This is a genomic window from Streptomyces cinnamoneus (assembly GCF_014650495.1).
GTDB classification, from domain to species: Bacteria; Actinomycetota; Actinomycetes; order Streptomycetales; family Streptomycetaceae; genus Streptomyces; species Streptomyces cinnamoneus.
In genome coordinates, this window is sequence record NZ_BMVB01000011.1 from 52,420 (window position 1) to 110,090 (window position 57,671).

At 71.2% G+C, this 57,671-nt stretch carries 47 protein-coding genes and 1 tRNA gene (1 of these 48 running past the window's edge); 26 read left to right on the top strand and 22 right to left on the bottom strand.

The window, feature by feature from the left end; genetic code table 11:
• Positions 1-401: 401 nt before the first annotated feature.
• Positions 402-2,918: an aminopeptidase N gene (gene pepN, locus IE182_RS17645; protein ID WP_190110808.1), complete on the top strand. Its 2,517-nt coding sequence runs from the start codon at positions 402-404 to the stop codon at positions 2,916-2,918.
• A 138-nt stretch (positions 2,919-3,056) separates the two neighbouring features.
• Here the strand turns inward: pepN and IE182_RS17650 are convergent, their stop codons facing one another.
• A complete protein-coding gene (locus IE182_RS17650; protein WP_190110809.1) occupies positions 3,057-3,611 on the bottom strand; it encodes a F0F1 ATP synthase subunit B in 555 nt (184 codons plus the stop codon).
• Between the two features lie 320 nt (positions 3,612-3,931).
• Between IE182_RS17650 and IE182_RS17655 the strand changes: the two genes are divergently transcribed.
• Complete coding sequence (locus IE182_RS17655; protein ID WP_190110810.1) at positions 3,932-5,350, top strand: pyridoxal phosphate-dependent decarboxylase family protein; 1,419 nt, start codon at positions 3,932-3,934, stop codon at positions 5,348-5,350.
• Complete coding sequence (locus IE182_RS17660) at positions 5,347-6,777, top strand: lysine N(6)-hydroxylase/L-ornithine N(5)-oxygenase family protein (protein ID WP_190110811.1); 1,431 nt, start codon at positions 5,347-5,349, stop codon at positions 6,775-6,777. Before IE182_RS17655 ends, IE182_RS17660 begins: the two co-directional genes overlap by 4 nt.
• Here the strand turns inward: IE182_RS17660 and IE182_RS17665 are convergent.
• Positions 6,733-8,529 carry a bifunctional metallophosphatase/5'-nucleotidase gene (locus tag IE182_RS17665; RefSeq protein WP_190110812.1) on the bottom strand — a complete coding sequence of 599 codons (1,797 nt, stop codon included), beginning with the start codon at positions 8,527-8,529 and terminating at the stop codon, positions 6,733-6,735. The genes IE182_RS17660 and IE182_RS17665 overlap by 45 nt on opposite strands.
• A 118-nt stretch (positions 8,530-8,647) precedes the next feature.
• Between IE182_RS17665 and IE182_RS17670 the strand changes: the two genes are divergently transcribed.
• Both IE182_RS17670 and pyk read left to right on the top strand, forming a co-directional pair.
• Positions 8,648-9,355, top strand: a complete 708-nt coding sequence (locus IE182_RS17670) for an SIMPL domain-containing protein (RefSeq protein ID WP_190110813.1) — start codon at positions 8,648-8,650, stop codon at positions 9,353-9,355.
• A gap of 144 nt (positions 9,356-9,499) precedes the next feature.
• Positions 9,500-10,933: a pyruvate kinase gene (gene pyk, locus IE182_RS17675; protein ID WP_190110814.1), complete on the top strand. Its 1,434-nt coding sequence runs from the start codon at positions 9,500-9,502 to the stop codon at positions 10,931-10,933.
• A gap of 6 nt (positions 10,934-10,939) precedes the next feature.
• Here the strand turns inward: pyk and IE182_RS17680 are convergent, their stop codons facing one another.
• Together IE182_RS17680 and IE182_RS17685 are read right to left on the bottom strand one after the other, a co-directional pair.
• A complete protein-coding gene (locus IE182_RS17680) occupies positions 10,940-11,713 on the bottom strand; it encodes a helix-turn-helix domain-containing protein (RefSeq protein ID WP_190110815.1) in 774 nt (257 codons plus the stop codon).
• A gap of 119 nt (positions 11,714-11,832) precedes the next feature.
• Positions 11,833-11,907 (bottom strand) — tRNA-Leu (locus tag IE182_RS17685).
• A gap of 95 nt (positions 11,908-12,002) precedes the next feature.
• Here IE182_RS17685 and IE182_RS17690 point away from each other — a divergent pair.
• Positions 12,003-12,653 carry an ANTAR domain-containing response regulator gene (locus IE182_RS17690; protein ID WP_190110816.1) on the top strand — a complete coding sequence of 217 codons (651 nt, stop codon included), beginning with the start codon at positions 12,003-12,005 and terminating at the stop codon, positions 12,651-12,653.
• A 76-nt stretch (positions 12,654-12,729) separates the two neighbouring features.
• Here the strand turns inward: IE182_RS17690 and IE182_RS17695 are convergent, their stop codons facing one another.
• From IE182_RS17695 to IE182_RS17725, 7 genes are all read right to left on the bottom strand, one after another.
• Positions 12,730-13,449 (bottom strand): ABC transporter ATP-binding protein, encoded by a 720-nt coding sequence (locus tag IE182_RS17695; RefSeq protein WP_190110817.1) that lies wholly within the window; start codon positions 13,447-13,449, stop codon positions 12,730-12,732.
• Positions 13,446-14,324: an ABC transporter ATP-binding protein gene (locus IE182_RS17700; protein WP_190110818.1), complete on the bottom strand. Its 879-nt coding sequence runs from the start codon at positions 14,322-14,324 to the stop codon at positions 13,446-13,448. The genes IE182_RS17695 and IE182_RS17700 overlap by 4 nt, the downstream gene beginning before the upstream one ends.
• Positions 14,321-16,096, bottom strand: coding sequence for a branched-chain amino acid ABC transporter permease (locus IE182_RS17705; RefSeq protein ID WP_190110948.1), 1,776 nt, complete (start codon positions 16,094-16,096; stop codon positions 14,321-14,323). Before IE182_RS17705 ends, IE182_RS17700 begins: the two co-directional genes overlap by 4 nt.
• Before the next feature lie 5 nt (positions 16,097-16,101).
• Complete coding sequence (locus IE182_RS17710) at positions 16,102-17,031, bottom strand: branched-chain amino acid ABC transporter permease (RefSeq protein ID WP_190110819.1); 930 nt, start codon at positions 17,029-17,031, stop codon at positions 16,102-16,104.
• A gap of 119 nt (positions 17,032-17,150) precedes the next feature.
• Positions 17,151-18,368: a branched-chain amino acid ABC transporter substrate-binding protein gene (locus IE182_RS17715; protein ID WP_190110949.1), complete on the bottom strand. Its 1,218-nt coding sequence runs from the start codon at positions 18,366-18,368 to the stop codon at positions 17,151-17,153.
• Between the two features lie 343 nt (positions 18,369-18,711).
• Positions 18,712-19,176 carry a PaaI family thioesterase gene (locus IE182_RS17720; RefSeq protein ID WP_190110820.1) on the bottom strand — a complete coding sequence of 155 codons (465 nt, stop codon included), beginning with the start codon at positions 19,174-19,176 and terminating at the stop codon, positions 18,712-18,714.
• 67 nt (positions 19,177-19,243) lie between these two features.
• The gene (locus IE182_RS17725) at positions 19,244-21,529 is read right to left on the bottom strand and encodes an FdhF/YdeP family oxidoreductase (RefSeq protein WP_190110821.1); all 2,286 of its coding nucleotides are present in this window, start codon (positions 21,527-21,529) and stop codon (positions 19,244-19,246) included.
• 223 nt (positions 21,530-21,752) lie between these two features.
• Here IE182_RS17725 and polA point away from each other — a divergent pair, with 223 nt between their 5' ends.
• From polA to IE182_RS17745, 4 genes are all read left to right on the top strand, one after another.
• Positions 21,753-24,410: a DNA polymerase I gene (polA, locus tag IE182_RS17730; protein WP_229844913.1), complete on the top strand. Its 2,658-nt coding sequence runs from the start codon at positions 21,753-21,755 to the stop codon at positions 24,408-24,410.
• Between the two features lie 155 nt (positions 24,411-24,565).
• Positions 24,566-24,700 (top strand): SPW_0924 family protein, encoded by a 135-nt coding sequence (locus tag IE182_RS17735; protein ID WP_190110823.1) that lies wholly within the window; start codon positions 24,566-24,568, stop codon positions 24,698-24,700.
• Positions 24,701-24,711: 11 nt separating this feature from the next.
• Entirely contained in the window at positions 24,712-25,734 is a 1,023-nt protein-coding gene (pgfA, locus tag IE182_RS17740) for a cell envelope lipid trafficking protein PgfA (protein WP_190110824.1), read from the top strand.
• Positions 25,731-25,922, top strand: coding sequence for a hypothetical protein (locus IE182_RS17745; RefSeq protein WP_190110825.1), 192 nt, complete (start codon positions 25,731-25,733; stop codon positions 25,920-25,922). Before pgfA ends, IE182_RS17745 begins: the two co-directional genes overlap by 4 nt.
• 66 nt (positions 25,923-25,988) lie before the next feature.
• On the opposite strand, the gene hrpB is transcribed toward IE182_RS17745, so the two are convergent.
• Both hrpB and IE182_RS17755 read right to left on the bottom strand, forming a co-directional pair.
• Complete coding sequence (hrpB, locus tag IE182_RS17750; protein ID WP_190110826.1) at positions 25,989-28,562, bottom strand: ATP-dependent helicase HrpB; 2,574 nt, start codon at positions 28,560-28,562, stop codon at positions 25,989-25,991.
• A 94-nt stretch (positions 28,563-28,656) separates the two neighbouring features.
• Positions 28,657-29,460, bottom strand: coding sequence for a class I SAM-dependent methyltransferase (locus tag IE182_RS17755; protein ID WP_190110827.1), 804 nt, complete (start codon positions 29,458-29,460; stop codon positions 28,657-28,659).
• 508 nt (positions 29,461-29,968) lie between these two features.
• Here IE182_RS17755 and rpsA point away from each other — a divergent pair.
• The 7 genes from rpsA (at position 29,969) to IE182_RS17790 (ending at position 35,653) form a co-directional block, all read left to right on the top strand.
• Positions 29,969-31,474, top strand: coding sequence for a 30S ribosomal protein S1 (gene rpsA / locus IE182_RS17760; RefSeq protein ID WP_190110828.1), 1,506 nt, complete (start codon positions 29,969-29,971; stop codon positions 31,472-31,474).
• 255 nt (positions 31,475-31,729) lie between these two features.
• Entirely contained in the window at positions 31,730-32,683 is a 954-nt protein-coding gene (locus IE182_RS17765) for a PAC2 family protein (protein ID WP_190110829.1), read from the top strand.
• A 25-nt stretch (positions 32,684-32,708) separates the two neighbouring features.
• Complete coding sequence (gene coaE / locus IE182_RS17770; protein ID WP_190110830.1) at positions 32,709-33,311, top strand: dephospho-CoA kinase; 603 nt, start codon at positions 32,709-32,711, stop codon at positions 33,309-33,311.
• A gap of 303 nt (positions 33,312-33,614) precedes the next feature.
• Entirely contained in the window at positions 33,615-34,208 is a 594-nt protein-coding gene (locus tag IE182_RS17775) for a hypothetical protein (RefSeq protein ID WP_190110831.1), read from the top strand.
• Between the two features lie 33 nt (positions 34,209-34,241).
• Positions 34,242-34,556, top strand: coding sequence for a WXG100 family type VII secretion target (locus tag IE182_RS17780; RefSeq protein WP_190110832.1), 315 nt, complete (start codon positions 34,242-34,244; stop codon positions 34,554-34,556).
• 8 nt (positions 34,557-34,564) lie between these two features.
• Positions 34,565-35,299, top strand: coding sequence for a hypothetical protein (locus tag IE182_RS17785; RefSeq protein WP_190110833.1), 735 nt, complete (start codon positions 34,565-34,567; stop codon positions 35,297-35,299).
• A 21-nt stretch (positions 35,300-35,320) separates the two neighbouring features.
• Complete coding sequence (locus tag IE182_RS17790; RefSeq protein ID WP_190110834.1) at positions 35,321-35,653, top strand: hypothetical protein; 333 nt, start codon at positions 35,321-35,323, stop codon at positions 35,651-35,653.
• Between the two features lie 10 nt (positions 35,654-35,663).
• On the opposite strand, the gene IE182_RS17795 is transcribed toward IE182_RS17790, so the two are convergent.
• The 4 genes from IE182_RS17795 to IE182_RS17810 all read right to left on the bottom strand — a co-directional run bounded on the left by IE182_RS17795 (position 35,664) and on the right by IE182_RS17810 (position 39,201).
• A complete protein-coding gene (locus IE182_RS17795; RefSeq protein WP_190110835.1) occupies positions 35,664-35,936 on the bottom strand; it encodes a DUF6343 family protein in 273 nt (90 codons plus the stop codon).
• 46 nt (positions 35,937-35,982) lie between these two features.
• A complete protein-coding gene (locus IE182_RS17800; protein WP_190110836.1) occupies positions 35,983-37,413 on the bottom strand; it encodes a WGR domain-containing protein in 1,431 nt (476 codons plus the stop codon).
• A gap of 156 nt (positions 37,414-37,569) precedes the next feature.
• Positions 37,570-38,142, bottom strand: coding sequence for a methylated-DNA--[protein]-cysteine S-methyltransferase (locus tag IE182_RS17805; RefSeq protein ID WP_190110837.1), 573 nt, complete (start codon positions 38,140-38,142; stop codon positions 37,570-37,572).
• Positions 38,143-38,211: 69 nt separating this feature from the next.
• Positions 38,212-39,201 (bottom strand): glycerophosphodiester phosphodiesterase, encoded by a 990-nt coding sequence (locus IE182_RS17810; protein WP_190110838.1) that lies wholly within the window; start codon positions 39,199-39,201, stop codon positions 38,212-38,214.
• 231 nt (positions 39,202-39,432) lie between these two features.
• On the opposite strand from IE182_RS17810, the gene uvrB reads away from it, so the two are divergent.
• From uvrB to IE182_RS17830, 4 genes are all read left to right on the top strand, one after another.
• The gene (gene uvrB, locus IE182_RS17815) at positions 39,433-41,565 is read left to right on the top strand and encodes an excinuclease ABC subunit UvrB (protein ID WP_190110839.1); all 2,133 of its coding nucleotides are present in this window, start codon (positions 39,433-39,435) and stop codon (positions 41,563-41,565) included.
• Positions 41,566-41,757: 192 nt separating this feature from the next.
• Positions 41,758-42,336 carry a TerD family protein gene (locus IE182_RS17820; protein ID WP_190110840.1) on the top strand — a complete coding sequence of 193 codons (579 nt, stop codon included), beginning with the start codon at positions 41,758-41,760 and terminating at the stop codon, positions 42,334-42,336.
• A 178-nt stretch (positions 42,337-42,514) separates the two neighbouring features.
• Positions 42,515-44,491 carry a TerD family protein gene (locus IE182_RS17825; RefSeq protein ID WP_190110841.1) on the top strand — a complete coding sequence of 659 codons (1,977 nt, stop codon included), beginning with the start codon at positions 42,515-42,517 and terminating at the stop codon, positions 44,489-44,491.
• Between the two features lie 112 nt (positions 44,492-44,603).
• Positions 44,604-45,629: a TerC family protein gene (locus tag IE182_RS17830; protein ID WP_190110842.1), complete on the top strand. Its 1,026-nt coding sequence runs from the start codon at positions 44,604-44,606 to the stop codon at positions 45,627-45,629.
• A gap of 25 nt (positions 45,630-45,654) precedes the next feature.
• On the opposite strand, the gene IE182_RS17835 is transcribed toward IE182_RS17830, so the two are convergent.
• The 3 genes from IE182_RS17835 to IE182_RS17845 all read right to left on the bottom strand — a co-directional run bounded on the left by IE182_RS17835 (position 45,655) and on the right by IE182_RS17845 (position 48,455).
• Positions 45,655-46,938, bottom strand: a complete 1,284-nt coding sequence (locus tag IE182_RS17835; RefSeq protein WP_190110950.1) for an MFS transporter — start codon at positions 46,936-46,938, stop codon at positions 45,655-45,657.
• A gap of 157 nt (positions 46,939-47,095) precedes the next feature.
• Entirely contained in the window at positions 47,096-47,752 is a 657-nt protein-coding gene (locus tag IE182_RS17840) for an MBL fold metallo-hydrolase (protein WP_190110843.1), read from the bottom strand.
• A 10-nt stretch (positions 47,753-47,762) separates the two neighbouring features.
• Complete coding sequence (locus IE182_RS17845; protein ID WP_190110844.1) at positions 47,763-48,455, bottom strand: maleylpyruvate isomerase family mycothiol-dependent enzyme; 693 nt, start codon at positions 48,453-48,455, stop codon at positions 47,763-47,765.
• A gap of 212 nt (positions 48,456-48,667) precedes the next feature.
• Here IE182_RS17845 and uvrA point away from each other — a divergent pair, with 212 nt between their 5' ends.
• Positions 48,668-51,724, top strand: coding sequence for an excinuclease ABC subunit UvrA (gene uvrA, locus IE182_RS17850; RefSeq protein WP_190110845.1), 3,057 nt, complete (start codon positions 48,668-48,670; stop codon positions 51,722-51,724).
• Positions 51,725-51,790: 66 nt separating this feature from the next.
• Here uvrA and IE182_RS17855 read toward each other — a convergent pair whose 3' ends face one another.
• Complete coding sequence (locus IE182_RS17855) at positions 51,791-52,717, bottom strand: carbohydrate kinase family protein (RefSeq protein WP_190110846.1); 927 nt, start codon at positions 52,715-52,717, stop codon at positions 51,791-51,793.
• Between the two features lie 90 nt (positions 52,718-52,807).
• Here IE182_RS17855 and IE182_RS17860 point away from each other — a divergent pair, with 90 nt between their 5' ends.
• A complete protein-coding gene (locus IE182_RS17860; RefSeq protein WP_190110847.1) occupies positions 52,808-53,242 on the top strand; it encodes a Rieske (2Fe-2S) protein in 435 nt (144 codons plus the stop codon).
• 18 nt (positions 53,243-53,260) lie between these two features.
• Here IE182_RS17860 and IE182_RS17865 read toward each other — a convergent pair whose 3' ends face one another.
• A complete protein-coding gene (locus IE182_RS17865) occupies positions 53,261-54,202 on the bottom strand; it encodes a hypothetical protein (protein WP_190110848.1) in 942 nt (313 codons plus the stop codon).
• A gap of 340 nt (positions 54,203-54,542) precedes the next feature.
• Here IE182_RS17865 and IE182_RS17870 point away from each other — a divergent pair, with 340 nt between their 5' ends.
• From IE182_RS17870 to uvrC, 3 genes are all read left to right on the top strand, one after another.
• Positions 54,543-55,166, top strand: coding sequence for a papain-like cysteine protease family protein (locus IE182_RS17870; protein WP_190110849.1), 624 nt, complete (start codon positions 54,543-54,545; stop codon positions 55,164-55,166).
• A 5-nt stretch (positions 55,167-55,171) separates the two neighbouring features.
• Positions 55,172-56,032, top strand: a complete 861-nt coding sequence (locus tag IE182_RS17875; RefSeq protein WP_190110951.1) for a hypothetical protein — start codon at positions 55,172-55,174, stop codon at positions 56,030-56,032.
• A 174-nt stretch (positions 56,033-56,206) separates the two neighbouring features.
• Positions 56,207-57,671 carry the 5' portion of an excinuclease ABC subunit UvrC gene (gene uvrC / locus IE182_RS17880; RefSeq protein WP_190110850.1) on the top strand. Its footprint extends 506 nt past the window's final position, so only the first 1,465 of its 1,971 coding nucleotides appear in the window; it begins with the start codon at positions 56,207-56,209; the stop codon falls past the right edge of the window.

The window sequence follows — 57,671 nt, forward strand, 5'->3', positions numbered from 1 at the left end:
CCACCCGGGTCGCGCCCGCCCACCCGGGTCGCGCCCGCCCACCCGGGTCGCGCCCGCCCACCCGGGTCGCGCCCGCCTACCCGGGCCGCGCCCGCCTACCCGGGCCGAAGCCCGCCCCACCCGGGCCGAAGCCCGTCCCCGGGCTGAAACGCTCGCAGACCAAGCCCCGCAGGCCGGCCGGCCCGTGACCCGCGCCCGTGGGCGGGACCCGTGGACCCGGGCCGGAGCCGGCCCCCGGCCTCCGCCCCCGGTCCGGAGGACGTCCCCCACACCGAGCCCGGGAGGGGCGCCCCGCACCGAGCCCCGATCGGCCCCGGGCCGGCCGGTGACGGGCCCCGGGGCGGGCCGGGGGCCCGGAATATCCCTCGGCCCGGGGGCCGGCCGTGCGGCAGCATGAGCCCATGCCCGTACTGACGCGCGACGAAGCGCAGACCCGAGCCCGCCTCCTCGACGTCCACCGCTACGCGATCGACCTCGACCTCACCCGCGGCGACGAGCACTTCGGCTCCACCACCACCATCCGCTTCACCGCCCGCGAAGCCGGAACCACATTCGTCGAACTGAAGCCCGCCGCCCTCCACCGCGCCACCCTCGACGGCCACCCCCTCGACCCGGCCGCCCTCCAGGACAACCGGCTCCCCCTGACCCTCACCGCAGGCGAGCACGAGCTGCACATCGAAGCCGACATGCGCTACTCCCGCACCGGCGAGGGCATGCACCGCTTCACCGACCCCGCCGACGGGCACACCTACCTCTACACCCAGACCTTCCTCGACGACGTCCAGCGCGTCTTCGCCGCCTTCGACCAGCCCGACCTCAAGGCCCTCTTCGACGCCACCGTCACCGCACCCCCCGAGTGGACCGTCCTCGGCAACGCCGTCGCCCACCGCACCGGAGAGCCCGCCGAAGGCCGCTGGCAGCTGGCCACCACCAAGCCGCTGAGCACCTACTTCGTCGCCTTCGCCGCCGGCCCCTGGCACAGCGTCCGCACCGAACACGCAGGACTGCCCTTCGCCCTGCACTGCCGCCGGTCCCTCGCCCCCCACCTCGACGCCGACGCCGAGGAAATCCTCGACATCACCCGCCGCTGCTACGACCGCTACCACGAGATCTTCGACGAGCCCTACCCCTTCGACTCCTACGACCAGGCATTCGTCCCCGAATTCAACGCCGGCGCCATGGAGAACCCGGGCCTGGTCACCTTCCGCGACGAATTCGTCTACCGCTCCGCCGTCACCGACACCGAACGCCAGACCCGCGGCATGGTCATCGCCCACGAAATGGCCCACATGTGGTTCGGCGACCTCGTCACCCTCCAGTGGTGGGACGACATCTGGCTCAACGAGTCCTTCGCCGAATACATGGGCTTCCAGGTCCTCGCCGAAGCCACCCGCTACACCGGCACCTGGACCGACTTCGCCATCGCCCGCAAGAGCTGGGGCTACGACGCCGACCAGCGCCCCTCCACCCACCCCGTCGCCCCCGCCCCCCAGGACGTGCGCGACACCGCCTCCGCCCTCCTGAACTTCGACGGCATCTCCTACGCCAAGGGCGCCTCCGCCCTCCGCCAACTCGTCGCCTGGCTCGGCGAGAAGGACTTCCTCGCCGGCATCAACGACCACTTCGCCCGCCACCGCTTCGGCAACGCCACCCTCGCCGACTTCATCGACTCCCTCGCCCGCCACACCGACCGCGACGTCCACGCCTGGGCCGAGAGCTGGCTGCGCACCAGCGGCGTCGACACCCTGACCCCCCACCTCACGGACGAGCCGGCACACGGCTGGCGGCTCGACCTCCACCACGACGGCACCCGCCCCCACCACCTCGCCATCGGCCTCTACGACCACGCCCCCGGCGACCCCCGCACCCTCGTCCCCCGCACCCCCCTCATCGCCGACCTCCCCGCCGGCGGCGGCACCCGCACCCTCACCCCCGGCGGCCCCCGCCCCGCCCTCGTCCTCGCCAACGACGGCGACCTCACCTACACCAAGGTCCGCCTCGACCCCACCTCCTGGAACACCGCCCTCACCACCCTGTCCGCACTACCCGACCCCATCAGCCGGGCCGTCCTGTGGAACGCCGCCCGCGACATGGTCCGCGACGGCGAGCTCGCACCCCGCGCCTACCTCGACGCCGCCCGCACCCACCTGCCCCACGAAGACGACATCGCCATCACCCAGGGCGTCCTCGCCTTCGCCCGCACCCAGATCGCCGACCGCTACACCACCCCCACCGACCGCCCCGCCGCCCTCGCCACCCTCACCGACCTCTGCCACGACCTGCTCGACCGCACCCACGGCACCCCCGGCACCGAAGGGCTGCGCCTGACCGCCGCCCGCACGCTCATCGCCGGCGCCACCACACCCTCCACCCTCCAGGACTGGCTCCGGGCCGGCACCGCCCCCGGCGGCCCCGCCCTCGACCCCGAACTGCGCTGGCGCACCCTCGCCCGCCTCGCCGTCCTCGGCGCCGTCACCCCCCACGACATCGACACCGAACTCGCCCGCGACCCCAGCGCCACCGGCCAGGAAGGCGCCGCCCGCTGCCGCGCCGCCCTCCCCGACCCCGCCGCCAAGGAAGCCGCCTGGCACGCCCTCTACACCGGCGACCAGCTCAGCAATTACCTCTTCACCGCCACCGCCCAGGGCTTCTGGCAACCCGAGCAGACCGACCTCGTACGCCCCTACCGCGACCGCTACTACCCCGACGCCGTCGCCCTCGCCGCCCGCCGCGGCCCCGCCCTCGCCTCCGCCGCCGGAACCCACGGCTTCCCCCACGTCCTCATCGAGGACGAAACCGTGCAGCGCGGCGAGGAGTGCCTGCGCGACGCCGCACCCACCCCCGCCCTGCGCCGCAAGCTCGTCGACCAGCTCGACGACCTGCGCCGCGCCCTCGCCGTCCGCGCCGCCCACGCATAGTCCCGCCGGCCTGCCGGGCCGGTACGCGCACGGCCCCGGAGCCGAACGGCACCGCGCGCAGGAACGGTCCGCAGGAACGACGAAGGCCCCCGTCCCCTCGAAGGGGACGGGGGCCTTGGCCCATGGCTCTGCCGGCGGTCAGTCGCGCTTCTCGCCCGTCGCCGCGTCCGACGGCTGCGCCGTACGCAGCTCCTCAAGGAAACGGTCGACGACACCGTTCTGCTGGGCGAAGTCGGCCATCGGCTCGCCGACGATCTTGCCCGCCAGCTGCGTGGCCAGCACACCGACCTGCTCGCGCAGCTCGGCCTCCGCCACCGCACGCTCCGCGTCGATCACCGCGTGACCCGCAGCGATGATCTCCTCGCGCTGACGCTGACCCTCGGCCCGCAGCTCGGCGATGATCGCCGTACCCTGCTCGACCGACTCCTGCCGCAGCCGCGCCGCCTCGTGCCGCGCCTCGGCCAGCAGCTCCTGGTACTCGGCGTGGACCCGCGCCGCCTCGGCACGCGTCTCCTCGGCCTCCTCGAAACGCCCCTCGGTGGCGTTCTCACGCTCGACGAGGACCTTGTTGATCCGCGGCAGGATCACCTTCGCCATCACGGCGAAAACGAGGAAGAACAGCACCAGCCCCAGGACGAGGGGCGCCAGGTCGGGCTTCAGAGGCCCTACATCGAGAGCAAAAGTCATGGCCATGGTGTGCACATTACCTTGAAGCCCGCCCCGGGCTCCGACCCGCACCCACCCCGGCACCCCCGCACGGCCCCCGCCACAGCCCCCAACTCACCCGCGCCACAAGGCCCTGCCGGGTCAGTACCACCATCGGGCGAAACCTCCTGCACGCGAGGTCACGGACCGTGCACAGCCGGTAGCTTGACCCGTTGGTGCCAGCCCGGACCCCGCAACGGACCCCGGGAAAAGCCACACCGCCCCCCGGAACGAACCCCGGAAAAGACCACACGGAAAGCCGCCCCCACACCGCCGCCACACACCCGAGAACCCCGAGGGACACCTCCATGCCTGCGCCGCCCCCACCCCCCACCACCCCCGCAACGGCACTCGCGGGCGGCGCCCAGGGAACCCGCGCCCTACGCCCCCTCCTCGACATCGCCCTGCACGCCCTCGCCCGCGGCGCCACCGCCCGCGGCGGCCCCCTGCCCGCCGGCGGACCCGAAACCGTCGCCGCCCGCATACGGGCCACCGCCAGCCCCGCCCTCCCCGAACACGGCACCGGCCCCGACGAAGCACTCCACACCCTCGTCCAGGCCCTCGCCGAAGGCGCCGCCGACCCCGCCGACCCGCACTGCGCCGCACACCTCCACAGCCCCCCACTGGCCCTGGCCACCGCCGCCGACCTCGCCGCCGGCACCCTGAACCCCTCCCTCGACTCCTGGGACCAGGCCCCCTCCGCGACCGCCCTGGAAGCCCTCACCACCCAGGCCCTCGCCGCCCTCGCCTACCCCGGCCGCCCCACCGCCGACGCCCTCGTCACCACCGGCGGCACCGAGTCCAACCAGCTCGCCCTCCTCCTCGCCCGCGAAGCAGCCCGCACCCGCGGCACCGGACCCCTGCACATCGTCTGCGGAGCCAACGCCCACCACAGCATCCAGCGCTCCGCCTGGCTCCTCGGCCTCCCGGCCCCCCACCGCCTCCCCACCCCCAGCGGCACCCTCAACCCCGAAGACCTCCGCACCACCCTCACCACCCTCCACACCACCCCCACCCTCGTCGTCGCCACCGCCGGCACCACCGACGCCGGACACATCGACCCCCTGCCCCGCATCGCCGACCACTGCGCCGCCCACGGCGCCACCCTGCACGTCGACGCCGCCTACGGCGGCCCCCTGCTGTTCAGCGACACCCTCAAAAAAGCCCTCACCGGCCTCGACCGCGCCGACAGCATCACCCTCGACCTGCACAAACTCGGCTGGCAACCCATCGCCGCAGGACTCCTCGCCGTCCCCGACACCACCGCCCTGCGCCCGCTCGCCCACCAGGCGGACTACCTCAACGCCCCCGACGACACCGAGGCCGGCCTCCCCGACCTCCTCCACCGCTCCCTGCGCACCACCCGCCGCCCCGACATCTTCAAGATCGCCGTCACCCTGCGCGCCCTCGGCCGCCGCGGCATCGCCGAACTCGTCGAACGCGTCTGCACCGCCGCCCACCATCTCGCCGACCTCGTCGACGCCCACCCCTCCTTCGAACTCCACTCCCGCCCCACCATCAGCACCGTCCTCTTCCGCCCCCTCGGCGCCGACCACCACACCACCGCCCACACCAGACGCCGCCTCCTCCACAACGGTCACGCCGTCCTCGGCCGCACCAGCACCCCCCAGGGCCTCTGGCTCAAAGCCACCCTCCTCAACCCCCACACCCGCCCCGACGACCTCCGACACCTCCTCACACTCGTGGAAGGCCACACCACCCGATGACCACCCCCCAGCCCCCCGCCTCCGCCCCCGACCAACCCCTCGACCTCGCCGGCATCGGCATCGGCCCCTTCAACCTCTCCCTCGCCGCCCTCGCCCAGCCCCTCCACGACCTGCGCGCCGCCTTCTACGACCAGAGCCCCACCTTCCAGTGGCATCCCGGCCTCCTCATCGACGGCACCACCCTCCAGGTCCCCTACCTCGCCGACCTCGTCACTCTCGCCGACCCCACCAGCCCCTGGAGCTTTCTCAACTACCTCAAAACCCGCGAACGCCTCTACCCCTTCTACTTCTCCGAGCGCCACCACATCCACCGCGCCGAATACGACGCCTACTGCCGCTGGGTCAGCGAAAACCTCACCGGCCTCCACTTCAACCACCACATCGACGCCGTCCGCTGGAACCCCGAACGCGTCCTCTTCGAAATCGACTACACCCAACTCGACCCCGACGGCGAAGCCGACGCCCTCGGCCGCGCCTACACCCGCAACCTCGTCCTCGGCGTCGGCACCGCCCCCTACGTCCCCGAACCCCTGCGCCCCCTCGCCGAAGCCCCCGGCGTCCCCGTCATCCATGCCGCCGACTACCTCGAACACCGCGAAAAACTCCTCGAAGCCGAACACATCACCGTCATCGGCTCAGGACAATCCGGCGCCGAAGTCTTCCTCGACCTCCTCCGCCACCGCCCCACCGGCCGCGAAAAACTCGCCTGGCTCGCCCGCAGCCCGGCCTTCGCGCCCATGGAATACAGCAAACTCGGCCTCGAACACTTCACCCCCGACTACACCCACTACTTCCGCACCCTCCCCGAACCCGTACGCGACCAGGTCCTGCCCCAGCAATGGCAGCTCCACCAAGGCATCGCCGCCCACACCATCGCCGACATCCACGACGAGCTCTACCGCCGCAGCCTCCACGGGGGCTGGCCCGACGCCGTCCTCACCCCCGGCGTCTTCGTCCGCACCGCCGGCCGCGTCGGCACCACCCGCGTCGAACTCCACCTCGAACACATCCAGCAAGGCACCCGCTCCCGCCTCACCACCGACGCCGTCGTCCTCGCCACCGGCTACCGCGAACGCCGCGTCGACACCCTCCTCGCCGCCCTCGACCCCTACGTCCGCCGCGACTCCAACGGCCGCCCCCGCATCGACGAACACCACCGCCTCGTCCTCGACCCCTCCGTCAAGGGCGCCATCCACGTCCAGAACGCCGAAACCCACACCCACGGCATCGGCACCCCCGACCTCGGCCTCGCCGCCTGGCGCAGCGCCGTCATCCTCAACGCCCTCACCGGCAAGACCCACTACCCCCTACCGCACCGCACCGCCTTCACCACCTTCGGCCTGGAGCCGCGACCACAGCCACGGCCCCACACCGGCATCACCTCAGAAAACCGGCACACCATCCCGCGTCAGCTTCCAGTCCACTGACGAGAAAGCCGCCACATCGATAGACTGCTTCGCCTTCACCCAACCGATGATCGTGTTACGGATCTCATCGGAATTCGCCCACACCTGCTTGGCGCGCGCCACGTGCGGGAAGTTCCCCCCACCACTTGCCCGGTAGTTGTTCACCGCCAACACGAACTCCGCAGAATCCACGAGCGGCTTCCCGTCGAACGAGAGATTAACGATCCGCGAACCCGGCGCCTTCGCGACATCGATCTCGTACGACAAGCCGCTCACCACGTCGTAGTTGTAATCCGGAATCCCCTCCGCATTCGTCAGCTTCGCCGGGTCCACCGGCGCACCCGTCGCCGTCTGCACGTAATAACGCGCCGAGAACTCCAGATACGCCCGCACCTGCGCACCCGTCATCACACGCGCCTCCAGCGTGTTCTCGAACGGATACAGACCCGCCACCTCCCGGATCGTCACCTTCCCCGCAGGCACCGCAGCCGTACGCGAAAAACACGACGCCTGCGACAGCACCGGCAACGACGCGTACGCCGTACCCACCAGCGCCGCCCGCACCGTCTCCGCCTGCACATGGTTGATGAAATCGATGATCGGCGTGTCCTTGTAGGCCGCCTCCGCCGCACCCATCGCCGCCGACGACGTACCGATCACCTGATTCACATACGCCACGACCTTCCGGTGCTCATCACCCAGCAGCCCCGTGATCCTGCGGTCCTCGGCCACCGAGTTGGAATTCAGCACCTTCGCCGCCACCGACTCCACCTGCCAGCCGCCGCGCTCCCACACCAGATCGAAGTCGAACAGCGTCAGCCGCTGCCCCCACTTCAGCGGCTCCGACAGCACCACCTGCTTGCCCGTCGCCTTGTTCGTCACCCGGTACTCGGGAATCTCGGTGTGAGCGTGCCCGACGAGAATCGCATCGATGCCCGGCACCTGCTCCGCCACCAGAGCCGCCGCATTCTCGACGTACGGCAGCTGATCACCGTACGACGACGTACCACTGGAACCCGAGTGCGCCGAAACGATCACCACATCCGCACCCATCGACCGCAGCTTCGGCACCCACTTCGCCGCCTGCTCCTCCAGGCCGGGGAACACCATCTTCCCCTGCACATTCGCCTTGTCCCAGATCGCAATACCCGGATTGGTCAGCCCCAGGACCGCCACCCGCACATCACGCCCGTGCGGCGTGCACACCGTCTTCATCACATACGGCGGAAAGGCCGGGCGCATCGTCTTCGCATCCAGAGCATTCGCCCCCAGGATCGGGAAACGGCACTGCTCCTGGAACTTCCGCAGCGTCGGAATGCCATAGTTGAACTCGTGGTTGCCCAGCGCGGCCGCGTCATAACCGATGGCGTTCATCGCCTGCGCCATCGGATGCACCGGACCGTTCGCACCCGTGATCGGATCGACCTTGGCGTAGTAGTACGACAGCTGAGTGCCCTGGATCGTGTCACCCGCGTCGATCAGCAGCGTATTCCGCCGCCCCTTCTCCGCACGCACCTGGTTCACCAGCGTGGAGATCTTCGCCAGGCCCACATCGTTGTGCGCCTTGTCATCGAACTCCGCATCGGTGAAGTAGTCCCAGTTGAAGACGTTCCCGTGCAGATCCGTGGTGCCCATCACCGTGAACGAGTACCGCTTCTTCCGGCGTCCCGACGACTCGGCCTCCGCCGGCACCGTCCCCACCGCGCCCGCCAACGCGACACCCGCGCCCGTCACGGCCGTACGCCCCAGGAAATTCCTACGGTTGAGCGACATATGGTCTGTTCTCCCCATTCATATCCAGAACCAACGCGCGTAGATTCTGGCCCAGCCACCGCCCCCACCAACACCCTTCACACGTTGCGATCCCATCACCGGCTGAGACGCTGACCCCATGACCACACCGCCCGCCCACCTGCCCTACGGAACACCCGACACCCCCCGCATCGCCGTCCGCGGCGAAGCCCGCCTCGAAGTCGACCCCGAAATCGCCCGCATCGGCATCACCGTCAACGCCCGCGGCACCGACCGGCACCACGCCCTCGACGACCTGACCCGCCGCAACAACCAGGTCCTCGACCTCCTCCGCTCCTACGGCGACGCCGTCGAAAAACTCGAAACCGGCCGCTTCACCATCACCCCCCAACTCGCCGAGAAGGGCCGCCACGAACGCATCCGCGCCTACCTCGGCTCCGTCCACCTCACCGCCACCCTGAACGACTTCACCGCCCTCGGCGAGCTCGCCACCCGCCTCGCCGAACTCGACCTCACCCACGTCGACGGCCCCTGGTGGGCCCTCCGCCACGACTCGCCCGCCCACGGCGAAGCCCGCCGACACGCCGTCCACGAAGCCGTACAACGTGCCCGCGAATACGCCGGCGCCCTCGGCGCCCGCCTCGACGCCCTCGTCGAACTCGCCGACACCGGAGCCGAAAACACCGGCCTCCCCGCGTACCCGCCCCCCGCGCCCGGCGGAATGATGCGCTCCGCCGGCTACGGCGGCGCCCCCACCCCACCCCCCGCACTCGACCTCGAACCCCAGCGCCAAACCGTCCACGCCCACGTCAACGCGCGCTTTACGATGACCCGACCGGAACTCTGACACCCGCACGACACGCCAGGGGGGGCGCTCATCGGAGCGCCCCCCTGCACGTTTCACAAGATGTCAACAAGCTTTTACCCAACGGACGTTGGCCGGTTGCGAGGGGCCAATTCTCTACCCACCAGTAGGTCATAAGGTCGTGCCATGCGCCGAGCCAAAATCGTCTGCACCCTGGGCCCCGCGACCGACTCGTACGAGCAGATCAAGGCACTCGTCGAAGCCGGCATGGACGTCGCCCGCTTCAACCTCAGCCACGGCACCTACGACGAACACGAGGCGCGCTACCAGCGGGTGCGCAAGGCAGCGGAGGAAACCGGCCGCAACATCGGCGTCCTCGCCGACCTTCAAGGCCCGAAGATCCGCCTCGGCCGCTTCCGGGAAGGCCCTGTACTCCTTGAACGCGGCGATGAATTCACCATCACCGTCGAGGAGACCGAGGGCGACCGCCACGGCTGCGGCACCACCTACGACGGCCTCGCCGCCGACGTCGCCCGAGGTGAGCGCATCCTCGTCGACGACGGCCGCGTCACCCTGGAGGTCGTCGAGGTCGACGGCCCCCGCGTCAAGACCATCGTCCTCGAAGGCGGCATGGTCTCCGACCACAAGGGCCTCAACCTCCCCGGCGTCGCCGTCTCCGTCCCCGCCCTCTCCGAGAAGGACGTCGAGGACCTGCGCTGGGCCATCGACACCGGCGCCGACATCATCGCCCTCTCGTTCGTCCGCAGTGGACGCGACATCGAGGACGTGCACCGCGTCATGGACCAGGAGGGCCGCCGCCTCCCCGTCATCGCCAAGATCGAAAAGCCCCAGGCGGTCCAGAACCTCGACGGCATCGTCGCCGCCTTCGACGGCATCATGGTCGCCCGCGGCGACCTGGGCGTCGAAATGCCCCTTGAAACGGTCCCGATCGTCCAGAAGCGAGCGATCAAGCTCGCCAAGCGCAACGCCAAGCCGGTCATCGTCGCGACCCAGATGCTCGACTCCATGATCGACGCATCCCGCCCCACCCGGGCCGAGGCGTCCGACGTCGCCAACGCCGTCATCGACGGCACCGACGCCGTCATGCTCAGCGGCGAGACCAGCGTCGGCAAGTACCCCGTCGAGACGGTCCGCACCATGGGCCGCATCGTCACGGCCGCCGAGGAGGACGTCCTCGCCAAGGGCCTGCCGCCTTTGACCGAACACAGCAAGCCCCGCACCCAGGGCGGCTCCGTGGCCCGCGCGGCCGCCGAGATGGGCGACTTCCTGGGCGCGAAGTTCCTGGTGGCCTTCACTCAATCCGGTGACACCGTCCGGCGCCTGTCGCGCTACCGGTCGCCCATCCCACTGCTGGCCTTCACCCCGGAGCCGGCGACGCGTTCGCAGCTGAACCTGACGTGGGGGGTGGAGACGTTCCTGGGCCCGATGGTCCAGACGACGGACGAGATGGTCGAGCAGGTCGACGAGCATCTGCTGCGGATCGGGCGGTGCCGGAAGGGCGACATGGTCATCATCACGGCGGGCTCGCCCCCGGGAACCCCGGGGACGACGAACCTGGTACGGGTGCACCACATCGGGGAGGACGACTCACCGAAGTAGGGGCGATCAGTACTTCGGGCCTATGTGGGCGTCCATGAGGGCGACGGATGCCTTGCGGGCTACGGAGATGTTCTGGGCTCTTCGGCTCTGATAGGTGGGCTTCCATTCGACGCCGACCTTGTCGAGTGTGTCGGTGAAGAGCCTCAGGATGTCCGCGGACGTGTTGGTGAAGAAGTAGCGGGGGTACTCATAGCGCTTGGGCTCACCATTGACGACACGCGTGGTCCAGTTGGTGATGCGAGAGCCGTCGGAGTGGATGAGTCCGCGGATGAACTCCCACGGGTGTGCGTCCACGATCTGCTGCTGCCAAGGCTCCAGCGCGATGCGGCGCTCGTGCTTCTTGCCGGGGCCGTGCTGAGGGAACAGGCACAGAAGGTGTTTTGAGTACACCTTCACGTAGGTGCAACCGGTGCCGCTCACCCGGCAGACCTTGTTGTCGGGGAACACGGCGCTGATGGCCTGTGCGGCGGCTTCGACGAGGCCGGGCCACTTGTCGCCGCAGGCGAGAGTCAGGCTCGGTACGCGGTGCTTGCGGTACTGAATGATGTGGCCGTCACCCAGGTAGAGGCCGAGCAGGTAGGCGTACGCGGCTGGCAGCGGCGGGGAGTGCGGTGTGCTGCAGCAGCGCGAGCATTCGTGGGTGCGGTGGAGGGGTTCGAGCCTGGTCTGCCACGAGCGGATCGCGTACCTGGATATGCCGGTCTGCCGGCTCACGGCGTTGAGGCTGCGGCCTTGATCGACAAGAGCGAGGACGCGCTGGCGCGTTTCGACGTCGTACACAGCTGCGAGCCTGACTCGCTCCGGGCTGCGGAAGAGGGGATTCGAAGCAATGTTCACCGCTGGGAGTGAAGATCCCCAACCGTTGGATCTGCCCGCCCGCCTTCGAATCGAAGGTGAAGTGCCCCGGGTCGGATTCGAACCGACACTGTATGGGTTTTGAATCCATCGCCTGCTGCCAATTGGGCTACCGGGGCCTTGTAATCCAAGGGAAGTCTATACCCCCTCGGTGCTCAAAACTACATGAGGTAGGTAGGCTCGTGCAGCAGCACCTGCCCTATCGAGGAGACCCGTGACCGCCGCCGAGCCCCAGCCGCCCGTCGACGACGAGCCGCAGCACACCCCTCCGCACGTCACCCGTGTCGTGATCGCCGAGGACGAGGCCCTGATCCGTCTCGACCTCAAGGAGATGCTCGAAGAAGAGGGCTACTCCGTCGTCGGCGAGGCGGGCGACGGCGAGACGGCCGTTGCGCTGGCGCGGGAGCACCGGCCGGATCTGGTGATCCTGGACGTGAAGATGCCGGTGCTCGACGGGATCTCCGCCGCGGAGCGCATCGCGGCCGAGTCGATCGCACCCGTCCTGATGCTCACGGCCTTCTCGCAGCGTGACCTCGTGGAGCGGGCCCGTGACGCCGGTGCCATGGCGTACCTGGTGAAGCCGTTCAGCAAGAGCGACGTCGTCCCGGCCATCGAGATGGCCGTCTCGCGCTTCACGGAGCTGAAGGCGCTGGAGAGGGAGGTCGCGGACCTCTCGCAGCGGCTGGAGACCCGGAAGCTGGTGGACCGGGCCAAGAGCATTCTGCAGACGCAGTACGGGCTGACCGAGCCGGCGGCGTTCCGGTGGATCCAGAAGACGTCGATGGACCGGCGGCTGTCGATGCAGCAGGTGGCGGAGGCGGTCATCGAGGATTCGAAGGAGAAGAAGGCCGCCAAGGAGCAGTAGGGGGTCTGAGACCCGTTGTGATCGAGGGGCCCGCGTCCGGTTCGGACGCGGGCCCCTCGTCGTACGTGGTGCGTGCTCAGTCCTCGCCGAGGTACGCCTTGCGTACGGATTCGTCGTGCAGGAGGTCGGCTCCCGTTCCGGAGAGGACGATTTTGCCGATCTCCATGACGTGGCCCTGGTCGGCGAGGGTCAGGGCGGCCTGGGCGTTCTGTTCGACGAGCAGGATGGTGGTGCCGGCGGCCTTGAGTTCGGCGATGGTGTCCATGATCTTCTGCATCATGATCGGCGAGAGGCCCATGGAGGGTTCGTCGAGCATGAGGAGTTTGGGGCGGGACATCAGGGCCCGGCCCATGGCGAGCATCTGCTGTTCTCCGCCGGAGAGGGTGCCGGCCTTCTGGCCCGCGCGTTCGCCGAGGATGGGGAAGAGGTCGTAGGCCCGTCGGATGTCCTGGGTGATGCCGGCGGTGTCCTTGCGGAGGAATGCTCCGAGCTGGAGGTTCTCCGCGATGGTGAGGCGGGGGAAGATGTGGCGGCCCTCGGGGGAGTGGGCGAGGCCGCGGGCGACGATGTCGTGGGCGGGGACGCCGGTGAGGGGGCGGCCGTCGAAGCGGATGGTGCCGGCGGTGGGGGTGAGGAGGCCGGAGAGGGTGCGCAGGGTGGTGGTCTTGCCGGCACCGTTGGTGCCGATGAGGGTGACGACTTGGCCGGCTTGGACGGTGAAGGAGATGCCTTTGACGGCTTCGATCTTGCCGTAGGCGACGTGGAGGTTCTCCACTTCGAGGAGGGGGGTGGTCATCGGTGGTCTCCCTCCGCGTCGTGGTGGTTTTCGGCGGCCGTTTCGGCGGCTTCGACTTCGGCGATTTCCTCCTGGCCGGGTGCGCCTTCGAAGGGTGTGCCGAGGTAGGCGGCGATGACGCGTTCGTCGGCCTGGACGGTTTCGGGGGTTCCTTCGACGAGTTTTTCGCCTTGGACGAGGACGGCGACGCGGTCGCAGAGGTTGAAGATGAAGCGCATGTCGTGCTCGATGACGAGGACGGCGGTGCCGCGGTCGCGGATGGCGCGGACGAGTGTTTCGGTGGTGCGGGTTTCCTGGGGGTTCATGCCGGCGGTGGGTTCGTCGAGGAGGAGGAGCCCGGGGTCGCTGGCGAGGGCGCGGGCGATTTCGAGCTTGCGTTGTTCGCCGTAGGGAAGGTTGCGGGCGAGGTGGTCGCGTTTGGGGGTGAGGTCGGTGAAGGCGAGGAGTTCCATGGCGCGTTCTTCGGAGGCGCGTTCGGCGCGGCGGAATGCGGGGCCGCGGAGGAGTGCGGAGAAGAGTCCTTCTTTGGTGCGGGTATGGCGGCCGACGAGGACGTTTTCGAGGACGGTCATGTTGGGGAAGAGGCGGATGTTCTGGAAGGTGCGGGCGATGCCGGCTTGGGTGACGAGGTGGGGTTTGGGGGGGAGGGTGGTGCCTTGGTAGGTGACCGTGCCTTCGGTGGGGGTGTAGAGGCCGGTGAGGCAGTTGAAGAAGGTGGTTTTTCCGGCGCCGTTGGGGCCTATGAGTCCGACTATTTCGTGGGGGCCGACGGTGAGGTCGACGGTGCGTACGGCGGTGAGTCCACCGAAGCGCATGGTGACGCCGGTGGCGGTGAGGAGGGGGCCGGCGGTGGCGGTGGTCGTCATGGTGGTCATGCCTCCGCCTTGGTGAGGGGCACGTTGCCGGTCGGGGCGGTGTCCTCGTGGAATTCGAGTTGTTTTCTGCGGTCGGCGACCAGGCCCTCGGGGCGGAAGCGCATGAGGAGGATGAGGGCGAGTCCGAAGAGCAGGAGCTGGTAGTCCTGCATGAAGTCCATTTTGCTCGGGATCAGGTAGAGCAGGGCTGCTCCGACGATGGGGCCGGTGATGGTTCCCATGCCGCCGAGGATGACGGCGGCGAGGAGGAAGGCGGAGTTGGGTGGCACGGTGCCGGCGAATTGGTACTGGTCGGGGGTGGCAGTGGTGATGACGTGGGCCTGGATGGTGCCGGCGAGTCCGGCGAGTGCGGCGCCGAGGGCGAAGGCGAGGAGTTTGAGGCGGAAGGCGTTGATGCCCATGGCGGTGGCGGCGGTTTCGTCTTCGCGGATGGCGATCCAGGCGCGGCCGATGCGGGATTCGGTGGCGCGGCGGAAGACGAGGACGACGACGATGGTGGCGAGGAGCATCAGGAGGTAGTAGTTGCCGAATCGGCCGATGGGGGTGCCGAGGATGTCGTGGGTTTTTCCGAAGTCGAATCCGAGGATGTTGAGTTCGGGGATGTTGGGGATTCCCATGGCGCCGTTGGTGATGTCGGGGCCGGTTTTTCCGTTGAGGTTGAGCATGGTGATGCGGAAGATTTCGCCGAAGCCGAGGGTGACGATGGCGAGGTAGTCGCCGCGCAGGCGCAGGGTGGGGGCGCCGATGAGGACGCCGAAGACGAGTGAGGCGGCGATGCCGGTGAGGATGGCGGCCCAGAAGGGGAAGTGGACGCCGATGGCGGATTCGGGGGAGCCGGAGACGAGGGCGGCGGCGTAGGCGCCGACGCCGAGGAAGGCGACGTAGCCGAGGTCGAGGAGGCCGGCGAGGCCGACGACGACGTTGAGGCCGAGGGCGACGGTGGCGAAGATCAGGATGCTGGTGGCGAGGTTGGTGTAGGCGTCGTTGGTCTGGGTGAGGGGGAAGCAGGCGGCGGCGACGAAGGCTGCGGTGAGTGTGGTGTTGCGGTGTTTGGCGGTGAGGTTGCTGAGGCGGGTGGTGAGTCCGGAGCGGCCGAGTGCGGCGAGGGTGAGGCCGGTGAGGATGAGGTAGCCGACGAAGAGTTCGCCGTATTCGGTGTCGATGCCGTAGCTGAAGAGGAAGAGGCCGAGGGCGAAGGCGGCGGCGATGATGAGGGTTTCGGCCCAGGTGGGGAGGGGCTTGGCGGGTGGGGTGTGACCTGCGGTGAAGGAGTGGCGCAGGAGGCGCCAGGGGGTGGGGGGCCGGGTGCCGTTGTGGTCGTCGTAGGGCCGGTCGGGGGGTAGGGCGAGGGCGGCGGCGAGGGTGAGGAGGCTGGCGGCTGCGGCGATGTAGCCGCCGGGTTCGAGGTTGGCGAGGCCGCCGAGGTCGAGGGCGATGGCGGCGAGGGTGTACCAGGTGGCGGCGAAGGTGCCGAGGGCCGTCAGGAGGGTGGGTGCGGTGGGTCCGGCGGGGGTGAGCCAGCGCAGGCCGCGGATGCCGTGGCCGGCGAGTGCGTGGAGGAGGGTGAGGGCGGCGCCGGCGAGGGTGATGGTCTGGAGGCCGCCGGGGTACCCGGTGACGGTGAGATTGCCGGGGAATCTGGTGGTCCAGGTCCAGGCGAGGAAGGTGGAGGCGATGGTGAGGGTGGCGCCGGTGAGGAGGAGGATGCGGGCGCCGGTGGTGGGCAGGGGCAGGGGGCCGTGGGGCGGGGTGGGGTGGTGGGTGCCGGTCATGGTGATCACGCCCTGTCCGCGACGCGTTCGCCGAGCAGGCCCTGGGGCCGTAGCAGCAGGACGAGGATGAGCAGGACGAAGGCCCAGACGTCCTTCCAGGAGCCGCCGCCGAACTGGGTCATGCCGGGGATCTCCTCGATGTAGCCGGTGGCGAGGGCTTCGGCGACGCCGAGGACGACGCCGCCGAGCATGGCGCCGTAGATGTTGCCGATGCCTCCGAGGACGGCGGCGGTGAAGGCTTTGAGGCCGGTGATGAAGCCCATGCGGAAGTCGACCTGGCCGTATTTGAGGCCGTGGGCGACGGCGGCGATCGCGGCGAAGGCGGCGCCGATGGCGAAGGCGATGACGATGATGCGGTCGGTGTTGATGCCCATGAGGCGGGCGGTGTCGGGGTCCTGTGCGGTGGCCTGCATGCCGCGTCCGGTGCGGGTCCTGGCGACGAAGAGGCCGAGGGCGAGCATGCACAGGGGGGCGGCGACGAGGAGGAAGATCTCGCCGCGTTGGACGGTGGCGCCGAGGATTTCGATGGAGTCGCCCTTGAACTGGGGGAAGACGCGGGCCTTCTTGGCGTCGGGGTACCACTTCCAGATGGCTTGCTGCAGGGCGATGGACAGGCCGATGGCGGTGATCAGTGGTGCGAGGCGGGGGGCGTTGCGCAGGGGCCGGTAGGCGAAGCGTTCGGCGGCGACTCCGACGGCGACGGCGGCGAGGATGCCGCCGAGGATCATGAGGGGGAGGGCGAGGAGCAGGCCGGTGCCCGCGGGGAGGATGAGGTGGGCGGTCAGTGCGCCGAAGCCGCCGACCATGAAGATCTCGCCGTGGGCGAAGTTGATGAGCTGGACGATGCCGTAGACCATCGTGTAGCCGATCGCGATGAGTCCGTACATCGCGCCGAGGATGAGTCCGTTGGCCAGCTGTTGCGGCAGTTCGTGCACCGCCGGGCCTCCGTGGGGTGGGAAGGGGTACGGGCGGTCGGCGCGGGCCGTGCGGGTGTGGTGTGTGGGTACGGCCCGGCCGCCGGTGGCGCTGGGTGAGGGTGTTGGGCGTCCTCGGGTCAGCGCTTGTATTCCGCGCTGTGGCGGGCCTTCCATGCTGTTGCGTCGACCTGGTAGGCGGTGATCATGGTGTTGGTCGTGTCGCCGTACTGGTCGAAGGAGACGCGGCCGGTGACGCCGTCGAAGGAGACCTTGTTGAGGGCCTGGACGACTTTGGCGCGGGCGTCGGTGGGGAGTTTGCCGCCGTTTTCGGAGACGACGGCCTTGACGGCCTGGATGATGGCCCAGGTGGCGTCGTAGGTGGAGCCGCCGTATGCCTCGTAGCGGTCCTTGTAGCCGGCTGCTTTGTAGTCGGCGATGAATTTTTTGGCGGAGTCGAGTTGTTCGACGGGCTTTCCGACTGAGGTGGCGTAGTCGCCGGCGGATTTCTTGTTGAGGGTGATGTAGTCGCCGCTGTACATGCCGTCGCCGCCCATGAGGGGGGCTTTGAGGCCGCCGTCCTTGAGCTGTTGGCTGAGGGGGGCGGCTGCGGGATATTCGCCGCCGTAGAAGATGAGGTCGGGGTTGGTGCTCTTGGCCTTGGAGACGATGGCTTTGAAGTCGCGGTCCTCGGGGTTCACGTGTTCGGTGCCGACGATTTTGCCGCCGAGGGCGGTGAATTTGGCGGAGAAGGCGGCGGCGAGGCCGACGCCGTAGGTTTTCTGGTCGTCGATGACGTAGACGGTTTTGGCCTTGATGTGTTCGTAGGCGTACTGGCCGCCGAAGGCGCCTTGGACTTCGTCGGTGGTGGCGGTGCGGAAGTAGGTGGAGAACTGGCGTTTGCGGTTGTTCTCCTTCCAGTCCTTGCCCTGGGTGAGGTCGGGGGTGGTGTTGGCCGGGGATATGAGGGCGACGTTGTTGGCCTGGGCGACCTGTTGCATGGACTGGGCGACGCTGGAGTTCAGGGGGCCGACGATGCCGACGACGTTCTTGTCGCCGGCGAGCTTGGTGGTGTTCTGCTGGCCGGAGGTGGGTTGGGCCTGGTCGTCGAGGGGGCTGAACTCGAAGGTGACGCCGGGGACTTCTTTGTTTTTGTTGGCGTTGGTTATGGCGAGGTGGGCGGAGTTCTTGATGCCCTGGCCGAGGGCGGAGAGGTCGCCGGTCAGGGGGGCGTCGAGGCCGATGGTGACGGTGGTCTTCTTGCCGCCGTCGTCGCTGTCGCTGCCCTTGTCGTCGCGGGAGCCGCAGGCGCTGAGCGTGAGGGCCCCTGTGGTGATCGCGGTGGTGAGGAGGAGCAAGGAATGGTGTCGCACGGTGCTTCCTTTCCCTGGCGAGGCCCTCGCTGTGGAGGTGCCCTAACGCCCACCGGGCGGGGAGGAAGGAACGGGCTGAGCGGGAAATGCGAGGAGGCGCGGAGGTGTGTGCGAACCGCCCGGCGGGGTGGTGAATGGCCGTGACTCTAGGGGTGTGCGGCACGCCGGGGCAGAGGTGGAGGCCATGATGTGACTGTCTTGTTATGACGTAGGTCACTCGGGGGGCGTTTGTTTAACAGAGTTGACCGGAAGGGTTGCGCTGAGCGACCCGATTCCTGGCTTCCGGATAGCCCCGGGGGCCGAAGCGCCCCCGGGGGACCGGGGATTGTCAGGTGGTGCCGGCCGCGTCGCGGATGAGGCAGGTGAGGCGGGCGGAGCACACGCGCTTGCCCTGCTCGTCGGTGATGACGATCTCGTAGGTGGCGGTGGTGCGGCCGCGGTGGACGGGCGTGGCGACGCCGGTGACCAGTCCGGAGCGGACTCCGCGGTGGTGGGTGCAGTTGAGGTCGACTCCCACGGCGATGCGGCCGGGGCCGCCGTGCAGCATGGCTCCCACGGAGCCGAGGGTCTCGGCGAGCACGGCGGACGCGCCGCCGTGCAGCAGTCCGTAGGGCTGGGTGTTGCCCTCGACGGGCATGGTGCCGACGACGCGCTCGGGGGATGCCTCGGCGACGTGGACGCTCATGCGCTCACCGAGGTGCCCGGCGGAGAAGAGGGCGGCGAGGTCGAGCCCGCTGTCGGCCCACTGGTCGATGATGTCCTGCGGGAACGTGGTCTTGCTCTGCTCGCCCATGCGTCGTCGCTCCGATCACCCTTGGTCGTTGTGTGGTGAAATTTTTTCCAGCTGGACCGTGCCGGCGTCAACTGTCGTCGGTCTGCCGCTCGATCCTGATGACGACGGACTTGCTGGCGGGGGTGTTGCTGGTGTCGGCCGTGTGGTCCAGGGGGACGAGGACGTTGGTCTCGGGGTAGTAGGCGGCGGCGCAGCCCCGGGCGGTGGGGTAGTGCACCACGCGGAAGCCGGGGGCGCGGCGTTCGCTGCCGTCGGTCCATTCGCTGACGAGGTCGGCGTAGGAGCCGTCGTCGAGGCCGTGGGCGCGGGCGTCGTCGGGGTGGAGGAGGACGACGCGGCGGCCGTTCTTGATGCCGCGGTAGCGGTCGTCGAGGCCGTAGATGGTGGTGTTGTACTGATCGTGCGAGCGCAGGGTCTGCAGCAGCAGCCGGCCTTCGGGGACGGCGGGGTACTCGACGGGGGCGGCGGTGAAGTTGGCCTTCCCGGTGGCGGTGGGGAAGGTGCGGCTGTCGCGGGGGGCGTGGGGGAGGGTGAAGCCGCCGGGGCGGGCGACGCGGGCGTTGAAGTCCTCGAAGCCGGGGATGACGCGGGCGATGCGGTCGCGGATGGCGGCGTAGTCCTTCTCGAAGTCCTCCCAGGGGGTGCGGCTGGCGTCGCCGAGGACGCGGCGGGCCATGCGGCACACGATGGCGGGCTCGGAGAGCAGGTGGGGGCCGGCGGGGGCGAGGCGGCCGCGGGAGGCGTGGACCATGCCCATGGAGTCCTCGACGGTGACGAACTGGTCGCCGCTGTGCTGCCGGTCGCGCTCGGTGCGGCCGAGGGTGGGCAGGATCAGGGCCCGGGCGCCGGTGATCACGTGGGAGCGGTTGAGCTTGGTGGAGACGTGGACGGTCAGGCGGGCGCGCCGTACCGCGGCCTCGGTGACGTCGGTGTCGGGGGTGGCGGCGACGAAGTTGCCGCCCATGGCGAAGAAGACCTTGGCCTGTCCGTCGCGCAGGGCGCGGATGGCCCGTACGACGTCGAGGCCGTGCGTGCGGGGCGGGGCGAAGCCGAATTCCTTCTCCAGTGCGTCGAGGAAGGCGGTGGAGGGGCGTTCGAAGATGCCCATGGTGCGGTCGCCCTGGACGTTGCTGTGGCCGCGTACGGGGCAGACGCCGGCGCCGGGGCGGCCGATGTTGCCGCGCAGCAGGAGGAAGTTGACGACTTCCCTGATGGTGGGCACGGCGTGCTTGTGCTGGGTGAGGCCCATGGCCCAGCACACGACGGTGCGCCGGGAGGCGAGGACCATGCGCAGGGCCGTTTCGATCTCTTCGCGGCGCAGGCCGGTGGCGCGCAGCGTTTCGTCCCAGTCGGCGGTGCGGGTGGCGGCCTCGAAGGCTTCGAAGCCGTGGGTGTGTTCGTGGACGAAGGCGGTGTCGACGGCGCCTTCGGTCTCCAGCACCAGTTTGTTGAGCAGGCGGAAGAGGGCTTGGTCGCCGCCGAGGCGGATCTGCAGGAAGAGGTCGGTGAGGGGGGTGCCGACGCCGGCCAGGCCGCGGGCGTTCTGCGGGTTCTTGAAGCGTTCCAGGCCTGCTTCGGGCAGCGGGTTGACGGTGATGATCTTCGCGCCGCCGGTCTTGGCCTTCTCCAGGGCGCTGAGCATGCGGGGGTGGTTGGTGCCGGGGTTCTGGCCCGCGACGATGATCAGGTCGGCCTGGTGGAGGTCCTCCAGCAGGACGCTGCCCTTGCCGATGCCGATGGTCTCGGTGAGTGCGGAGCCGGAGGACTCGTGGCACATGTTGGAGCAGTCGGGGAGGTTGTTGGTGCCGAGTTCGCGGGCGAAGAGCTGGTAGAGGAACGCGGCCTCGTTGCTGGTGCGCCCGGAGGTGTAGAAGACGGCCTCGTCGGGGCCGGTGAGGGCGGTCAGCTCTTCGGCGATGATGTCGAAGGCGCGCTCCCAGGACACCGGCTCGTAGTGCGTGGCGCCCTCGGCGAGGTACATGGGCTCGGTGAGGCGGCCCTGCTGGCCGAGCCAGTAGCCGCTGCGCTCGGCGAGGGCGGCGACGGGGTGCTCGGCGAAGAAGGCGGGGGTGACGCGGCGCAGGGTGGCTTCCTCGGCGACGGCCTTGGCGCCGTTCTCGCAGAATTCCGCGGTGTGCCGCTTGTCCGGCTCGGGCCAGGCGCAGCCGGGGCAGTCGAAGCCGTTCTTCTGGTTGACCCGGAGCAGGGTGAGGGCGGTGCGGCGCACGCCCATCTGATCGTTGGCGATGCGCAGGGTGTGGGCGATGGCGGGGAGCCCGGCGGCGGCGTGCTGCGGGGCGGTGACGTCGGGTGCGTCCTGTACCGGATCGCCGGTGGGCGGCTTGCCTGCCATCTCGCTCCCCCTTGAGCGGTCGGTGCTGCGCTGGTGGGTCGTGCGGTGCCGATCCTGTCATGGGGGTCCGACAGCGGGGTGGCCGAGGGTTCCGTGGCCGGGAATGTCAGTGGGCCGTGGCAGGATCGGGGGCGTGGCAGCAAAGGCATCGAATACCGCGACAGCGAACGAACCGACCGGCACCGAGGCAGCAGCGGAGGGAGGGCGCCACCGTCTGCTGTTGATGGACGGGCACTCCATGGCGTACCGGGCGTTCTTCGCGCTGCCCGCGGAGAACTTCACCACGTCGGGCGGTCAGCCGACGAACGCGGTGTACGGCTTCGCGTCGATGCTGGCCAACACGCTGCGTGACGAGAAGCCCACGCACTTCGCGGTGGCGTTCGACGTGTCGCGCAAGACGTGGCGCTCGGAGGAGTTCCCGGAGTACAAGGCGACGCGGTCCAAGACTCCGGACGAGTTCAAGGGCCAGGTGGCGTTGATCGGCGAGCTGCTGGACGCGATGAGCGTGCCGCGGTTCGCGGTGGACGGCTTCGAGGCCGACGACGTCATCGCGACGCTGGCCACGCAGGCGGAGGCCGAGGGCTTCGACGTCTCGATCGTCACGGGTGACCGCGATTCCTTCCAGCTGGTGAGCGATGCCGTCACCGTGCTGTACCCGACGAAGGGCGTGTCGGAGCTGACGCGCTTCACGCCGGAGAAGGTCGTGGAGAAGTACGGCCTGTCGCCTCAGCAGTACCCGGACTTCGCCGCGCTGCGCGGTGACCCGTCGGACAACCTGCCGGGCATTCCCGGTGTCGGTGAGAAGACCGCCGCGAAGTGGATCAACCAGTTCGGTTCGTTCGCCGAGCTCGTGGAGCGGGTGGAGGAGGTCAAGGGCAAGGCCGGGCAGAATCTGCGCGACCACCTGGAGGCGGTGAAGCTCAACCGCCGGCTGACCGAGATGGTCCGCGACGTCGAGCTGTCCACCGGTCCCGAGGGCCTGCTGCGTGCGGCGTACGACCGGTCGGCGCTGGTGGCGTTCCTGGAGCGGCTGGAGATCCGCAACGTCGGTCTGCGCGACCGGCTGCTGGCCGCCGACCCGGGTGGGGAGGTGGCCCCGGAGGCGGCTCCGGAGGCGGGTGCCGAGGTCGACGGCGTGGTGCTGGGCACGGGTGAGCTGGCGCCGTGGCTGGCCGGGCACGGCAGCGCCCCGCTGGGTGTGGCCGTGGTCGACAGCTGGTCGCGGGGCAGTGGCCGGGTCGCCGAGATCGCCCTGGCGACGGGCGAGGGCCCGGCGGTGTGGTTCGACCCGACCGAGCTGGACGAGGCCGACGAGCGGGCGTTCGCCGCGTGGAGCGCGGACGCGGCGCGGCCCAAGGTGATGCACGACGCGAAGGCCGCCATGCGCGTCTTCGCCGAGCACGGCTGGTCGGTCGCGGGCGTGACCATGGACACCGCCCTGGCCGCCTACCTGGTCAAGCCCGGCCGGCGCTCCTTCGCCCTGGACGCGCTGTCGGTGGAGTACCTGGGCCGTGAGCTGGCGACGGCGGCCGCGGGCGACGGCCAGCTGGCCTTCGGCGCGGACGAGCAGGCGGAGGCGGACGCCCTCATGGGCCGCGCCCGCACGGTGCTGGACCTGGGCGGTGCGTTCACCGGCCGGCTCAAGGACGTCGGCGCCGCCGGGCTGCTGACCGATGTGGAGCTGCCGACCAGCGCGATGCTGGCGGGCCTGGAGCGGGCCGGCATCGCCGCCGACCGTGGCTGGCTGGAGCGCATGGAGCAGCAGTTCGCTGCCGCCGTGCAGCAGGCGGTGCAGGAGGCGCACGCGGCGGCGGGCCGCGAGTTCAACCTGGGCTCGCCCAAGCAGCTGCAGGAGGTGCTCTTCGGGGAGCTGGGCCTGCCGAAGACGAAGAAGACCAAGACCGGGTACACCACGGACGCCGACGCCCTGGCCTGGCTCGCCGCGCAGACGGAGAACGAGCTCCCGGTGATCATGCTGCGGCACCGTGAGCAGTCCAAGCTGCGCTCCACCGTCGAGGGTCTGATCAAGGCCGTCGCCCCCGACGGCCGGATCCACACCACCTTCAACCAGACGGTGGCCGCCACGGGCCGGCTGTCCTCCACCGACCCGAACCTGCAGAACATCCCGGTGCGCACCGACGAGGGCCGGGCCATCCGCCGCGGCTTCGTCGTCGGTGAGGGTTTCGAGACCCTGATGACCGCCGACTACAGCCAGATCGAGCTGCGCGTCATGGCCCACCTCTCCGAGGACGAGGGTCTGATCGAGGCGTTCGCCTCCGGCGAGGACCTGCACACCACCGTCGCCTCGCAGGTGTTCGGCGTCGCCAAGAGCGACGTCGACCCGGAGATGCGCCGCAAGATCAAGGCCATGTCGTACGGCCTGGCGTACGGCCTGTCGGCGTTCGGCCTCTCCCAGCAGCTGAACATCGCCCCCGACGAGGCGCGCCGCTTGATGGACACGTTCTTCGAGCGGTTCGGCGGAGTGCGCGACTATCTGCAGCGCGTCGTCGAGGAGGCCCGGGCCACGGGCTACACCGAGACGATGCTGGGCCGCCGCCGCTATCTGCCGGACCTCAACAGCGACAACCGCCAGCGCCGGGAGATGGCCGAGCGGATGGCGTTGAACGCCCCGATCCAGGGCACCGCCGCCGACATCGTCAAGGTCGCGATGCTGCGGGTGGCGGAGGCGCTGGCGGCCGAGACGCTCGGCTCCCGGATGCTGCTGCAGGTGCACGACGAAATCGTGCTGGAGATCGCGCCGGGCGAGCGCGAGAAGGTCGAGGCGCTGGTCCGCCGCGAAATGGCCGGTGCCGTCTCGCTGCGCGCCCCGCTGGACGTCTCGGTGGGCGTCGGCCGGGACTGGGAGTCCGCCGCCCACTGACCCGCGGCGCGGCACCGATCCACTTGCGGCCCTTCTCCCTGCCGGACGGCGGGGAGAAGGGCCGTGCCGCGTGGTTCTCATCCGTGGCGTGCGTTGCTACCGTGCCCATCTCTGACGCCTTGTCAGGCACGGGGAACCCCGCCAGGAGGCTTCGCATGCGTGCACTGGCCGCCGCGGCCATCGGACTGGCCGCGGCCCTCGCCCTCGTCCTCACCCTCACGGCCGTCGGCCCGCCCGAGGGCGTCACCTCGCCCGAGCCCCTGCTCTCCTCCGTCCCCGCCCACCCGTAGGCGGCCCGGCCATGCGCCGCAGAGCGAGCCTGGTCCTGCTGGCCCTCGCGGTGTTCTGCACCGCCCTGTCACCGCTGCTGCGCTGGTACGCCTTCCCCCAGCTGGCCAAGGTCCCGGCCGGGCAGTACCAGACGGCCGTCCTGGAGGCGAAGGACGCGACCCTCATCGACTACGCCACGCTCCAGCCCCGGCAGGTCCCGAAGGTCACCACGGTGCAGACCCTCAAGGGCAACGTCGAACAGGCCAGAAAGGTCAAGGACGCCACCGGCCGCGACGTCGTCGTCTGGGACACCCTCTCCTACGTCGCCGGACCCGACGGCGCGATGGTCTCGCAGATCCCCGAACGCTACGTCTTCGACGCCCACACCCAGCAGCCCGTCCACGCCGGCGGCGAACACGTCGACGGCACCCCGGTGCGCCGCGACGGCATCCAGTACAAGTGGCCCTTCCTCGTCGAAAAACGCGACTACCGCTACTTCGACCCGATGACCCGCACCTCCGCACCCATCCACTACCGGGGCACCCGGACCTTCCACGGCCTGAAGGTCTACTACTTCGAGCAGACGATCCCCTGGACGAAGGTCCCCCTGCCCCGGCAGCTGCCGCTCGGCATCACCCCCGACGCCGTCCGGCAGCTCGGCCTGGAGCGCTGGTACGCGACCCGGCGCATGTTCTGGGTCGACCCCACCACCGGGGCGCCCGTCAACGGCGAGGAGATCCACCGCGAGGAGATGCGCTGGACCGGCCACCCGGAGAAGAAGCCGATCCCCGCCTTCTCCGGCCACGTGAAGATGCGACCCGACTACGTCGACAGCACGGTCGCCCTGGTGGCGTCCCAGCGCCGGCTCGTCCTTTTGCTCACCAGCTACCTGCCGTGGGGCTTCCTCACCCTCGGCGGGTGCCTGCTCGCCCTCTCCCTGCTCCTGGAGGCACGAGATCGTCGTGCGCCCGCCGCGCATGTGGCACACGATGGAGGGAAACCCGAACGGCCGACCCCGAGCGCGGGGTCGCTGAGCAGAGGAGGCTCGCCGTGAAGGAGAGTCCCGAGGACGCGTCCACCCCGTCCGGGCCGAGCCGGCTGTACACCGGCGGTGAGCGGCCCTTCGACCCCGAGGACCTGGTCATGGCGTCCGGGCGCGACGTCACGCCCGAACGCGTCGAGGCGGCCAGGCGCCTCATCGAGGAGAAGGGGGCCGCAGCGGTCGAGCGCTACCTCCCCTGACGCCGTCTCCCGCGACACCCTCTCTCCGGGCGCGGTCTCCCGCGGGCCCGGCGGGGAGCGCGGACCTCACGGGCGGCGCGCGTTGGTGCGGCGCGTCGCCACGGCCGTCGACGGGTCCTCCGGCCACGGGTGCCTCGGGTAACGGCCGCGCAGCTCGGCCCGGACCGAGCGGTAGCCGTCCCGCCAGAACGACGCCAGGTCCGCGGTGACCGCCGCGGGCCGCCCCGCCGGCGACAGCAGGTGGACGAGCACCGGGACGCGCCCGCCCGCCAGCCGCGGCGTCTGCTGCAGGCCGAAGAGCTCCTGCAGCTTCACGGCCAGTACGGGCTGCCCGGCGCCGTAGTCCACCCGGATGCGGGAACCGCTGGGCACCTCGATGCGCTCCGGCGCCAGCTCCGCCAGGCGCGCGGCATCGCCGGTCGCCCACGGCAGCAGCCGCTCCAGCGCCTGGCCCGCCTCCACGCGCTCCAGATCGGCGCGCCGGCGCGCCCGGGCCAGCTCCACGCCCAGCCACTCGTCCGTACGTTCCAGCAGCGCCTCGTCCGACACGTCGGGCCAGGGCCCGCCCAGCTCGCGGTGGAGGAACGCCAGCCGCTGCCGCAGGCCCGTCGCCTCCGCAGTCCACCGGAGCAGCCCGAGCCCTTCGGACCGCAGGCCCTCCAGCAGGGCCGCCCGCACCAGCTCGGGGTCCGGCGCGCCGAGCACGGCCGCCGACAGCTCCACCGCGCCCAGCCGTGTCACGCGCCGCGCCACCACATCGCGCCGCTCCTGCGACCAGTGCACCTCCTCGCCCTCGGCGAACAGCGCCCCGGCCGCAGCCCGGGCCGTGTCCTCGTCGATCACCGCGCCCAGCCGCACCCGCGCCGACACGGCCGCGACGGGCCGGTCCGCGACGGCCACCGCGAGCCACGGGGCACTGCGCAGCTGCGAGCCCTCACCCAGCTCGGCGCCGGTGCCGGAGACCATCAGGTACGAACGCTCGCCGCGCGCCCGCGCCACCCGCTCGGGAAAGGCGAGCGCGGCGACGAGCCCGGCGACGGCGTCGTCGGTCGGCGCGCTCCCCGCGGCACGGGTTCCGGCCGGCCGCTCCGCGTCGTCCGTGACGGTCCGCAGCGAGCCCTCCAGCCGGCGGGCCTCGGCGCGCCAGCGACCGGCGTACGCGTCACCACCACGCCGGGCCGTGCGCCAGGCCGCCGCCAGGTCGTCGCCGTACTCCCGGGGCGGTTCCTCGCTCAGCAGCGCCACGACCTCCGCCGCCCGGCGCGCACCGACCTCCCGCGCGCCGTCCAGCAGGGCACGCGCGAGCCGCGGGTGCACCCCGAGCCGGGCCATGCGCCGCCCCCGGTCCGTCGGACGCCCCGCGGCGTCGACGGCACCCGTGGCCGTCAGCACCGCCCGTCCCGCCGCCAGCGCACCGGCCGGCGGCACGTCGAGGAGGGCGAGCCCGGACGCGTCGGGATCACCCCAGCAGGCCGCCTGCAGCGCGAACGCCGTCAGGTCCGCGACCGTGATCTCCGCGGCCGGGAAGGCCGGCAGCCGGATCTCGTCCGCCTCGGCCCAGCAGCGGTACACCGCTCCCGGCGCCTCACGCCCTGCACGGCCGGCACGCTGCCGGGCGGCGGCCCTGGATGCCCGTACGGTCGTCAGCGCGCTCAGCCCCCGGGCGTGGTCGGTGCGCGGCTCGCGGGCCAGCCCGGCGTCCACCACGATCCGTACGCCCGGCACCGTCAGGCTCGACTCGGCCACGGAGGTCGCCAGCACGACCCGCCGCCTCCCCGAGCCGCCCGCCAGCACCGCGTCCTGCACGGCGGCCGGGGCCCGTCCGTGCACCTGCAGCACCTCCGCCCCCTCCGATGCCCGCTCCCCGCCCAGCAGGCCCGCCACACGGGCGATCTCCCCCACGCCCGGAAGGAAACACAGCACGTCGCCCTCCCGCTCGCGCAGCGCCCGCCGCACCACGGCGGCCACGTGCTCCAGCAGCGCCGGGTCCACGCGCATCCCGTGCGGCGGCCGCACCGCCCGCTCCGGCGGCGCCCACACCACCTCCACCGGGTGCGAGACCCCCTGCGCCTCGACGACGGGCGCGCCGCCGAGCAGCCGTGCCCAGCCCTCCGCGTCCGTCGTGGCGGAGGCCGCCACCAGCTGCAGCTCCGGCCGGAGGGCGGCCCGTACGTCCAGGAGGAACGCCGCGGCGGTGTCGGCGTCCAGGTGCCGCTCGTGGCACTCGTCGAGCACCACGACGTCCACGCCGGACAGCTCCGGATCGCGCTGCAGACGCTGCAGCAGCACACCGGTCGTGACCACCTCGACGACCGTCGCGGGCCCGGCCCGCCGCTCGCCGCGCACGGTGAAGCCCACCCGCCCGGCCGCACCCCCGACCTCCTCGCCCAGCAGCCACGCCATGCGGCGGGCGGCGGCCCGCGCGGCGATGCGGCGCGGTTCGGCGACGACCACGCGGCGCACCGGTGCGGCGGTCCCCGCCGAGGGCACGAGGCCGGCCAGGACCAGCGGGACCAGCGTCGTCTTGCCCGTGCCGGGCGGCGCGCACAGGACAGCCGCGCCGTGCCCGTCCAGCGCGCGGGCGAGCGCGGGCAGCGCGGTCCGTACGGGCAGTCGTTCGAGGGCGTCGGTAGGGATCACGGGACCAAGTCTCGCCGAGGCCCGGCCGGGGCCGCCGCGGGAGGCCGGTCCGGCCGCCCCGGACGGGTCCCGCCGATCCAGCGGTCCCGTCCCGCTAGTCGCGCTCGCAGACGAAGATCGCGGTCCCGGGGATGAGGTGGCCGCGCAGCGGGGACCAGCCGCCCCACTCCTGGTGGTTCCAGTCCGGCCACTCCGGCTCCACCAGGTCGATCAGCCGGAAGCCGGCCTTCACCACCTCGCGCACCCGGTCGCCGAGCGTCCGGTGGTGCTCCACGTAGACGGCGCGGCCCGCCTCGTCCTGCTCGACGTACGGGGTGCGGTCGAAGTACGAGGCGGCCACGGAGAGCCCCTCCGGCCCGGGCTCGTCGGGGAACGCCCAGCGGATGGGGTGGGTGACGCTGAAGACCCAGCGGCCGCCGGGCCGCAGCACCCTGCGCACCTCGCGCATCACCTGGACCGGGTCGGCGACGAAGGGGATCGCCCCGTAGGCGGAACAGGCCAGGTCGAAGGAGCCGTCGGCGAAGGGCAGGGCCCCGGCGTCCGCCTCGACCAGCGGGAACGGCGAGCCGATCCGCAGGGCGTGCTGCAGCTGTCGGTGGGAGAGGTCCAGGGCCACCGGCCGGGCGCCCCGGGCGGCCAGCCAGCGCGAGCACTGGGCCGCGCCGGCGCCGATCTCCAGGACGTCGAGCCCGCGCAGGCCGCTCGCCGGGCCGAGCAGCCCGGCCTCCGCCTCGTCCAGGCCCTCCGGGCCCCAGACGAAGCGGTCGTCCCCGAGGAAGCCGCCGTGCTCGTTCTGGTACTCGTCGGCGTTGCGGTCCCACCAGCCGCGGCTGGCCCTGCTGCTCTCCGCCTCGCCGCTGGGGCGGCGGGTCGCTTCCGGCTCGTACTGTTCGGTCATCTCGACGGTCGCGCCCTTGGCCTCGGCAGTGATACGGCAGTAATACTCGAAGGAGCGGTGCCCTCGCGTGCCGGTGCGTTCCGGTCGCTCACGCGCTGTCACCGCGGCGCGCGGCAGAAGGCGCCACGCGCGGCTCTTGATCTTCGCAGGCGTTCGCCGGAGGGCGACGCTGTGGGGTGTTGCGGGGCGCTCGTGGCCTCGCACAACCCGAGTTGTGCCGGATTTCGGGTATTTCGTCCCGGGTGTGCGCCTTCGCGCATTGACCGTGTCCGGCTGCCCCCGTATGCTACAAGTTGCGCTGCGGGCCTGCGCGCCTCAGACGGAGCAGGCCGCGCTCGCACTTGTTGTATGTCCCCTCGGTTGTCGAGGCGCATTCCGTTTCCGTTCGGGCCTTCGGGCTCCTTACGGAAGCCGCGTCTCCAAGGCTGTCCGGCTTCGGCAGTGCGATACGGGCTCTCGGCGTAGCAGTACCTACGACTTCAATGTCCGTACCGGAGCCCTTTCCCACATGACGAGCAGCACCGAGACCACCGCCACCACCCCGCAGGTTGCGGTCAACGACATCGGTAACGAGGAAGCCTTCCTCGCCGCGATCGACGAGACGATCAAGTACTTCAACGACGGCGACATCGTCGACGGCGTCATCGTGAAGGTCGACCGGGACGAGGTCCTGCTCGACATCGGTTACAAGACCGAGGGTGTCATCCCCTCCCGCGAGCTCTCGATCAAGCACGACGTCGACCCGAACGAGGTCGTCAAGGTCGGCGACGAGATCGAGGCCCTTGTTCTCCAGAAGGAGGACAAGGAAGGCCGCCTGATCCTCTCGAAGAAGCGCGCCCAGTACGAGCGTGCCTGGGGCACCATCGAGAAGATCAAGGAAGAGGACGGCATCGTCACCGGTACCGTCATCGAGGTCGTCAAGGGTGGTCTCATCCTCGACATCGGCCTCCGTGGCTTCCTGCCGGCCTCCCTGGTCGAGATGCGCCGCGTGCGCGACCTCCAGCCCTACGTGGGCAAGGAGCTCGAGGCCAAGATCATCGAGCTGGACAAGAACCGCAACAACGTGGTCCTGTCCCGCCGTGCCTGGCTGGAGCAGACCCAGAGCGAGGTCCGCCAGACCTTCCTCACCACCCTCCAGAAGGGTCAGGTGCGCTCCGGCGTCGTTTCCTCCATCGTCAACTTCGGTGCCTTCGTGGACCTGGGCGGCGTCGACGGTCTCGTCCACGTCTCCGAGCTGTCCTGGAAGCACATCGACCACCCGTCCGAGGTTGTCGAGGTCGGCCAGGAGGTCACCGTCGAGGTTCTCGACGTGGACATGGACCGCGAGCGCGTCTCCCTGTCGCTCAAGGCCACCCAGGAAGACCCGTGGCAGCAGTTCGCCCGGACCCACCAGATCGGTCAGGTCGTCCCGGGTAAGGTCACCAAGCTCGTTCCCTTCGGTGCGTTCGTGCGCGTCGACGAGGGCATCGAGGGCCTGGTCCACATCTCCGAGCTGGCCGAGCGCCACGTGGAGATCCCGGAGCAGGTCGTCCAGGTCAACGACGAGATCTTCGTCAAGGTCATCGACATCGACCTCGAGCGTCGTCGCATCAGCCTCTCGCTGAAGCAGGCCAACGAGTCCTTCGGTGCCGACCCGTCCGTGGTCGAGTTCGACCCGACCCTGTACGGCATGGCCGCGTCCTACGACGACCAGGGCAACTACATCTACCCCGAGGGCTTCGACCCCGAGGCCAACGACTGGCTCGAGGGCTACGAGAAGCAGCGCGAGGAGTGGGAGCGCCAGTACGCCGAGGCGCAGCAGCGCTTCGAGCAGCACCAGGCGCAGGTCATCAAGTCCCGCGAGGCCGACGAGCAGGCCGCTGCCGAGGGCGCTGCCGCTCCGGCCGCCGCCTCGGGTGCCGGCAACGTCTCCGGCGGTTCGTACTCCTCGGAGACGGCCGACAGCTCCGGCGCCCTGGCGTCGGACGAGGCGCTCGCCGCGCTCCGCGAGAAGCTCGCCGGCGGCCAGAGCTGAGGCTCTGACCGGCAGCAGCTGACAGCTGACTGAAGTAAGGCCCGCTCTCCTGTGGAGAGCGGGCCTTACTCATGCCTGTATGACTCATGCCTGTATGACTCATGCCTGTATGACTCATGCCTGCGTGACTCATGCCTGCGTGCTCGTCACTCATGACCGCGTGCTCGTCCTCGTGCGGATCACCCCCGGGGTGCGGGAATGACCATGCCCTTCAAGGGCGTTCTTCCGTACGGAACATGAGGAGGAGCGGTCACCGTGTTGGATCCGCAGGGTTTGTACGAATGGGAGCCCAAGGGGCTCGCCGTGGCCGACCTGGCTCTGGCCCAGGACACGGCCGGTCTGGTCATGCTCTACCACTTCGAGGGCTACATCGACGCCGGTGAAACGGGCGAGCAGATCGTCAAGCGGCTGCTGGACGACCTGCCGCACCAGGTCGTGGCCCGCTTCGACCACGACCGGCTCATCGACTACCGGGCGCGCCGCCCCCTGCTGACCTTCGAGCGCGACCGGTGGAGCGCGTACGAGATTCCGAAGATCGAGCTGTACCTCGTGCAGGACGCGACCGGCGCCCCCTTCCTGCTGCTCACCGGCCCGGAGCCGGACGTGGAGTGGGAGCGCTTCGCGGCCGCCGTGGGCGAGCTCGTGGAGCGTCTCGGAGTGCGCCTGGCCGTCAACTTCCACGGCATCCCCATGGGTGTCCCCCACACCCGCCCCGTGGGCATCACCCCGCACGGCAACCGCACGGACCTCATGCCGGGGCACCGCAGCTACTTCGACGAGGCCCAGGTGCCCGGCAGCGCCGAATCGCTCGTCGAGTACCGCCTGGCCGAAGCCGGCCACGACGTCCTCGGTGTCGCCGCGCACGTTCCCCACTACGTCGCCCGCTCGCCCTACCCGGACGCCGCGCTGACGGCTCTGGAGGCGATCACGGCGGCCACCGGACTCGTTCTGCCGAACACCGCGCACGGGCTGCGCAGCGCCGCCCTGCGCGCCCAGGAAGAGATCGAGCGCCAGATCGCGGAAGGTGACGAGGAGCTGGTCACGCTCGTCCGCGGGCTTGAGCACCAGTACGACGCGGTGGCCGGGGCCGAGACCCGGGGGAGCCTCGTTGCCGAGCGCGTCGACCTGCCGTCGGCCGACGAACTGGGCGCGGAATTCGAGCGGTTCCTCGCCGACAGGGCCGACCGGGAGGGCGACGGCGGCCGCTGACGGGCGGCCCGATAGCGTGGGGCCCATGCTGAAGGTGGGCCTCACGGGCGGAATCGGCGCGGGCAAGAGCGAGGTGTCGCGGCTCCTCGGCGCGTACGGAGCGGTCATCGTCGACTCCGACAGGATCGCGCGCGAAGTGGTGGAGCCGGGTACGCCCGGACTGGCGGCCGTGGTGGCCGAGTTCGGCCCCGGCATCCTCACCCCGGAGGGCGCGCTGGACCGCCCCGGGCTGGGCGCGATCGTCTTCGCGGACACGGCGCGCCTCGCCGCCCTCAACGCCATCGTGCACCCCCTCGTCCGGGCCCGGTCCGCCGAGCTGGAGTCCGCGGCGGGCCCGGACGCCGTCGTCGTCCACGACGTCCCCCTCCTCGCCGAGAACGGGCTGGCGCCGCTCTACGACCTGGTCGTGGTCGTCGACGCCTCCACCGAGACCCGCCTGGACCGCCTGGTCCGGCTGCGCGGCATGACCGCCGGCGAGGCCCACGCCCGCATGGCGGCCCAGGCCACGCGCGAGCAGCGGCTGGCCGTGGCCGACCTGGTCATCGACAACGACGGACCTCTGGAGGAGCTGGAGCCCCGGGTCCGGGCGGTGTGGGACGAACTGTGCCGGCGCAGCGGCGGCCAGTGACCTGAGCCGTTCCCTGTACGTCGACCGTCCGTCGTCAGGGGGCGCCCGGTCTTCCCGCGGGGCGTCGGCTGCACGCGACCGGGTTCCTGGGTGCCGGACGAACGGGTTCGTCCTATCGGGTGAGACGTGGCCGGGGAGCACCGGCTTGCCCGGCCGGCGGAGAAACGTTGCGGACAGGTGGTTCCCGGCGCAGCCCGGGCCAGGCGCCCTCGCCCCGGCCCGTCGGCGCGCCCTGGTGTCGCTCGCCTGTGCCTAGCGTGGCTGCTCGATCCTGCCCGTCGAGCTGCCATCAGGAGACCGCACATGGCTATGCCGGAACTTCTCGGCGTGGGCCCCAGTTGCTTCGCGCCCCCGCCCGGGCCGCGCTACAAGGAGAGAGCCCTGGGCGTCGTCTGGGTGTGCGTCGGTCTGTTATGCGCGTACGCCTTCGTCGCCGAGGCGGACAAGGCCGCGGGGAACGTGCCCCACAAGGGAACCCTGACGGTGGAACACTGCCGGGTCAGTGCCGGCCTGGGGCGCGGCTCACATGAACACACCGAGTGCACCGGAGCGTTCACGCCGGACGACGGCCACGGCGTGGAGCGGGACGAGGCGGTCCTCGACGGCGCCTACGTGCCGGGCGAGCGCGTGCGGGTCTATCGCGAGGGCGGCGACTACGAAGTGGTCGGCTGGCGCGCGTTCTGGGGCTGGCTCGTTCTCTTCTGCGCCGGGGCGCTCGGCGTCTGCCGCGGCCTGGCGATCCTCATGACCGGCATTCACGCGACGACCTTCGAGGAAATGACGGCAGTCAGGTCCCTGATGGACAGGAAACCGGCAGCCGCTTATGTCACGGCGCTGCGCTGGTCGGCGTTCGCGGGTCTGGGGCTCTGCGCCCTGCTGGCGCTCGTCTGGCCCTGACGGGCCGGCCCGTTCCCCCCACAGGAGAAATGCATGGATCTTCGTGTTGACCCCACTCGGCTGGAGGGCTTCTCCCGGCAGATGCACAGGGGTGCTGACGACGCACGTGAAGTGCTGCGCTACGCCCTGGAATTCACGCATGTCAAAGAGACACAGAGAGGGCTCTTCGGAACGGCGTACGAGGCCCATTCCGACTTACGCGAGAAGGTCCTGGGCGCTGTGGGCCACCTCGCGAACATCCTCGCCGGCTCGTCGGAGGAATTGCGCAACGCCGCTGCGTACTACCGCGCTACCGACCGCTCCGTCGCAGCCCGGCTCGACGCAGCCTCTGCGCGCGAGGGGAAGTGACCCCGCTCATGGACTTTCCCGATGCGGCGGAGCCCACGGCGTGTCTGACGCGGCCGGACGTGCCGGAGGAGTTCTCCGATCCCCTGCTCGCGATCACTGCCGCAGGTGATGTCTTCAGCCCCGGCGGCTGGTTCCTCAAACTGGCCGAGCTCATGCTGACGAAGGACCCCGTGGAATGGGCACAGGAACAGCTGGCGGGGGACTGGAAGGCATACGCCGGCTGTTCCCAGGCGTGGCGGAACGCGGGGCGGGCGTGCGGAGCCATCGCCCGGAACGTCGAAGCCGGCAGCAAGCGCGTCGACGCGACATGGGACGGGCACGCCGCCGAGGCGGCCATCGACTATTTCGAGGCCCTGCGGAAGAACCTCGACGATGTCCAGGACGCGCTGGACACGATGGCCGAGGAATACCGCGTGGTCACGGAGTCGATCGCGAGGACCGGCCAGGCGATCGGCGGCTGCATCGGTGCGATCATCGACGCCCTGGTGAGCCTTTCCGTCACGACGGCCGCTTCCACGGCCCTCGGCTGGACGGGAGGCGCCGCCGCCATGGGCTACGCCCTCGGGGCGATGGAGGCGCAGGTCATCCTGATGGAGTGGGAGCGGATGAGCGTGCTCGTGAACGCCGCCCAGCTGGCCATGAACGCGAGCTACGCCGTCATGGGGCGGACCGGGGGAGAGATCCTGGCGAGGGTGCACGCCCTTCCCCTGCCGAGGACGAGCTACGACCACCCGGCAGTCTGAGCAGTCCGAAGAGGGGGAGAGATGCCCGAACGAGAAGTGGGGTACGAGGAGTTCCTGGCTCCCGGCCGGGGGCCTGAGCAGGCCCGGGTCGTTCACCAAGCCCTGCAGCACCTGGCGAGGGGCGGGGCCGGGGCCGTGCTGCAGGAGATGGCGCGTGAGGTCCTCTCCGGCCGGGTCGGGCTCCGCGAGGCGGTCCGCGTGGGCGCCTACGCCGACGCGCTGGGTGAGCACGCCCACCTGGCGCGCAGGGCGTGGGAGGACATGTCCGCGGAGGAACGCGAGCGCCGCCGGGCGGAGGCCCGCCGTGCGCTCGACGCGGAGGGGTACGGAGGTGCCGGCACCGGGGAGCGGTGAGCCCGGGGTGCTACGGTCGGGGCCTGCGCTCCTTGACCGGCTCGTACGGCGGGACGTCCCGCCCCGGCTGGTAGTGCGGCCCCTGCCGTATGTGCCGTATGACCACGATCAGGTCGACGAGGGCCACCAGGGCCAGCACTCCGCACGCGATCGCCCAGCCGGGGTGCCCCGCGGCGGCGAAGAGCCAGGCCCCGCCCGTCGCCCAGACCAGGCCGAAGGCGGCCAGTCCGCACCGGAGCCGCAGGGGGCTCCGCGCGGTGATCGGTTCGTTGCCCGTACGCATGGCGCACCATCTCCCGCTTCCAGGGTCCACCCTGCGGGGCGGCGCGTCACAGCAGGCGCTGGATCTCGCCGCGGACGCGGTAGAAGCCGGAGGCGGCGGGGGAGAGGGCCTCGACGACGTAGCGGGCGCCGGCCTGGCGTATGTGGCGGGGGAACTGGACGTTCCAGCTGGGCTCGTAGCCGTCGGAGACCACGTGGACGCGGAGGCGGCCGGATTCCTGGACGCATTCCACGACGACGCCCGAGGCGGGCGGGGCCGTGACCGTGCGGACGGTGGTGGCGGGGGCGTAGGTGGGCAGGGCGGCGGCGGACTTCACGTCCAGGGGGACGGGGACCGTGCCGGACTGGGCGGCGGCGATGGCGGCCTCCGAGGCGTCGACGCAGACCAGGGAGCCCTCCGTGGTGACCATGTACAGCTTCTCGTCGAGGTACTGCATGGACAGGGCGGAGCCGCTGCCGGTGCCGAGCTTCCACAGGCGGGTGCCGTCGGCGGTGAAGCAGTACACGGAGGAAGCGCAGTCGGCGGCGAAGACGTAGCGTCCGCCGGGGGCGGTGGCACAGGAGTAGACCGCCGCGTCGCACCGGTAGGTCGCCTCGACGGCCCCGTCGGTCTTGGACAGGCGCTGGACGACGTGGCGGTTGGTCCCGGCGTAGACGGAGTGGTCCTCCTGCCAGCCGAAGAGCACGGACCCGGTGGTCGCGGTGTGCCACAGCTCGCCGCCGCCGTCCTGGGCGTACGCCGTCACGCCGCTGCCGTGCCCGTGGTAGACCGCGCGGTCGTCCCGTCGCACCATCCACGCGTGCGATCCGGTGCTCTTGCGGGACCACTGGTACTCGTCCTCGTGGTCGATGACCGTCAGGCCGCCGTTGCGGTCGGCGACGTTGAGGACGCCCTCGTGGATGTCGAGCCAGAAGATGTCGACGTCCGAGGCGATCTCGTAGGCGGCGAACGGGAGCTTGGCGGAGAGGTCGTAGACGGTGCCGTCGTCGCAGCCGGCGTAGATCCAGAAGTCGTCGGCCACCAGGCACTTCACGCCGTCGGGCAGCTGGTAGCGGGCGAGGACCTCGCCGTCGTGGCCGAGGGTGTAGACGTCGCCGGCTTCGTTGCCGACCCAGCAGCGGTCCTCGCTGATGTGGATGCCGAACGCCGCCGCGCCCGTGCGGAAGCGCCACAGCACCGGGGCCACGGCGCGGGCCGTCGACGGCGCGGACGCCACCTGGCGGCGCGTCACGGGACGGGCCGCCCGGCCGCCCCGCACGGCGGGGGCGTACCCCTTGCGGACCTTCTCGCCGACCTTTCTGGCCGCCGCGGCACGCGCCTTCTCCGCCGTCGGGAACGCCGACGCCTGCACCTGGCCCGCCGTGCCGATCCGGCCGTAGCGCACCGTCACGTTCAGGCCGTCGACGGTGACTTCGTAGAACTTGTGCGCCCCGCCGCCGTCCTGCGACAGCTCCAGGTACGTGGTGTTTCCGGACATGGCGAACCCCTCTCCCCGCCGGCCGCGACGACCGGTCTTCGATGGGAGGAACGCTAGGGCCGACCACTGACAATCGGCCGTGGACGAGACGTCACGCGGGGCGACGGCAGCGGGAACAGCGGCGGAGACACCGGCGTGAGCAGCCGGGCGCGGCCGTCAGAACAGCGGTTGCGGAAGTACCCCTTCGAGGGCCAGGAGGGTCCGTTTGGCCTCCAGGCCGGGGCCGAAGCCGCCGAGGCCGCCGTTGCTCTCGACGACGCGGTGACACGGCACCACGACCGGAAGCGGATTGCTGCCCATGGCCACCCCCACGGCACGGGCGGCACCGGGCTCCCCGACGCGGTCGGCCAGGTCCTGGTAGGCGACGACGGTGCCGTAGGGGACGTGGTCGAGCAGTGCGTGCAGGGTACGGCGGTTGAAGCCGGAGGTGAGGGACCAGTCGAGGGGGAGCGAGAAGGCGTCCAGGCGGCCGTCGAAGTAGGCGCGCAGCTGCGCCGACGCCTCGGCCAGCAGCTCGTGGCAGGCGGAGGGCGGGGTGCCGGGCGCAGAGCCCAGGTGGCGCGTCAGGCGGTCGACGGCGCGGGCCGCGTTCCCGTCGTCGGCGTGGAAGACCACGTTGACCAGGCCGTGCGCGGTCGCGGCCAGGCCCAGCGGGCCGAGGGGCGTGCCGACGGTCGTCCAGGCCCACGTCCGGGGGCCGGCCGGCAAGGGGCGTTCGCAGTCCGTCACGCGATCCAGCGTAAGCGTCCCCTGCCGATGGCCCGGGCCGCGGGGGCCCGGGCGGCGGCCGGAGGCCGGTCAGAGGGTGGAGTCCAGGACGGCGGTGGCGCCGGACAGGCGGGCGAAGCCGGACAGGTCCGAGGGATCCGACAGGAACGCCATGTCGTCGGCGTCCTCGGCCAAGGCGTCGGCGATCACGTGCGGGGCGTTGCTGATGATGCCGTCCACCCCCATGCGGGCGAGGGCGACCGCCCGGTCGCCGTCGTCCACGGTCCATGCCGACACCTCCAGCCGCCGCCCGTGCGGGCCCTTGAGCGCGTGGACGGAACGGACCCAGGAGGCGGTGACGCTCTTGTGGCTGGGATTGATCTGATCGGCGAACGCGGCGTACGAGCGGAGCTCAGCGGCCTTCGGCGCGCCCAGGAAGCCCTTCTTGATGTCCGGGCGGAGGCTGTGCAGCGCCTTCAGGGACGCCGCATCGAAGCTCTGGACGACCAGCCTGCTCTTGACGTGCCGGCCGTCCAGCCAGCCGGCCCGTCGCAGCTCCGACACCAGCTGTCGTTCGACGCCCGGGTAGAGCTCCGGCGCCTTCACCTCCAGCAGCAGCTTCTGGCCGTTGTGGTCGACCCGCTGCAGGTAGCGGCTCAGGGTCGGTACCCGCTCGCCCGTGAAACGGCGGCCGTACCAGCTGCCGGCGTCCAGCTTCCCGATCTCGGCGAGCGTGAAGTCCGCGACCTTCCACGGCGCGCGGTGCGGATAGCGGCGCTTCACATCGGTCGTGCGCTCCAGCGTGGTGTCGTGCATGACGATCAGGGCGCCGTCCTTGGTGCGCTGGACGTCGTTCTCCACCCACTCGACCCCCAGCCTCGCGGCTCTGTCGATCGACGCCAGGGTGTTCTCCGGGGCCTGGGCCGGCACCCCCCGGTGGCCGATGGCCACCGGCACGGGGCCGTCGACGCTGGCGTGCGCGGGCGTGGCGGCCAGGCCGACGGCCGAGACGGAGGCCAGCGCCGTGAGGGACAGACCGAGAAGTGCGCTGGTGACGGCGGAGACGGTGCGGATGCGCATGAAAGCTCCTCGCGGCGTCCGGGCCCGGGCGGCCGTCGCCGGCGGGCCTCGTGTACGGAACGTCGTACGGCGTGTACGCAAAGTCGTACACGAAACACGTACGCGACCGCGACGGCCGGAGCACCCGGAGCCGGCAGCCTTTGCCGACTTTTCGCCGGCCGTTCGCCCGGAAAACGGGGGCGGAACCCGGGGGACGAGGCCGTTGTCAGTGGTGGGCCGTACGGTGGTTCCATGCGGCCCGTATCGAAGATCGAACGCAAGGTGGCGCCTTTCGAGGTCGTCAGCTCCTTCCAGCCCAGCGGTGACCAGCCCACGGCCATCGCCGACCTGGAGAAGCGCATCCGCGCAGGTGAGAAGGACGTCGTCCTGCTCGGTGCGACCGGCACCGGCAAGTCGGCCACCACGGCGTGGATGATCGAGAAGCTGCAGCGGCCGACGCTCGTCATGGCGCCCAACAAGACCCTCGCGGCCCAGCTCGCCAACGAGTTCCGCGAGCTCCTGCCGCACAACGCCGTCGAGTACTTCGTCTCGTACTACGACTACTACCAGCCCGAGGCGTACGTCCCCCAGTCGGACACGTACATCGAGAAGGACTCCTCGATCAACGAAGAGGTCGAGCGGCTGCGCCACTCGGCGACGAACTCGCTGCTCACCCGGCGTGACGTCGTCGTGGTGGCGTCCGTGTCCTGCATCTACGGCCTGGGTACCCCGCAGGAGTACGTGGACCGCATGGTGCCGCTGAAGGTCGGCCAGGAGATCGACCGGGACCAGCTCCTGCGCCGCTTCGTGGAGATCCAGTACGCGCGCAACGACCTGGCCTTCACCCGGGGCACCTTCCGCGTGCGCGGGGACACCATCGAGATCTTCCCGGTCTACGAGGAGCTCGCCGTCCGCATCGAGATGTTCGGCGACGAGATCGAGGCCCTGTCCACGCTCCACCCGCTCACCGGCGAGGTCATCTCCGACGACCAGGAGCTGTACGTCTTCCCTGCCAGCCACTACATCGCCGGTGCCGAGCGGATGGAGAAGGCCATCGCGGGCATCGAGGCCGAGCTGGAGGAGACCCTCGCCCGCATGGAGAAGCAGGGCAAGCTGCTGGAGGCCCAGCGGCTGCGCATGCGCACCACCTACGACATCGAGATGATGCGTCAGGTCGGCTCCTGCTCCGGCATCGAGAACTACTCCCTCCACATGGACGACCGCGAGCCGGGATCCCCGCCGAACACCCTGCTGGACTACTTCCCCGAGGACTTCCTCCTCGTCATCGACGAGTCGCACGTCACCGTCCCGCAGATCGGCGCCATGTACGAGGGCGACGCCTCCCGCAAGCGCACGCTCGTCGAGCACGGCTTCCGCCTGCCGTCGGCCATGGACAACCGCCCCCTGAAGTGGGAGGAGTTCACCGAGCGCATCGGGCAGACCGTCTACCTCTCGGCCACCCCCGGCAAGTACGAGCTCTCGCGCGGCGACGGCTTCGTCGAGCAGATCATCCGGCCCACCGGCCTCGTCGACCCCGAGGTCGTCGTCAAGCCGACTGAGGGACAGATCGACGACCTGGTGCACGAGATCCGTACGCGCACCGAGCGCGACGAGCGCGTCCTGGTCACCACCCTCACCAAGAAGATGGCCGAGGACCTCACGGAGTACTTCCTGGAGCTGGGCATCCAGGTGCGCTACCTGCACAGCGACGTCGACACGCTGCGCCGCGTCGAGCTGCTGCGCGAGCTGCGAGCCGGCGAGTTCGACGTCCTGGTGGGCATCAACCTGCTCCGCGAGGGCCTCGACCTGCCCGAGGTCTCCCTGGTGGCCATCCTCGACGCCGACAAGGAGGGCTTCCTGCGCTCCGGGACGTCCCTCATCCAGACCATCGGCCGTGCGGCGCGCAACGTCTCCGGCCAGGTGCACATGTACGCCGACAAGATCACCCCCGCGATGGAGAAGGCCATCGAGGAGACCAACCGTCGTCGCGAGAAGCAGATCGCGTACAACAAGGAGCGGGGGATCGACCCCCAGCCGCTGCGCAAGAAGATCGGCGACATCGTCGCCACCCTCGCCCGCGAGGAGATCGACACCCAGGAGCTCCTGGGGTCGGGCTACCGCCAGACCGGCAAGGAGAAGGGCAAGGCTCCGGTGCCCGCCGCCGGCGCGGGTGCCAAGGGCAAGGCCAAGGGCAGGGGCAAGGCGAAGGAAGCGGTGCCGACGGACCGGCCCGCGACGGAACTCGCCCAGGACATCGAGGAGCTGACCGACCGGATGCGGGCCGCCGCCGCGGAGCTGCAGTTCGAGGTCGCGGCACGGCTGCGCGACGAGGTGAGCGAGCTGAAGAAGGAGCTGCGGCAGATGCGGGAGGCCGGTCTGGCCTGACGGCCGCAGTGGGGCAGCCCTGCCGCATGGCGAGCGGTGGGGCAGAATACGCGAGACCGGACGGGGGATGTTGCAAGACCGCCACAAACCCCCCTCGGGTGAATACGCCCTCCTCAGCAGTGCATAGGGTCGTTCAGGAAGGCCGCGCGCACGCGCGGCCACGGGGACGAATGAACGAGAGAGGGACTGCGCGTGACGGTCAACTTGTCCAAGGGCCAGGGCATCAGCCTGCAGAAGGCCGACGGGGGCACCCTGACCGCGGTGCGGATGGGGCTGGGCTGGCAGGCGGCCCCTCGCCGCGGGCTGTTCGGAACGCGGACGAAGGAGATCGACCTCGACGCGTCGGCGGTGCTCTTCGCCGACAAGCAGCCGGTCGACGTCGCCTTCTTCCAGCAGCTGGTGAGCAAGGACGGCTCGGTGCGCCACACCGGCGACAACCTGGTCGGCGGCGCCGGCCAGGGCGGTGACGACGAGTCGATCCTCGTCGACCTGCAGCGCGTCCCCGTGCACGTCAACCAGATCGTCTTCACGGTGAACTCCTTCACCGGCCAGACCTTCGCCGAGGTGCGCAACGCCTTCTGCCGGCTGGTCGACGAGTCCACCGGCCAGGAGCTGGCGCGCTACACCCTGGACGGCGGCGGCCCGTACACCGCGCAGATCATGGCCAAGGTGCACCGGGTGGGCACCGGCTGGCAGATGACGGCGATCGGCACCCCGGCCAACGGCCGGACGTTCCAGGACCTGCTGGCGGAGATCCAGGCCGTCCTCTGAGCACGGCCTTCTGAGCACGGCGCGGGCCGGTCCGGCAGCGGTACGGACGGGCCCGTCGGCGCACCCGCCGGGTGCGTCCGGTAGTACGGGGCCCGTGGCGGTACGGGCCGGGCCCGGTGGAGCGGCATCCGCCGGGCCCGCTGCACAGTGAGCACGACACGACAAGGGGGAAGCGGCGATGACGGCCGAGCTGGTGCGGGGGCAGAACCACCCGCTGTCCGTGGCCCGACTGGAGATCCGGGTCTCGGCGAGCCACCCGGTGGTGGCCGGGGCGACGCTCGCGGACGCGGACGGAAGGATCCCCGGCGCCGAGTGGGTCGCCCACCCCGCCTCGCCGCGGGTGCCGGGCCTGGAGGTGTCCCGGCAGGCCGCCGCCGGGCACCGGCTGGCCGTCGACCTGGACGCCCTCCCGGAGGCCGTCCACCGGGTCAACGTGCTGCTCGCCCTGCCCTCCGGCGGGAACGGCCCGGCCTCCTTCGGCGCGATGGCCGCGCCCTTCCTGGCGGTCACCGGCACCGACGGCGCGGAGATCGCCAGCTACACCGTGACCGACCTGGACGCCGAGTCGGCGGTCGTCGCCCTGGAGCTGTACCGCAGGCAGGGCGCCTGGAAGGTGCGCGCGGTCGGTCAGGGGTACGCGGGCGGCCTGACGGCGATGCTGCACGACCAGGGGCTGTCCGGCGCCGCCGAGCTGGCGGCGAGCATCGACGAGGCGGTGGCCCAGGGCGTGGCCCGCGCGGTCTCCGCGCCGCCCGCGCAGCGCACCGGAGGCGGAACGGGCGCCCTGCGGACCGCCCCGGCGGGCGGCGCCGCGGCGGACGGCCGGGACACCGGAGCGGCAGCCCGCGCGGGCCCGGCCGCCGGGCAGGGGCCCGGGACGGGCGGCTCCGGGGCGGGTGCGGCCGCGGCGCAGCCGCCGGCCGGCAGCGGCCCGATCAGCTACCGCCACCCCGGCCGCAGCACCTCCACGCCGCCCGAGCCCGCCCCGGCCGCCCCGCCCGCCGAGCCCGGACAGCCGTCCCGCCCGGTGGCCGGCGACGCCACCGGCTGGAGCATGGAGGAGCGGCTCTACAACCAGGTCTGGGGCATGTTCGAGGACCTGGCCCGCACGACCGCCGCGTACCGCAGCGCGGTCGACTTCGCGGAGTCGCGCCTGGAGCAGGAGCTGGACCGCGTGCTCTCCGACCCCCGCACCCGGGTCGGACCCGCCGCCGACGCGGCCCGGGAGGAGGCGCGCGCCAAGCAGGCGCAGCTGGTGGAGCAGGCGCGGTCGGTGCTCGACCGCGACCTGGCCCAGCTCGTCGCCGAGGCCGAGGTCGTCGAACACGCCCTGCCGGCGGCCTTCGCGCGCTGGGACAGCCCCGTCTGGCAGGGCTACCAGGTGCCCCTGGAGCGCCCCATGGCGCTGCGGCTGGGCGATCTGCACCTGCCCGAGCGCAGGGACCTGCGCATCCCCATGCTGGTGCGGCTGCCGCTGCAGCGGGGACTGTGGGTCGACAGCGGCCGGGCCCAGGGCGGCCCGGAGGCGGGGCTGCTGGATTCGGCGGAGATGCGCCGGCTCGCCGTGGACTGCGCGGTCGCGCACGCGGTGCGGCTCCTGGCCGTCCATTCCGTCGGGGACTATGCGGTGCACGTCATCGACCCTGCGGGGGCGGCCGGGTCCGCGCTGGCCCCGCTGCTGGAGCAGGGGGCGCTGCGGGAGCCTCCGGCCGCGGGGGCGCAGGGGGTGTCGGAGGTGCTGGCGCGGCTGACGCGCCGAGTCGACCTGGTGCAGATGGCGGTGCGCAGCGGCGCCGTCGAGTCGCTGCCGCCGGATCTCGACACCGGTGAGCACCTGCTGATCGTCAACGACTTCCCGCACGGTTTCGACGACCGTGCCGTCACCCAGCTGCGCTACCTCGCGGACGAGGGGCCGTCCGTGGGCGTGCATCTGATGATGGTCGCCGACCGGGAGGACGCGCGGGCGTACGGGCCGGTCCTGGACCCGCTGTGGCGCTCGCTGCTGAGGATCACGCCGGTGCCGGACGATCACCTCGCCGATCCGTGGGTGGGGCACGCCTGGACGTACGAGCCGTCCCTGGTGCCGGTCGGCAGCGATGTGATGCGGCAGGTGCTGTGGCAGGTCGGCCAGGCGAGGAAGGCGTACGGCATCTGACGGGGCGACACCCCACCTGAACAGGCGTTTTGGGTTTCTCTTTACTGTTCCTTGGGTCTTCCTGTACCTTCGTGGGAAGTGCCGTACATCCGTACGACGTGCCGGAGGAACAGTGGACGTTTCCCTGACCCTGTGGGTCCTGACCATCCTTGGCCTGTGCGCCCTCGTCGCCGCCGACTTCTTCATAGGGGGCCGCAAGCCGCACGAGGTCTCCCTCAAGGAGGCCGGCGTCTGGACGGTGGTCTGGGTCGCCCTGGCCGGGCTCTTCGGGCTGGGGCTCCTGGTCTTCGGTGGCGGCCGGCCGGCCGGTGAGTTCTTCGCGGGCTTCATCACGGAGAAGTCGCTCAGTGTCGACAATCTCTTCGTGTTCGTCCTGATCATGGCGAAGTTCGCGGTGCCGTCGGTGTACCAGCAGCGGGTGCTCATGGTCGGTGTGCTCATAGCCCTGGTCCTGCGGGCCGGCTTCATCGGCGCGGGCGCGGCGATCATCGCCAACTTCTCCTGGGTCTTCTACGTCTTCGGCGCCTTCCTCATCTGGACGGCGTGGAAGCTCATCCAGGAGGCGCGGAGCGACGAGGAGGACGAGGAGTTCGAGGAGAACCGCTTTCTCAAGCTGGTGGAGCGGCGCTTCCCCTCGACCGACCGGTACCACGGCACCAAGCTGTTCGTCGTCGAGAACGGCAAGCGGCTGATGACCCCGATGCTGATCGTCATGCTGGCGATCGGTACGACGGACGTGCTGTTCGCGCTCGACTCCATACCGGCGATCTTCGGTCTCACCCAGGACCCGTACATCGTCTTCACCGCCAACGCCTTCGCCCTCATGGGCCTGCGACAGCTGTACTTCCTGATAGGCGGCCTGCTGAAGAAGCTGGTCCACCTCTCGTACGGCCTGTCGGTCATCCTCGGCTTCATCGGCGTCAAGCTGGTGCTGCACGCCCTGCACGAGAACGGCGTCGCCGTCCCGGAGATCAGCATCCCGGTCTCGCTCGGCGTCATCTGTGCGGTGCTGGTGGTCACCACCGTCACCAGCCTGCGGGCCTCCGCCCGGCAGGCGCGGGCCGAGGAGGCCGAGGCGGCGGTCGCGGCCGGCGACGAGGCGGAGGCCGGTACGGCCCGGGAGAGCGTCCGCGCCTGACGGCCGGACGCCCGCGGGCCGGAGGTCAGGCGGGGGCCGGATCGGCCGCAGGGCCCGTGGCGGCCGAGGGGCGGGTCTCGGGGAGCATCAGGAAGCAGCCCAGGCTGAGCAGGGCGATGCCGGTCAGGTAGACGGCCACGCCCCAGGGCGGGCCGTCGCCCCGGGCCGCCGCGGTCGCCACCAGCGGGGTGGTGGCGCCGCCCAGCACCCCGGCGAGGTTGTACCCGACGGCCGCGCCCGTGCAGCGCACCCTGGCGTCGTACAGCTCGGGAAGGTACGCGCCGACGACACCGAAGGCGGTGCTGAAGGAGAGCATGGCGATGACGAAGCCCAGCAGCATCAGCGCCGGGCGGCCGGTGCGCAGCAGGCCGACCAGCGGGAACATCCACAGTGCGACGGCGGTGCAGCCGAACAGGCACAGGGGGCGGCGCCCGTAGCGGTCGCCGAACAGGGCGATGAAGGGGGTGGCGAGGCCCGAGGCGGCGACCGAGGCCATGATGCAGCCGAGCATCACCGTGCGGTCGACGCCCAGGCGCTCGGTGCCGTAGGACAGGGACCAGGTGGTGACCGTGTAGAAGACGGCGTAGCCGATGGACAGCCCGCCGGCGGTGAGCAGGACGAGCCGCCAGTGGCCGCGTACGACCTCGGCGAACGGCTGTGCGGCGCGGGTGCGGCTGGTGGTCAGCTCGTGGAAGTCCGGGGTCTCGGTGAGCTGGGTGCGCAGCAGCAGTCCCACGGCGGCCAGGACGCCGGCCGCCCAGAAGGGTACGCGCCAGCCCCAGGAGAGGAACTGGGCGTCGCTGAGGAGGGCCGACAGGGTCAGGGTGATGCCGTTGGCCAGCAGGAAGCCCACGGAGGGGCCGGCCTGGGGGAAGCTCGACCACAGCACGCGACGGTGGGCGGGGGCGTGCTCGGCGGTCAGCAGGACGGCGCCGCCCCATTCGCCGCCGAGTCCCAGGCCCTGCAGGAAGCGCAGGGCGAGCAGCAGGACGGGCGCGGCGATCCCGATGTCGCGGTAGGTGGGCGCGAAGCCGACCGCGACGGTCGCGAGGCCCGTCAGCAGCAGCGAGGAGATGAGCACCGGACGGCGGCCCAGGCGGTCGCCGATGTGGCCGAAGAGCACGGACCCCAGGGGCCGGGCGATGAAGCCGATGCCGAACGTGCCGAAGGCGGCGAGGGTGGCGACGAGGGGGGAGACGGTGGGGAAGAACAGCGGGCCCAGGACGAGGGCGGCCGCGGTGCCGTAGGCGAAGAAGTCGTAGAACTCGATGGCGGTGCCGGCCATGGAGGCGGCCGCCAGGCGGAACATGGCCGGGGGCGCCGAGGAGCGGTCACGGTGCATGTACTGCCCAACTTCCCTGCGGGGTGCAGGAAACGGGGCGTGCGGAAGTGTTCCCGGGGGCGCATGGGGAAGGCGCCGTCCGCCCGCTGTGCGGACGGCGCGCTCCCCCGGGCGCCCCGGGGCCTCACCAGCCGCGCTCGCGCCACTCCGCGAGGTGCGGGCGCTCGGTGCCCAGGGTGGTGTCGTTGCCGTGGCCCGGGTAGACCCAGGTCTCGTCGGAGAGCTGACCGAAGATCTTGGTCTCGACGTCGTCGATGAGGCTGGCGAATGCCTTGGGGTCGTCGTGCGTGTTGCCCACGCCGCCGGGGAAGAGGCAGTCGCCCGTGAACACGTGGGCGTGGCCGTGCGGGTCGTCGTACACCAGCGCGATGCTGCCCGGGGTGTGGCCGACCAGGTGGCGGGCCGTCAGCTCCACCCGGCCGACGCGGATGGTGTCGCCGTCGTCGACGAGCACGTCGGTGGGCACCGGAATGCCCTCGGCGTCCTCGCGGCCGGCGTAGGTGCGGGCGCCGGTGGCGTCCACCACCTCGCGCAGCGCGCCCCAGTGGTCGGCATGCTGATGGGTCGTCACGACCGAGGTGATGCCGCTGTCGCCGATCAGGGCGAGCAGCGTGTGGGGCTCGGCGGCGGCGTCGACCAGCAGCTGCTCGTCCGTTGCGCGGCAACGCAGCAGATAGGCATTGTTGTTCATCGGCCCGACCGCGACCTTGGAGATCATCAGATCGGCCAACTCGTGTACGTTCGCAGGTCCGCCGACCTCTACTGCTCCGCTGTACGTCATGGGGGCAAGCCTATAGCGGAGGCAGAACGGGGAGCGGAGCGCCACCTGCTTCGGGCGCGGGGGTCGTGCCGTCCCGGCGCCCGGCGAGCCAGCACATCAGGGCGGCGGCCGTGCCGGTCACGGCGAGCGGCTCGCCCTCCGTGCGGCCGGTGCGCCATGCGCCCCCGTCGGTCGCCTCCAGCCGGAGGGCGGGTACGTCGGGGTGACCCGAGAAGCGATCGGCGAGGAAGGCGATCTCCCGGGCGGTGAATTCGGCGGGCAGGTCGGCCGGTGCGTAGCCGATGCCGAGGTCGACGTGGTGCAGCTCGACCTCGATGAGGCGGCGGAAGGGGACGCGGGCGGCGAGGTCGGTCACGCCGTTGCGCAGGGCGACCGTGCGGCCCCAGTCGGCGGGGGCGTCGGCGGCGCGCTGGAAGCGGGCCGCGCTCTCGCGCAGGTCGGCGAGGTGGGCGGACGCCGGCCGGGCGGCGTCGCGCTCGATGTCGGCGTCGCGCGCCTCTGCGCTGGTGTACATGGGGCGGCCCTCCAGAACGTTCACGAGGGCGTCGGCGTTGCGGGCGAGGTGGGCCAGGACGTGGCCACGGCTCCAGCCGGGAAGCCGTGACGGCCCCGCCACCGCCGCGTTGTCCAGGGTGCCGACCGCGGAGAGCAGCCGGTCGGTCGCTTCGCGTACGGCGTTCAGGTCGTGCACGTGATCGATCATGCGGCCGACGATAGTCCGGTGACCCCTTCGGGTGAAGGAGGTGGATCCGGCCCATAAATCGAATGCGCGTGCTATATGGTCGGGAGAGGCATCGCTTACGGCATCCGAGTGAACCGAGCTTTGTCAGAGGCCCCCCGTACTCTGGATCGAAGGGGCACGGCGCACCCCGCAGCTCCCCCCAGAGCCGACTCTCAAGAAAGGTGCCGACCGGCGTGGCAGACCGTCTCATCGTCCGTGGCGCTCGCGAGCACAACCTCAAGAACGTCTCGCTCGACCTCCCGCGTGACTCCCTCATCGTGTTCACCGGGCTCTCCGGGTCGGGCAAGTCCTCCCTCGCGTTCGACACGATCTTCGCCGAGGGGCAGCGCCGCTACGTCGAGTCGCTCTCCTCCTACGCACGGCAGTTCCTCGGGCAGATGGACAAGCCCGACGTGGACTTCATCGAGGGCCTGTCCCCGGCCGTCTCCATCGACCAGAAGTCGACCTCGCGCAACCCGCGCTCGACGGTCGGCACCATCACGGAGGTCTACGACTACCTCCGCCTCCTCTTCGCCCGCATCGGCAAGCCGCACTGCCCCGAGTGCGCGCGTCCGATCTCCCGGCAGTCGCCGCAGGCCATCGTCGACCGTGTGCTGGAGCTGCCCGAGGGCAGCCGCTTCCAGGTGCTCTCGCCGCTGGTGCGCGAGCGCAAGGGGGAGTTCGTCGATCTCTTCTCCGACCTGCAGACCAAGGGCTACAGCCGGGCCCGGGTCGACGGCGAGACGATCCAGCTCTCCGACCCGCCCAAGCTCAAGAAGCAGGAGAAGCACACCATCGAGGTGGTCGTCGACCGCCTCACCGTCAAGGACAGCGCCAAGCGCCGGCTGACCGACTCGGTCGAGACCGCGCTGGGCCTGTCCGGCGGCATGGTCATCCTCGACTTCGTCGACCTCGCCGAGGACGACCCCGAGCGCGAGCGGATGTTCTCCGAGCACCTCTACTGCCCGTACGACGACCTCTCCTTCGAGGAGCTGGAGCCGCGCTCCTTCTCCTTCAACTCGCCCTTCGGCGCCTGCCCCGACTGCACCGGCATCGGCACCCGCATGGAGGTCGACCCCGAGCTGATCGTCCCCGACCCGGACAAGTCCCTCGACGAGGGCGCCATCAGCCCCTGGTCGCACGGCCACACCAAGGACTACTTCAGCCGTCTGGTCGGCGCCCTCGCCGGCGAGCTGGGCTTCCGCACGGACATCCCCTGGGCCGGGCTGCCGCAGCGCGCCAAGAAGGCGCTCCTGAACGGCCACCGCACGCAGATCGAGGTCCGCTACCGCAACCGCTACGGGCGCGAGCGCGCGTACACCACGGCCTTCGAGGGCGCGGTCCCCTTCGTCAAGCGACGCCACTCCGAGGCCGAGAGCGACGCCAGCCGCGAGCGCTTCGAGGGGTACATGCGCGAGGTGCACTGCCCGACCTGCGAGGGCACGCGGCTCAAGCCGATCGTGCTCGCGGTCACCGTGCAGGGCCGCTCCATCGCGGAGGTCTCCGCGATGTCGATCAGCGACTGTGCCGACTTCCTGCGCGAGATGAAGCTCACCGGCCGCGAGAAGAAGATCGCCGAGCGGGTGCTCAAGGAGGTCAACGAGCGCCTGAAGTTCCTCGTCGACGTCGGCCTGGACTACCTCTCGCTCAACCGCGCCGCGGGCACCCTCTCCGGCGGCGAGGCGCAGCGCATCCGGCTGGCCACGCAGATCGGCTCCGGGCTGGTGGGCGTGCTCTACGTCCTGGACGAGCCCTCCATCGGCCTGCACCAGCGGGACAACCACCGCCTCATCGAGACCCTCGTCCGCCTGCGCGACATGGGCAACACCCTCATCGTCGTCGAGCACGACGAGGACACCATCAAGGTCGCCGACTGGGTCGTCGACATCGGCCCGGGCGCCGGTGAGCACGGCGGCAAGGTCGTCCACAGCGGTCCCCTCAAGGAGCTGCTGAGCAGCGAGGCGTCGATGACCGGGCAGTACCTGTCCGGCAAGAGGTCGATCCCCACCCCGGACATCCGCCGGCCCGTCGACGGCTCGCGGCGGCTGACGGTGCGCGGCGCGCGCGAGAACAACCTGCGCGACATCGACGTGTCCTTCCCGCTCGGGGTGCTCACGGCCGTCACCGGCGTCTCCGGTTCCGGCAAGTCGACGCTGGTCAACGACATCCTGTACACCCACCTGGCGCGCGAGCTCCAGGGCGCCCGGGCGGTCCCCGGCCGGCACACGCGCGTGGACGGCGACGATCTGGTCGACAAGGTCGTCCACGTCGACCAGTCGCCCATCGGCCGTACGCCCCGCTCCAACCCGGCGACGTACACCGGTGTCTTCGACCACGTCCGCAAGCTGTTCGCCGAGACGATGGAGGCGAAGGTGCGCGGCTACCTGCCGGGCCGCTTCTCCTTCAACGTCAAGGGCGGCCGCTGCGAGAACTGCTCCGGCGACGGCACGATCAAGATCGAGATGAACTTCCTGCCGGACGTGTACGTGCCGTGCGAGGTCTGCCACGGGGCGCGCTACAACCGGGAGACCCTGGAGGTCCACTACAAGGGCAAGTCCATCGCCGAGGTGCTGGACATGCCGATCGAGGAGGCGCTGAGCTTCTTCGAGGCCGTGCCGACCATCGCCCGGCACCTGCGCACCCTCCACGACGTGGGGCTGGGCTACGTACGGCTGGGGCAGTCCGCGCCGACGCTCTCCGGCGGCGAGGCGCAGCGCGTGAAGCTCGCGAGCGAGCTGCAGAAGCGGTCGACGGGGCGGACGGTGTACGTCCTGGACGAGCCGACCACCGGTCTGCACTTCGAGGACATCAGCAAGCTGATCTCCGTGCTGTCCGGTCTCGTCGACAAGGGCAACACCGTGATCGTCATCGAGCACAACCTCGATGTGATCAAGACGGCCGACTGGGTCGTCGACATGGGCCCGGAGGGCGGTGCGGGCGGTGGCCTCGTGGTCGCGGAGGGCACGCCGGAGGAGGTCGCCGCGATCCCGGCCAGCCACACCGGAAAGTTCCTGCGGGAGATGCTCGGCGACCGCGTGAGCGACGCGTCCTCGTCCTCGGCCCCGGCGCGGAAGACCGCCGCGAAGCGGGCGCCGGCGAAGAAGACGGTGGCGGCGAAGGCCGGTGCGGCGAAGAAGACGGTCTCGGCGAGGACCACGGCCGCGAAGAAGACCACCGCCGCCAAGAAGACGCCGGCCGCGAAGAAGGCGGTGCCCGCGAAGAAGGCGACGACGCGGTCCCGCAAGGCGTAGCGGGCCGTCGCCCGGCCGCGGCCGGCCCGGCACCACCGGGTCCCCGCCGCCGGGCGACGCCGTCCGCTACCGGCCGCCCTCACCCAGTTCCGTCGCGTACGGAGGTTCCGCTCCCGGGCGGGAGCAGGTGACGGCGGCCGCCCGGGCGGCGAAGTCCAGGATCGCGCGCCAGGCGGCCCCGTCCAGGGCCGTCAGGGACGCGTGGCGGAGGGCGCCGAGGCGCGCGAGGCGGTGCAGGAGGGCGGCGTTCACCGTGTCGCCCGCGCCGATCGTGTCCGCGACGTCCACCCGGTGCGCCGGGACCTCGTACGTGCCGCCCGACCGTGTGTGGACGCTCACGCCCTCACCGCCCCGCGTCACCACCACCGCCGCAGGCCCCGCAGCGAGCCAGCCGGGGACGTCGCCGCCCAGCCACGCGGCGTCCTCCGCCGACACCTTCAGCAGGGACACGTACGGCAGCCACGAGCGGAAGCGGGCGCGGTAGGCGTCGGCGTCCGGGATGAGGCCGGGGCGGATGTTGGGGTCGAGCAGGGTGAACACCCCGCGCCGGGACTCGCGCCGCAGCAGCGCCTCGTACGCGCTCGCCCCCGGCTCCAGGACCAGCGAGCACGTTCCCAGGCACAGCGCCCCGGTCCCGTCCGGCAGCGCGTCCGGCAGGGCGAAGAGCCGGTCCGCGGTGCCGTCGGCGTAGAAGCCGTAGCCCGCCGAACCGTCCGCACCGATGGCCGCCACCGCCAGCGTCGTCGGCTCCGGGCCGCGCTGGACCAGCGACAGGTCGACGCCCGCCACCCGCAGCCCGCCCAGCAGCGCCTCGCCGAAGGCATCGGCCGACACCCGCGAGCAGAAGGCGGTGGCCGTGCCCAGCCGGCCCAGGGCGAGGGCGGTGTTGTACGGGCCGCCGCCGCACCGCGGCAGCAGTGCCGGCAGGCCGCCGTCGCCCCCGGGACCGTCCGGCACGAGGTCGATCAGGGCTTCTCCGGCGACGACGATCACGGGGCTGGTCCTCTCGGTAAGCGGAGCAACGTCTGCCGGTATTGTCGCTACGTCGTATCGCCGCATCACCGTTTCCCCGTTGGAGCTCCCATGTCCAGCCCCACTGCTTCCTCGGCGTCCCGCCGCACCGTGCTGCGCGGAGCCGCTCTGGCCGGCGCCGCCGGGCTCGGGGCCGCGGCCTGCTCCGGCGGTGCGGGCGGCACCCGGGGCCCCGCCGTGCCCACCGCGCCGGTGGACCTGGGGGCGGCGGGCGAGGTGCCCGTGGGCGGGGCCCGGCTCTTCCGCGAGCAGAAGCTGGTCGTCTCGCAGCCCGCCGCGGGGGAGTACAAGGCGTTCAGCGCCGTGTGCACGCACGCCGGCTGCGTCGTGGACAAGGTCGAGGACGGCAAGGTCAGCTGCCCCTGCCACGGCAGCAAGTTCGACGCCACCACCGGCAAGGTGCTCCAGGGCCCCGCCGGGGCGCCCCTGCCCGCCGTCCCCGTCAAGGCGGACGGCGGCAAGCTCATCGCGGGCCCGGACGCCTGACCACGCGGAGCAGGGCGGCTACGACCAGTCCCAGGTGATCCCCAGGATCCCCGGCCGTACCCCCTCCTCCACCAGGTGCACCCCCCGGTGCCGCCCCGTGAGCGTCAGCTCCTGCTGCCCGCAGCGCGGCGCCCCCGCCGAGGTCTGGCTGAAGCGCCGGCACCGCACCGGCAGGGCCGCGTCGTCGAAGCGCACCTGCAGGACGTACTGTCCGCCCGCGAAGCTGAACCCGCGGACGTACTCGGTGCTCGCGCCGCCCGTGCCGTCCTCGAAGCCGTAGCCGAAGACGTGGGTGTCGCCGGCTCGCAGCCGGGCGTCGAAGAGCAGCTCGGCCACGAGCACCCCGGTCGCCTCGTGCCACCGGAGGCGGCCCACCCGGCAGTTCTCGGTGGCCCGCACGGCCACCCGCCCCGGATCGCAGCCCGCGTCGCCGTGGTGGATGGCCACGTAGCGGTCCACGCCGTCGCGGTGCGCCCGCACCACATGGTGCGACGTGCGGCTGCGCAGCTCGCGCCGCGCACCGATGAGCACCCGCTCCAGCTGGCACACGGTGTGCAGCCCACCGTCCTCCGGCGACTCCAGGTCCGTCAGCAGCCGGTGCACGGTCCGGGACTCCTCCACCAACGAGCGGTAGGAGCGGGCCGCCGGCCGTTCCGCGGCGGGCCGGCCGGCGGGTTCCAGCAGCAGCCGGGTCAGGGCCTGCGCGGGCAGCTCCAGCACCTCCTCCAGCATCCTCACGGCCCGCAGGGATTCGGGGCGGCGGGGCCGGCGGGCACCCTGCTGCCAGTAGCTCAGGCTCGTCACGCCGACCTTCACGCCCCGCTGCGCCAGCCGGTGCTGGACCCGGTGCAGGGCGAGCCCGCGCGCCGAGAGCGCCGTGCGCAGCGCCAGGTGGAACGGGCCCGTGCGCAGCGCCTGCGCCAGCTCGGCCTCGGCAGCGCGTGTGCCGCTGGGTGCCATTCGCTCGCTCCTTCGTGAGGCTTGGTGGCGAAGCTCCTCTGCTGCGGGCGCCCGCAGCACGCGCCGCACGGCCCCTTCTGCAACGGTCCTCTGTAAATCCCCCTGTAAAGCCCTGTGTTGCCCGTGAATGTTCACGAACGGCGAGGTGGACGCCGGGGGCCGGGAGCGTTGCATTCCTCCTGGGCGGGCGCCGGCCGTTCACAGTCCCTCCGCCCTGTTCACACCGCGCCCCCACGCGGTATTGAAGCCGGTTGACCAGTCCCCGACAACACCCGATGCTCCTCACACGCGTCCGGACGCGCTCCTCCACCACAACCCCCCCGCCACGGGAGGAACGCACATGACCCGTGCCTCGGCATCGGCGAACGAAGGAAAGTCCCGCATACGCGGCAGACGGCTGTCCTCAGCGGCTCTCGTCGCCTCCGCCCTGCTCGTCGTCCCCACCACGGCGAGCGCGGCGACCGGCGAACAGCACGCTCTGCGCGCGGCGAACAAACTCAACATCTCCATGCAGGCGCAGCAGCAGACCAACTGGTGCTGGGCCGCGTCCGGCAACACCATCACCACCTGGATGGGCCGCACCTACAGCCAGAACCAGTTCTGCAACGCCGCGTTCAACCGCACCCAGGGCACGACGTGCCCCAACAACCAGGCCACCCTGGGCAATGTGCAGAACGCCCTCGACTGGGCCGGCATCAACCGGGGCTCGTACGTCAGCGGATGGCTGCGCTACGCGACCGTGAAGGCGGAGATCGACGCGGGCCGCCCCGTCGAGACCCGCATCGGATGGCAGTCCGGCGGTGGCCACATGCACGTCATCCACGGGTACGACGACGCGGGAAGCCTCGTCTACTGGGGCGACCCGTGGCCCTCCAGCAACCGCTACAACTGGGCGTCCCACGACTGGTACGTCAGCAACAGCCAGTTCGCCTGGACCCACTCGCTCTACCGGATCGGGGCGTGAGGACCATGACGAACAGCGACCACTCCCGGCGCAACGCGGCCCGTGCGGTGGCCGCCGGCGCCCTGACCGCCGCGCTGCTCGGCCTCGCCCCCCTGGCGCACGCCGCGCCGCCGGCCACCCCCGCCCCGCCGCCGGCCGCAGGGCTCGCCGAGGCCCGCGACGCGGCGGCGGCACCCGCGACCCTGGACACCCTCGCGCGCTTCTTCGCCCGCGACGGCGCCATCGCCCAGGGCCGGGCGAAGCCGCGGATCGAGGGCGCGACGGTTCCCGTGTACACGCTTGCGCCGGAGTTCGTGGCCGGCCGGGACGGGGCCGCCGTCGCCTCCCTCGACTTCCTCGCCAGCACGGCGGTGGCGGCCGACGGGCAACGGGCCTCGGTATGGACCGCCCGCACCGGGGGCGACTGGAAGGTCGTCAACATCGCCACCGGTGACGACGAGACACGCTACGCAGCCGAGGGCGCCCGCAGGCTCAGCGGCGGCACCGTCTTCCGCGAGCCCCAGATCAACGCCTGGTACGTGCAGCGCGGCGACCGCGTCCTGCCGCTCGACGAGGACGCCGTCCGCGCGATCGGCGCCGAGGGCACCACGATCGACGCGTACCGGGCCCGGGTGCACAGGCAGTACGGCGACAAGCTGCCCGGCTCCACCTATGCGAAGAAGGGCGTGGCCGGCGGCTTCGAGGACAACGCCGGGAACACCGGGAACCCCGTCGCACCGGTGGCCGATGCGGACCGGACGGCGACCGCGGCGCCCCGGGGCGACGACGGATCGCCGGCCGCGGCCACCGTCGCGGCGGCCGGAGGGGCGGCGGCCCTGGCCCTCGGCCTGGGAACCGTCGCGGTGCGCAGGCTGCGGCGCCGCTGACGGAACCGGAACCCCCCAGGGCCCCCGCGGCCCCTGAGGGCCACCTGGGCCCCGTCCCCCGGCTCCGGCCCCGGCAGCCACCGCTGCCGGGGCCGGAGCGGCGTCGTCCGGGCCCCCGCCCCCGGGCGCCCGCGGGGCGACGGATTGTCACTGCCCGCAAGTAGGGTGTGTGACATGGCCGACCCCAGCAGCTACCGACCCAAGCCGGGACAGATCCCCGACTCGCCCGGGGTCTACAGATTCCGCGACGAGCACGGGCGCGTGATCTACGTCGGGAAGGCGAAGAGCCTGCGCCAGAGGCTCTCCTCGTACTTCCAGGACCTCGCCGGCCTGCACCCGCGCACCCGCACCATGGTCACCACGGCCGCCTCCGTGGAGTGGACCGTGGTCTCCACCGAGGTCGAGGCGCTCCAGCTCGAATACTCCTGGATCAAGGAGTACGACCCGCGGTTCAACGTGAAGTACCGCGACGACAAGAGCTACCCCTCCCTCGCGGTCACGATGGGCGAGGAGTTCCCCCGGGTACAGGTCATGCGCGGCCCCAAGAAGAAGGGCGTGCGCTACTTCGGCCCGTACGCCCACGCCTGGGCCATCCGCGAGACCGTCGACCTGATGCTGCGCGTCTTCCCCGTACGCACCTGCTCGGCCGGGGTGTTCAAGCGCTCCGCCCAGATCGGCCGCCCCTGCCTGCTCGGCTACATCGGCAAGTGCTCCGCCCCCTGCGTCGGCCGCGTCACCGCCGAGGAGCACCGCGAACTGGCCGAGGAGTTCTGCGACTTCATGGCCGGCCGTACGGGCGCGTACATCCGCCGTTTGGAACGGCAGATGCACGATGCCGCCGAGGAGATGGAATACGAGAAGGCGGCCCGGCTGCGGGACGACATAGAGGCGCTCCGCCGCGCACTGGAGAAGAACGCCGTCGTCCTGGCCGACGCCACCGACGCCGACCTGATCGCGGTCGCCGAGGACGAACTCGAAGCCGCCGTGCAGATCTTCCACGTCCGCGGCGGCCGGGTGCGCGGCCAGCGCGGCTGGGTCACCGACAAGGTCGAGGCCGTCGACACCGCCGGGCTCGTCGAGCACGCCCTGCAGCAGCTCTACGGCGAGGAGAGCGGCGACGCGGTCCCCAAGGAGGTGCTGGTGCCCGCCCTGCCCGAGCCGTCCGGCCCCGTCGTCCAGTGGCTGACCGAGCGCCGCGGCGCCCGCGTGGACCTGCGCATTCCCCAGCGCGGCGACAAGAAGGACCTGATGGCCACGGTCCAGCGCAACGCCCAGCAGGCGCTCGTGCTGCACAAGACCAAGCGCGCCTCCGACCTCACCACCCGCTCCCGGGCCCTGGAGGAGATCGCCGAGGCCCTGGGCCTGGACTCCGCGCCGCTGCGCATCGAGTGCTTCGACATCTCCCACCTGCAGGGGCAGGACGTGGTGGCGTCCATGGTCGTCTTCGAGGACGGCCTGGCCCGCAAGAGCGAGTACCGCCGCTTCCAGATCAAAGGCTTCGCCGGACAGGACGACGTGCGGTCCATGCACGAGGTCGTCGGCCGGCGCTTCCGCCGCTACCTCGCGGAGAGCCTGAAGACGGGGGAGCTGACGCACGAGACGGACGGCGAGGTGCCGGCCGAGGCCGACGACCGGCCCA

Bases quoted from the DNA above. Each gene is read 5' to 3' on its own strand.
- pepN (WP_190110808.1), top strand. From the start codon at position 402: ATGCCCGTACTGACGCGCGACGAAGCGCAGACCCGAGCCCGCCTCCTC.
- IE182_RS17650 (WP_190110809.1), bottom strand. From the start codon at position 3,611: ATGGCCATGACTTTTGCTCTCGATGTAGGGCCTCTGAAGCCCGACCTG.
- IE182_RS17655 (WP_190110810.1), top strand. From the start codon at position 3,932: ATGCCTGCGCCGCCCCCACCCCCCACCACCCCCGCAACGGCACTCGCG.
- IE182_RS17660 (WP_190110811.1), top strand. From the start codon at position 5,347: ATGACCACCCCCCAGCCCCCCGCCTCCGCCCCCGACCAACCCCTCGAC.
- IE182_RS17665 (WP_190110812.1), bottom strand. From the start codon at position 8,529: ATGTCGCTCAACCGTAGGAATTTCCTGGGGCGTACGGCCGTGACGGGC.
- IE182_RS17670 (WP_190110813.1), top strand. From the start codon at position 8,648: ATGACCACACCGCCCGCCCACCTGCCCTACGGAACACCCGACACCCCC.
- pyk (WP_190110814.1), top strand. From the start codon at position 9,500: ATGCGCCGAGCCAAAATCGTCTGCACCCTGGGCCCCGCGACCGACTCG.
- IE182_RS17695 (WP_190110817.1), bottom strand. From the start codon at position 13,449: ATGACCACCCCCCTCCTCGAAGTGGAGAACCTCCACGTCGCCTACGGC.
- IE182_RS17700 (WP_190110818.1), bottom strand. From the start codon at position 14,324: ATGACCACCATGACGACCACCGCCACCGCCGGCCCCCTCCTCACCGCC.
- IE182_RS17705 (WP_190110948.1), bottom strand. From the start codon at position 16,096: ATGACCGGCACCCACCACCCCACCCCGCCCCACGGCCCCCTGCCCCTG.
- IE182_RS17720 (WP_190110820.1), bottom strand. From the start codon at position 19,176: ATGGGCGAGCAGAGCAAGACCACGTTCCCGCAGGACATCATCGACCAG.
- IE182_RS17725 (WP_190110821.1), bottom strand. From the start codon at position 21,529: ATGGCAGGCAAGCCGCCCACCGGCGATCCGGTACAGGACGCACCCGAC.
- polA (WP_229844913.1), top strand. From the start codon at position 21,753: ATGGACGGGCACTCCATGGCGTACCGGGCGTTCTTCGCGCTGCCCGCG.
- IE182_RS17735 (WP_190110823.1), top strand. From the start codon at position 24,566: ATGCGTGCACTGGCCGCCGCGGCCATCGGACTGGCCGCGGCCCTCGCC.
- pgfA (WP_190110824.1), top strand. From the start codon at position 24,712: ATGCGCCGCAGAGCGAGCCTGGTCCTGCTGGCCCTCGCGGTGTTCTGC.
- IE182_RS17755 (WP_190110827.1), bottom strand. From the start codon at position 29,460: ATGACCGAACAGTACGAGCCGGAAGCGACCCGCCGCCCCAGCGGCGAG.
- rpsA (WP_190110828.1), top strand. From the start codon at position 29,969: ATGACGAGCAGCACCGAGACCACCGCCACCACCCCGCAGGTTGCGGTC.
- coaE (WP_190110830.1), top strand. From the start codon at position 32,709: ATGCTGAAGGTGGGCCTCACGGGCGGAATCGGCGCGGGCAAGAGCGAG.
- IE182_RS17775 (WP_190110831.1), top strand. From the start codon at position 33,615: ATGGCTATGCCGGAACTTCTCGGCGTGGGCCCCAGTTGCTTCGCGCCC.
- IE182_RS17780 (WP_190110832.1), top strand. From the start codon at position 34,242: ATGGATCTTCGTGTTGACCCCACTCGGCTGGAGGGCTTCTCCCGGCAG.
- IE182_RS17785 (WP_190110833.1), top strand. From the start codon at position 34,565: ATGGACTTTCCCGATGCGGCGGAGCCCACGGCGTGTCTGACGCGGCCG.
- IE182_RS17790 (WP_190110834.1), top strand. From the start codon at position 35,321: ATGCCCGAACGAGAAGTGGGGTACGAGGAGTTCCTGGCTCCCGGCCGG.
- IE182_RS17795 (WP_190110835.1), bottom strand. From the start codon at position 35,936: ATGCGTACGGGCAACGAACCGATCACCGCGCGGAGCCCCCTGCGGCTC.
- IE182_RS17800 (WP_190110836.1), bottom strand. From the start codon at position 37,413: ATGTCCGGAAACACCACGTACCTGGAGCTGTCGCAGGACGGCGGCGGG.
- IE182_RS17810 (WP_190110838.1), bottom strand. From the start codon at position 39,201: ATGCGCATCCGCACCGTCTCCGCCGTCACCAGCGCACTTCTCGGTCTG.
- uvrB (WP_190110839.1), top strand. From the start codon at position 39,433: ATGCGGCCCGTATCGAAGATCGAACGCAAGGTGGCGCCTTTCGAGGTC.
- IE182_RS17825 (WP_190110841.1), top strand. From the start codon at position 42,515: ATGACGGCCGAGCTGGTGCGGGGGCAGAACCACCCGCTGTCCGTGGCC.
- IE182_RS17835 (WP_190110950.1), bottom strand. From the start codon at position 46,938: ATGTTCCGCCTGGCGGCCGCCTCCATGGCCGGCACCGCCATCGAGTTC.
- IE182_RS17840 (WP_190110843.1), bottom strand. From the start codon at position 47,752: ATGACGTACAGCGGAGCAGTAGAGGTCGGCGGACCTGCGAACGTACAC.
- IE182_RS17845 (WP_190110844.1), bottom strand. From the start codon at position 48,455: ATGATCGATCACGTGCACGACCTGAACGCCGTACGCGAAGCGACCGAC.
- IE182_RS17860 (WP_190110847.1), top strand. From the start codon at position 52,808: ATGTCCAGCCCCACTGCTTCCTCGGCGTCCCGCCGCACCGTGCTGCGC.
- IE182_RS17865 (WP_190110848.1), bottom strand. From the start codon at position 54,202: ATGGCACCCAGCGGCACACGCGCTGCCGAGGCCGAGCTGGCGCAGGCG.
- IE182_RS17870 (WP_190110849.1), top strand. From the start codon at position 54,543: ATGACCCGTGCCTCGGCATCGGCGAACGAAGGAAAGTCCCGCATACGC.
- IE182_RS17875 (WP_190110951.1), top strand. From the start codon at position 55,172: ATGACGAACAGCGACCACTCCCGGCGCAACGCGGCCCGTGCGGTGGCC.